General features: G+C 57.0%; 51 protein-coding genes (2 of these 51 cut by a window edge). 20 read left to right on the plus strand and 31 right to left on the minus strand.

What is annotated here, in order from left to right:
- The 6 genes from rfbC to ACH518_RS18525 form a co-directional block, all read right to left on the minus strand.
- Positions 1 to 10 carry the beginning of a dTDP-4-dehydrorhamnose 3,5-epimerase gene (gene rfbC, locus ACH518_RS18500; RefSeq protein ID WP_445371148.1) on the minus strand. It extends 539 nt beyond the left edge of the window, so the window shows 10 of its 549 coding nt (coding positions 1–10); its start codon is at positions 8 to 10; the stop codon falls past the left edge of the window.
- Positions 11 to 178: 168 nt separating this feature from the next.
- Positions 179 to 1,063 (minus strand): glucose-1-phosphate thymidylyltransferase RfbA, encoded by an 885-nt coding sequence (rfbA, locus tag ACH518_RS18505; RefSeq protein WP_445371149.1) that lies wholly within the window; start codon positions 1,061 to 1,063, stop codon positions 179 to 181.
- A 2-nt stretch (positions 1,064 to 1,065) separates the two neighbouring features.
- The gene (gene rfbD, locus ACH518_RS18510; protein ID WP_445371150.1) at positions 1,066 to 1,962 is read right to left on the minus strand and encodes a dTDP-4-dehydrorhamnose reductase; all 897 of its coding nucleotides are present in this window, start codon (positions 1,960 to 1,962) and stop codon (positions 1,066 to 1,068) included.
- Positions 1,959 to 3,029: a dTDP-glucose 4,6-dehydratase gene (gene rfbB / locus ACH518_RS18515; RefSeq protein WP_445371151.1), complete on the minus strand. Its 1,071-nt coding sequence runs from the start codon at positions 3,027 to 3,029 to the stop codon at positions 1,959 to 1,961. Before rfbB ends, rfbD begins: the two co-directional genes overlap by 4 nt.
- 88 nt (positions 3,030 to 3,117) lie before the next feature.
- Positions 3,118 to 3,801, minus strand: a complete 684-nt coding sequence (locus ACH518_RS18520) for a sensor histidine kinase (protein WP_445371152.1) — start codon at positions 3,799 to 3,801, stop codon at positions 3,118 to 3,120.
- Positions 3,802 to 3,803: 2 nt separating this feature from the next.
- Positions 3,804 to 5,432: a tetratricopeptide repeat protein gene (locus ACH518_RS18525; RefSeq protein ID WP_445371153.1), complete on the minus strand. Its 1,629-nt coding sequence runs from the start codon at positions 5,430 to 5,432 to the stop codon at positions 3,804 to 3,806.
- A 125-nt stretch (positions 5,433 to 5,557) separates the two neighbouring features.
- Between ACH518_RS18525 and htpG the strand changes: the two genes are divergently transcribed.
- Positions 5,558 to 7,495, plus strand: a complete 1,938-nt coding sequence (htpG, locus tag ACH518_RS18530; RefSeq protein ID WP_445371154.1) for a molecular chaperone HtpG — start codon at positions 5,558 to 5,560, stop codon at positions 7,493 to 7,495.
- A gap of 1,220 nt (positions 7,496 to 8,715) precedes the next feature.
- Positions 8,716 to 9,141: a hypothetical protein gene (locus ACH518_RS18535; protein WP_445371155.1), complete on the plus strand. Its 426-nt coding sequence runs from the start codon at positions 8,716 to 8,718 to the stop codon at positions 9,139 to 9,141.
- A gap of 28 nt (positions 9,142 to 9,169) precedes the next feature.
- Here the strand turns inward: ACH518_RS18535 and ACH518_RS18540 are convergent, their stop codons facing one another.
- Together ACH518_RS18540 and ACH518_RS18545 are read right to left on the minus strand one after the other, a co-directional pair.
- Positions 9,170 to 10,516, minus strand: a complete 1,347-nt coding sequence (locus tag ACH518_RS18540; protein ID WP_445371156.1) for a diguanylate cyclase — start codon at positions 10,514 to 10,516, stop codon at positions 9,170 to 9,172.
- 121 nt (positions 10,517 to 10,637) lie between these two features.
- The gene (locus tag ACH518_RS18545) at positions 10,638 to 11,288 is read right to left on the minus strand and encodes a LuxR C-terminal-related transcriptional regulator (protein WP_278211269.1); all 651 of its coding nucleotides are present in this window, start codon (positions 11,286 to 11,288) and stop codon (positions 10,638 to 10,640) included.
- A 203-nt stretch (positions 11,289 to 11,491) separates the two neighbouring features.
- On the opposite strand from ACH518_RS18545, the gene ACH518_RS18550 reads away from it, so the two are divergent.
- Together ACH518_RS18550 and recN are read left to right on the plus strand one after the other, a co-directional pair.
- Positions 11,492 to 12,373, plus strand: a complete 882-nt coding sequence (locus ACH518_RS18550; RefSeq protein ID WP_445371157.1) for an NAD(+) kinase — start codon at positions 11,492 to 11,494, stop codon at positions 12,371 to 12,373.
- Between the two features lie 4 nt (positions 12,374 to 12,377).
- Entirely contained in the window at positions 12,378 to 14,066 is a 1,689-nt protein-coding gene (recN, locus tag ACH518_RS18555) for a DNA repair protein RecN (RefSeq protein ID WP_445371158.1), read from the plus strand.
- A gap of 15 nt (positions 14,067 to 14,081) precedes the next feature.
- On the opposite strand, the gene ACH518_RS18560 is transcribed toward recN, so the two are convergent.
- Entirely contained in the window at positions 14,082 to 14,993 is a 912-nt protein-coding gene (locus tag ACH518_RS18560; RefSeq protein WP_445371159.1) for a DMT family transporter, read from the minus strand.
- A 724-nt stretch (positions 14,994 to 15,717) separates the two neighbouring features.
- Here ACH518_RS18560 and ACH518_RS18565 point away from each other — a divergent pair.
- Positions 15,718 to 16,272 (plus strand): hypothetical protein, encoded by a 555-nt coding sequence (locus ACH518_RS18565; protein WP_445371160.1) that lies wholly within the window; start codon positions 15,718 to 15,720, stop codon positions 16,270 to 16,272.
- A 249-nt stretch (positions 16,273 to 16,521) separates the two neighbouring features.
- Here ACH518_RS18565 and ACH518_RS18570 read toward each other — a convergent pair whose 3' ends face one another.
- From ACH518_RS18570 to ACH518_RS18580, 3 genes are all read right to left on the minus strand, one after another.
- Positions 16,522 to 19,839, minus strand: a complete 3,318-nt coding sequence (locus ACH518_RS18570) for an NAD-glutamate dehydrogenase domain-containing protein (RefSeq protein WP_445371161.1) — start codon at positions 19,837 to 19,839, stop codon at positions 16,522 to 16,524.
- 107 nt (positions 19,840 to 19,946) lie between these two features.
- Complete coding sequence (locus ACH518_RS18575; protein ID WP_278211263.1) at positions 19,947 to 20,372, minus strand: ATP-binding protein; 426 nt, start codon at positions 20,370 to 20,372, stop codon at positions 19,947 to 19,949.
- A gap of 15 nt (positions 20,373 to 20,387) precedes the next feature.
- On the minus strand, positions 20,388 to 20,720 hold the full coding sequence (locus tag ACH518_RS18580; RefSeq protein ID WP_140911161.1) for an STAS domain-containing protein: 333 nt from the start codon (positions 20,718 to 20,720) through the stop codon (positions 20,388 to 20,390).
- Between the two features lie 179 nt (positions 20,721 to 20,899).
- On the opposite strand from ACH518_RS18580, the gene ACH518_RS18585 reads away from it, so the two are divergent.
- The 3 genes from ACH518_RS18585 to ACH518_RS18595 are packed head-to-tail and all read left to right on the plus strand — an operon-like array spanning position 20,900 to position 25,039.
- Positions 20,900 to 22,540, plus strand: coding sequence for an alpha-keto acid decarboxylase family protein (locus ACH518_RS18585; RefSeq protein ID WP_445371162.1), 1,641 nt, complete (start codon positions 20,900 to 20,902; stop codon positions 22,538 to 22,540).
- A gap of 23 nt (positions 22,541 to 22,563) precedes the next feature.
- A complete protein-coding gene (locus ACH518_RS18590) occupies positions 22,564 to 24,810 on the plus strand; it encodes a SpoIIE family protein phosphatase (protein ID WP_445371163.1) in 2,247 nt (748 codons plus the stop codon).
- Positions 24,811 to 24,865: 55 nt separating this feature from the next.
- On the plus strand, positions 24,866 to 25,039 hold the full coding sequence (locus ACH518_RS18595; RefSeq protein ID WP_445371164.1) for a hypothetical protein: 174 nt from the start codon (positions 24,866 to 24,868) through the stop codon (positions 25,037 to 25,039).
- A gap of 24 nt (positions 25,040 to 25,063) precedes the next feature.
- Here the strand turns inward: ACH518_RS18595 and ACH518_RS18600 are convergent, their stop codons facing one another.
- The 6 genes from ACH518_RS18600 to ACH518_RS18625 form a co-directional block, all read right to left on the minus strand.
- Entirely contained in the window at positions 25,064 to 25,414 is a 351-nt protein-coding gene (locus tag ACH518_RS18600; protein ID WP_445371165.1) for a DUF4186 domain-containing protein, read from the minus strand.
- A gap of 7 nt (positions 25,415 to 25,421) precedes the next feature.
- Positions 25,422 to 26,435 carry a dihydroorotate dehydrogenase-like protein gene (locus ACH518_RS18605; RefSeq protein WP_445371166.1) on the minus strand — a complete coding sequence of 338 codons (1,014 nt, stop codon included), beginning with the start codon at positions 26,433 to 26,435 and terminating at the stop codon, positions 25,422 to 25,424.
- The gene (gene nifJ / locus ACH518_RS18610; RefSeq protein ID WP_445371167.1) at positions 26,428 to 30,060 is read right to left on the minus strand and encodes a pyruvate:ferredoxin (flavodoxin) oxidoreductase; all 3,633 of its coding nucleotides are present in this window, start codon (positions 30,058 to 30,060) and stop codon (positions 26,428 to 26,430) included. The genes ACH518_RS18605 and nifJ overlap by 8 nt, the downstream gene beginning before the upstream one ends.
- 316 nt (positions 30,061 to 30,376) lie before the next feature.
- A complete protein-coding gene (locus ACH518_RS18615) occupies positions 30,377 to 30,910 on the minus strand; it encodes a hypothetical protein (protein WP_278211256.1) in 534 nt (177 codons plus the stop codon).
- Positions 30,911 to 30,981: 71 nt separating this feature from the next.
- Entirely contained in the window at positions 30,982 to 31,458 is a 477-nt protein-coding gene (locus ACH518_RS18620) for an SRPBCC family protein (RefSeq protein WP_140911154.1), read from the minus strand.
- Positions 31,459 to 31,731: 273 nt separating this feature from the next.
- Positions 31,732 to 33,498 carry a L,D-transpeptidase family protein gene (locus ACH518_RS18625; RefSeq protein ID WP_445371168.1) on the minus strand — a complete coding sequence of 589 codons (1,767 nt, stop codon included), beginning with the start codon at positions 33,496 to 33,498 and terminating at the stop codon, positions 31,732 to 31,734.
- Positions 33,499 to 33,657: 159 nt separating this feature from the next.
- Between ACH518_RS18625 and ACH518_RS18630 the strand changes: the two genes are divergently transcribed.
- Positions 33,658 to 34,947, plus strand: coding sequence for a hypothetical protein (locus tag ACH518_RS18630; RefSeq protein ID WP_445371169.1), 1,290 nt, complete (start codon positions 33,658 to 33,660; stop codon positions 34,945 to 34,947).
- Here the strand turns inward: ACH518_RS18630 and ACH518_RS18635 are convergent.
- On the minus strand, positions 34,944 to 35,459 hold the full coding sequence (locus ACH518_RS18635; protein WP_445371170.1) for an O-acetyl-ADP-ribose deacetylase: 516 nt from the start codon (positions 35,457 to 35,459) through the stop codon (positions 34,944 to 34,946). The genes ACH518_RS18630 and ACH518_RS18635 overlap by 4 nt on opposite strands.
- A 319-nt stretch (positions 35,460 to 35,778) precedes the next feature.
- On the opposite strand from ACH518_RS18635, the gene ACH518_RS18640 reads away from it, so the two are divergent.
- The 4 genes from ACH518_RS18640 to ACH518_RS18655 all read left to right on the plus strand — a co-directional run bounded on the left by ACH518_RS18640 (position 35,779) and on the right by ACH518_RS18655 (position 37,831).
- On the plus strand, positions 35,779 to 36,432 hold the full coding sequence (locus ACH518_RS18640) for a hypothetical protein (protein ID WP_445371171.1): 654 nt from the start codon (positions 35,779 to 35,781) through the stop codon (positions 36,430 to 36,432).
- A 480-nt stretch (positions 36,433 to 36,912) separates the two neighbouring features.
- A complete protein-coding gene (locus tag ACH518_RS18645; RefSeq protein ID WP_445371172.1) occupies positions 36,913 to 37,128 on the plus strand; it encodes a DUF2905 domain-containing protein in 216 nt (71 codons plus the stop codon).
- 10 nt (positions 37,129 to 37,138) lie between these two features.
- Positions 37,139 to 37,642, plus strand: coding sequence for a YqiA/YcfP family alpha/beta fold hydrolase (locus ACH518_RS18650; protein WP_445371173.1), 504 nt, complete (start codon positions 37,139 to 37,141; stop codon positions 37,640 to 37,642).
- 15 nt (positions 37,643 to 37,657) lie between these two features.
- Entirely contained in the window at positions 37,658 to 37,831 is a 174-nt protein-coding gene (locus tag ACH518_RS18655) for a rubredoxin (RefSeq protein WP_140911148.1), read from the plus strand.
- A gap of 39 nt (positions 37,832 to 37,870) precedes the next feature.
- Here ACH518_RS18655 and ACH518_RS18660 read toward each other — a convergent pair whose 3' ends face one another.
- The 4 genes from ACH518_RS18660 to ACH518_RS18675 form a co-directional block, all read right to left on the minus strand.
- Positions 37,871 to 38,239 carry a hypothetical protein gene (locus ACH518_RS18660; RefSeq protein ID WP_445371174.1) on the minus strand — a complete coding sequence of 123 codons (369 nt, stop codon included), beginning with the start codon at positions 38,237 to 38,239 and terminating at the stop codon, positions 37,871 to 37,873.
- 96 nt (positions 38,240 to 38,335) lie between these two features.
- Positions 38,336 to 39,301 (minus strand): protease modulator HflC, encoded by a 966-nt coding sequence (gene hflC / locus ACH518_RS18665; protein ID WP_445371175.1) that lies wholly within the window; start codon positions 39,299 to 39,301, stop codon positions 38,336 to 38,338.
- The gene (gene hflK, locus ACH518_RS18670) at positions 39,298 to 40,278 is read right to left on the minus strand and encodes an FtsH protease activity modulator HflK (RefSeq protein WP_445371176.1); all 981 of its coding nucleotides are present in this window, start codon (positions 40,276 to 40,278) and stop codon (positions 39,298 to 39,300) included. Before hflK ends, hflC begins: the two co-directional genes overlap by 4 nt.
- 51 nt (positions 40,279 to 40,329) lie before the next feature.
- Positions 40,330 to 43,479 (minus strand): bifunctional diguanylate cyclase/phosphodiesterase, encoded by a 3,150-nt coding sequence (locus ACH518_RS18675; protein ID WP_445371177.1) that lies wholly within the window; start codon positions 43,477 to 43,479, stop codon positions 40,330 to 40,332.
- 242 nt (positions 43,480 to 43,721) lie between these two features.
- Here ACH518_RS18675 and ACH518_RS18680 point away from each other — a divergent pair, with 242 nt between their 5' ends.
- Positions 43,722 to 44,252, plus strand: coding sequence for a peroxiredoxin (locus ACH518_RS18680; protein ID WP_140911143.1), 531 nt, complete (start codon positions 43,722 to 43,724; stop codon positions 44,250 to 44,252).
- Positions 44,253 to 44,291: 39 nt separating this feature from the next.
- Here the strand turns inward: ACH518_RS18680 and ACH518_RS18685 are convergent, their stop codons facing one another.
- Positions 44,292 to 44,693: a hypothetical protein gene (locus tag ACH518_RS18685; RefSeq protein WP_140911142.1), complete on the minus strand. Its 402-nt coding sequence runs from the start codon at positions 44,691 to 44,693 to the stop codon at positions 44,292 to 44,294.
- Between the two features lie 549 nt (positions 44,694 to 45,242).
- Here ACH518_RS18685 and ACH518_RS18690 point away from each other — a divergent pair.
- The 5 genes from ACH518_RS18690 to ACH518_RS18710 all read left to right on the plus strand — a co-directional run bounded on the left by ACH518_RS18690 (position 45,243) and on the right by ACH518_RS18710 (position 49,862).
- Entirely contained in the window at positions 45,243 to 45,890 is a 648-nt protein-coding gene (locus tag ACH518_RS18690) for a helix-turn-helix transcriptional regulator (protein ID WP_445371178.1), read from the plus strand.
- A 176-nt stretch (positions 45,891 to 46,066) separates the two neighbouring features.
- Entirely contained in the window at positions 46,067 to 46,639 is a 573-nt protein-coding gene (locus ACH518_RS18695; RefSeq protein WP_445371179.1) for a hypothetical protein, read from the plus strand.
- A 737-nt stretch (positions 46,640 to 47,376) separates the two neighbouring features.
- The gene (locus ACH518_RS18700) at positions 47,377 to 48,225 is read left to right on the plus strand and encodes a hypothetical protein (protein ID WP_445371180.1); all 849 of its coding nucleotides are present in this window, start codon (positions 47,377 to 47,379) and stop codon (positions 48,223 to 48,225) included.
- A gap of 203 nt (positions 48,226 to 48,428) precedes the next feature.
- Positions 48,429 to 48,755 (plus strand): hypothetical protein, encoded by a 327-nt coding sequence (locus ACH518_RS18705; protein WP_445371181.1) that lies wholly within the window; start codon positions 48,429 to 48,431, stop codon positions 48,753 to 48,755.
- 597 nt (positions 48,756 to 49,352) lie between these two features.
- Complete coding sequence (locus ACH518_RS18710; RefSeq protein ID WP_445371182.1) at positions 49,353 to 49,862, plus strand: glycine-rich domain-containing protein; 510 nt, start codon at positions 49,353 to 49,355, stop codon at positions 49,860 to 49,862.
- A gap of 338 nt (positions 49,863 to 50,200) precedes the next feature.
- Here ACH518_RS18710 and ACH518_RS18715 read toward each other — a convergent pair whose 3' ends face one another.
- Complete coding sequence (locus tag ACH518_RS18715; RefSeq protein WP_445371183.1) at positions 50,201 to 51,736, minus strand: cation:proton antiporter domain-containing protein; 1,536 nt, start codon at positions 51,734 to 51,736, stop codon at positions 50,201 to 50,203.
- Between the two features lie 213 nt (positions 51,737 to 51,949).
- Between ACH518_RS18715 and ACH518_RS18720 the strand changes: the two genes are divergently transcribed.
- Positions 51,950 to 53,083 carry an aminotransferase class V-fold PLP-dependent enzyme gene (locus ACH518_RS18720; protein WP_445371184.1) on the plus strand — a complete coding sequence of 378 codons (1,134 nt, stop codon included), beginning with the start codon at positions 51,950 to 51,952 and terminating at the stop codon, positions 53,081 to 53,083.
- 3 nt (positions 53,084 to 53,086) lie between these two features.
- Here the strand turns inward: ACH518_RS18720 and ACH518_RS18725 are convergent, their stop codons facing one another.
- The 6 genes from ACH518_RS18725 to ACH518_RS18750 all read right to left on the minus strand — a co-directional run.
- Complete coding sequence (locus ACH518_RS18725) at positions 53,087 to 54,013, minus strand: vWA domain-containing protein (RefSeq protein ID WP_445371185.1); 927 nt, start codon at positions 54,011 to 54,013, stop codon at positions 53,087 to 53,089.
- 71 nt (positions 54,014 to 54,084) lie between these two features.
- Positions 54,085 to 54,651, minus strand: a complete 567-nt coding sequence (locus tag ACH518_RS18730; protein WP_140911129.1) for an MxaK protein — start codon at positions 54,649 to 54,651, stop codon at positions 54,085 to 54,087.
- Entirely contained in the window at positions 54,645 to 55,628 is a 984-nt protein-coding gene (locus ACH518_RS18735; RefSeq protein ID WP_445371186.1) for a vWA domain-containing protein, read from the minus strand. Before ACH518_RS18735 ends, ACH518_RS18730 begins: the two co-directional genes overlap by 7 nt.
- Positions 55,625 to 56,539: a nonribosomal peptide synthetase MxaA gene (locus ACH518_RS18740; RefSeq protein WP_445371187.1), complete on the minus strand. Its 915-nt coding sequence runs from the start codon at positions 56,537 to 56,539 to the stop codon at positions 55,625 to 55,627. The genes ACH518_RS18735 and ACH518_RS18740 overlap by 4 nt, the downstream gene beginning before the upstream one ends.
- The gene (locus ACH518_RS18745) at positions 56,536 to 57,390 is read right to left on the minus strand and encodes a DUF58 domain-containing protein (RefSeq protein WP_445371188.1); all 855 of its coding nucleotides are present in this window, start codon (positions 57,388 to 57,390) and stop codon (positions 56,536 to 56,538) included. The genes ACH518_RS18740 and ACH518_RS18745 overlap by 4 nt, the downstream gene beginning before the upstream one ends.
- Before the next feature lie 41 nt (positions 57,391 to 57,431).
- A protein-coding gene (locus ACH518_RS18750; protein WP_445371189.1) for an MxaP protein crosses the window boundary here: on the minus strand, positions 57,432 to 57,671 show its final stretch. 387 nt of this gene lie beyond the right edge of the window; 240 of the gene's 627 nt are visible here — the last part of the coding sequence; the start codon falls outside the window, past its right edge; the stop codon is at positions 57,432 to 57,434.

Consider the following 57,671-nt stretch of genomic DNA (forward strand, 5'->3'; position numbering starts at 1 on the left):
TGGCTTGCATGGCTTACCTAAAATCTAAACGAAAGTGACTGCGGCTGAGCGATAGCAATTTAACGCAAGTCGCAAAACGGCTAGCCTCTATGCCACAGGATATATGAACACCAAATTTATTCGGATTTGATGTCAGTTTTGTGGGCGACCAAAAATCGCATGCGACCAGTTCGGCCAATCAAAATACTTGCTTATTCAACAATGTTAACAAATATTGACCGTAACCGTTCTTTGCCAGCGGTTTGGCCAATTTTTCGATCTGCTCGTCGCCGATCCAGCCGCTACGCCAGGCAATTTCCTCCGGGCAGGAAATTTTCAGCCCCTGGCGAGACTCGATGGTCTCGATGAAGTTGCTGGCTTCGATCAGACTGGAGTGGGTACCGGTATCCAGCCAAGCATAGCCACGGCCCATGATCTCAACGCTAAGTTGTTGACGCTCAAGATAGATCCGGTTGACGTCGGTAATTTCCAACTCGCCGCGCGGCGAAGGTTGCAAATTGGCGGCGATATCGACCACTTGGTTATCGTAAAAATACAAGCCGGTCACGGCGTAATGGCTCTTCGGCTGGGCCGGCTTTTCCTCCAGCGACAAGGCCCTGCCCTCCGCGTCGAAGCTGACCACGCCGTAACGCTCAGGGTCCTGTACGTGGTAGGCGAAAACCGTCGCGCCCGAGCTGCGGTCGTTTGCTGTCCGTAATTGCTGGTACAAATCGTGGCCGTAGAAAATATTGTCGCCCAACACCAAGGCGCTGGGTTCGGCTCCGACAAAATCGCGACCGATGATGAACGCCTGCGCCAAGCCGTCCGGGCTGGGTTGCACCGCATACTGCAAATTCAACCCCCAATCACTGCCGTCGCCGAGCAACTGTTGAAACAAGGGCGTATCCTGCGGCGTGGAAATGATCAGAATGTCGCGAATGCCGGCCAGCATCAAGGTGCTGAGCGGGTAATAAATCATCGGCTTGTCGTAAATCGGCAGCAATTGCTTGGAAACCGCTTTGGTGACCGGGTACAAGCGGGTACCGGAACCGCCTGCCAGAATAATGCCTTTACGTTGACTCATGGTTACCTTCCATACAACTCGGACAACATGCGCTCGACCCCTGCCTGCCATGGCGGCAAGCGCAAATCGAATGCGGCCTGCAATTTCTCGGTATTCAAGCGCGAATTCAACGGCCGTTTGGCCGGTGTCTGATAGGCGCTGGTCGGGATCGCGGTGACCGCCTGCTTCGGCGTATTCAACGCGACGCCGGCTTGGCGGGCGAAATCCAGCGCAAAATGGGCGTATTCGTACCAAGAAGTCTCGCCGGCCGCCGTCAGATGATAGATCCCGGCGACATCCGGCGTGCGCAATCCGGCGCGGATGGCGTGAGCCGCGACGTCGGCCAACAACTCGGCCCCGGTCGGCGCGCCGATCTGGTCGTCGATCACCGACAACTGCTGCCGCTCCTGCGCCAGCCGCAACATGGTCTTGGCAAAATTGTTCCCGCGCGCGGCGTACACCCAACTGGTGCGAAAGATCAAATGCCGGCAGCCGCTGGCTTGAATCGCACGTTCGCCGGCCAATTTAGTCTGGCCGTAGACATTTAGCGGCCCGGTCGCATCATCTTCCCGCCAAGCTTGATTGCCGCTGCCATTAAAAACGTAGTCGGTGGAATAATGCAGCAACCAAGCGCCGCATTCCGCCGCTGTGTCCGCCATCGCCCGCGGCGCCGCGCAATTGATGGTATTGGCCAGCTCGATTTCGGTTTCGGCCTTATCGACCGCCGTGTAAGCGGCCGCGTTGACGATTACATTGGGGCGTAGAGCCCGTATTGTAGCCGCGATGCCTTCCGGATTGCTCAAGTCACCGCAGTGCTGCCGATCCTGGCGATCCAAGGCCAGCAATTCGCCTAGCGGCGCCAGACTGCGCTGCAGTTCCCAGCCGACCTGGCCGTTCTTGCCGAACAGTAAAATCTTCACCCGGCCCGTCCCGAGTAGTTTTTATCCAGCCAGGCCTGGTAATCGCCGGACAAGACATTTTTGACCCAGGCCTGGTTGTCCAGGTACCACTGCACGGTTTTGCGTATCCCGGTTTCGAAAGTTTCCGCCGGTTTCCAGCCCAATTCCCGCTCCAGTTTGGTCGCATCGATCGCATAGCGGCGGTCGTGGCCGGGCCGGTCTTTGACATAGGTAATTTGCTCGGCATACGACTTGCCGTCCGCACGCGGCTGCAGTTCGTCGAGTATCGCGCACAGCGTATTTACCACATCCAGATTAGCCTTTTCGTTCCAGCCGCCGACGTTGTAGACCTCGCCCAGCTTGCCGGCAGCCAATACCCGTCGAATAGCGCTGCAATGGTCTTTGACGTACAACCAGTCGCGGATTTGCTGGCCGTCGCCGTAAATCGGCAGCGGCTTGCCGGACAACGCGTTTTGGATGCAGAGCGGGATCAACTTTTCCGGGAAATGGTAGGGGCCGTAATTGTTCGAACAATTGGTAGTCAGCACCGGCAAACCGTAAGTATGGTGGTAAGCGCGAACCAGATGGTCGCTGGCGGCCTTGCTGGCAGAATACGGGCTGTTGGGCTGGTATTGGTTGGTTTCGGCGAACGGTGGATCGGTTTTTTCCAGCGACCCGTAAACTTCGTCGGTAGAGACATGCAGAAAGCGGAACGCCTGTTGCTCGGCGGATTGCAGATTGTTCCAATATTCCCTGGCCGCTTCCAGCAAACGAAAACTGCCGACGATATTGGTCTGGATAAAATCTTCCGGGCCATGTATCGAACGATCGACATGGGACTCGGCGGCGAAATTGACCACGGCGCGCACTTGGTGCTGCTTCAGCAAGCCCAGCACCAACTCGTAATCGCCGATATCGCCGTGCACGAACACGTGGCGGGCATCGGCTTGCAGCGCGGCCAGATTTTGCGGGTTGCCGGCATAGGTCAGCTTATCCAGATTGACGACGGTTTCGTCGCTCTGCGCCAGCCAATCCAGAACGAAATTGCTGCCGATAAAGCCGGCGCCGCCGGTAACTAAAATGCTCATATGCAACGGATATTATTGTTGTGTGTTCCTGGCGGTCTTCATCCCTCTACGCCGCCGCGGCGTTTATTGTAACTTAGTAACGGCCAAATCAAGGCAAAAACAGCCGAAACCGGGCTCCGCCCAGCCGGCTGGCATTGTCGATCTTGACGTAACCGCAGCGGCCGGCGTTTTTGTGCAACCCGGCGATCACCGACACGAAATACAGGCCCAGACCGGTATTGCCGTTGACCCAATCCAGCTCGGCGGCGTTGGTCAAATCGGCCTGCAGAAAATGCGGCGGATAACCGGCGCCGTCGTCCTCGATCGCGATCTGCAAATAGTCGCCGTCCTGCTCGGCCGACACCAACACCGTCTGCCGAGTATAGCGTAAGGCGTTATTCAACACCGCCGCCAAGGCATTGGCGATATTGTCGAAATCGCAATAGGCTTGCAACTCGTCGGTGCAATCCAGCCGCAGCTCGACCTCGTGCAAGGTAGACAGCCGCGCTTGCTGATCCACCGCTTCCTGCAGCAAATCGAGCACCGCACATTGGTCGATGTCCAAACTGAATTTCTGAGCCCCAACCTTATATAACACGAGCAGTTGCATCAGACTATGGTTAATGCGCACCGCCTCGAATTCCAGCAGTCCCAAATCGCCGGCTTCGGTTTGGCGTTTGGCGGAGAACTGGCGGATCAACTCCAGCAAGGTGCCCAACGAATTTTTGATGTCGTGCACTGTGAATGCCAACAGCGTCGGAAACAGCGCATCGCGCTCCAAGCGGCCGGACACAGCTAGACCTTGGCAACGGCGGCGCGCTGCAATTTGCCGAATTCCAGTTGCAACACGCCCAGTTTGTGCTGCTCCACGCCCAGTAACTTGGCTTTCTTGAGTAGCGTTTTGGCGCGACGCTCCTTATCTTCGTCGAACGGATTTACTTTCAAGTCGTGAATAATAATTTTCAGCATGTTTAAGATGATGGTCTTGTTTTCCGGCATCGCCGAAAATGCCTGCTCGAACAAATCCAGCGCTTCATTGAATTTACCCTGCTTGTATAGCGCCACACCTTTATTGTTGGTGGCAACCAAAACTTGTTTGGTTTTTTGAATCAGGACTTCCGAGTGGTTATGCATGCCGATCCCGCTTTGCATGGCGCGCAAATTGTTCAGAAATGGCTCGTCGTCGATATGGTTATGAATCAATCCGTGCAGGATGGCCTCGGCTTTGCCGATCTGCTCGTTCAAAAAGCACGAACGCGCCACCTCCAACTGCAACTCGCGCGGCGCTTTGCTACCCAAGCGAGCGCAAAGCTCCAAAGCTTTATCCAAAGCCTGCTGCGCCGCGTCCTCGTCGCCCTGCGCCCGGAACAGATCGGCCTCCAAGGTCGCCGCCCGTAGTTCGGCCTCCGGCAGGTTGCCGTATTCCTGGCGCATTTCATTCAGTGTCTTTAAAGCCTCCTCGCCGGCATTGGTCTTGGCGTATAACTTAGCCAGACCGGCGTAGTCGCTACAGGAGCCGTGAACCGAATGCTTACCCAGTTTGACTGCCGCCTTATAAGCTTTTTCGGCCGCTTCCAGATTGCCGTTTTTATCGGCCGTCTCGGCAAACTTCTTCTGCCGCAGGATCGATTGGGGCGACAATTCCAAAGCCTGCGCCAACACTTGTTCAACCTCCTGATGCCGTTCCAGCGCTTCGTAGGCTCGGGTCAGCCAGTCGTACCCCTCCATCAGCATCGGGTTGTCCGCCACCAGGCTCTGCAGGCCGGCGATGGCTTGCTCGATATCGTTGGTTTGAAAGTCGATCACGGCCAGGCCCAGACGCGCCCAAGGCAAATCCCGATGCTGCAATACTTCACCGTAAATCTGCCGCGCGGTTTCGAAATCGCCGGCAGAGGTTGCCAACTCGGCGCGCATTTTCAGCAGATGCAGGCGCATCGTCCCGTCGCCACTTTCCAGTAAGGTGTCGCAGTGCCGGATCGCCTGCGCCAAATCGCCTTTCGCCATCGCCTTTTCGATCGCAGCCAAATACTCGCGGCGCGCAAAGTGCCGATGCAAGCGGCTGATCAATTGCTGGGCATTGAACGGCTTGGTCAGGTACTCGTCCGGCTTGCTGTCCATTGCGCCCAGCACGGCGCCGGTGGATTGTTCGGAACTGATTAAAATGAAAATGCTGCGGTAATCGATCAATTTGCGATGCCGCGCTTCCTCCAACACTTGCTGACCGTTCTTGCCCGGCCCCAGGTTGTAGTCGCACAACACGATCTCGAACGTGGTTTTCGCCATGGCGTTGACGGCGGCCACACCGCTGTCGGCCTCGACGATCGCATCGGCATTCAAGCCGTACAACATGTCGCGTATCGACTTACGAATCACCGGCTTGTCTTCGACAATCAGAATCGGCTTAGCGGCTAAACTCAATTTCATAAGCGAGATTCAACTAACGAGACCATAAAACCCGCTTGCCCCGACTGCCGCGACCGCGGCCTTGAAAAATTTAACGGTCATCCCCAACTTGCCCAAGTCCACTTTACAACCAAAAGAGTATAGACATGACTGTTGAGGCAAACAAACAAACCCTAGGTTTTCAAACCGAAGTCAAACATTTGCTGCACTTGATGATTCACTCCTTGTACAGCAACAAGGAAATCTTTTTGCGCGAGCTGATCTCCAACGGTTCCGACGCCGCCGACAAACTGCGCTTCGAAGCCCTGGCCAACGACAGCTTGTACGAAGGCGACAGCGAGCTGAAAATCCGCGTCGATTTCGACGAAGCCAAAAAGACCATCACCATCACCGATAACGGCATCGGCATGAGCCGCGAGGAAGTGCAGGACCACATCGGCACTATTGCCAAATCCGGCACCAAACAATTCTTCGAACGCCTGACCGGCGACCAAGCGAAGGACAGCGAACTGATCGGCCAGTTCGGCGTCGGCTTTTACTCGGCCTTCATCGTCGCCGACAAAGTGACATTGACCACCCGCAAGGCCGGCGCGCCGGTTAGCGAAGGCGTGCGCTGGGAATCCGATGGCCTGGGCGAATACAGCATCGAATCGGTCGACAAAGCCAGCCGCGGCACCGAAATCGTACTGCATCTGAAAGAAGGCGAAGATGAGTTCTTGAGCGCCTGGAAACTGCGCTCCATCATCAAGAAGTACTCGGACCACATTTCCCTGCCCATCATCATGAGCCAGGAAATCCCGGCTGAGAAAGACGATGACGGAAACGAAACCGCACCGGCCCGTATCGAAGACGAAACCGTCAACAGCGCGTCGGCCTTGTGGACCAAATCCAAGGACGACATCACCGAGGAACAATATAACGAGTTCTACAAACACGTCGGCCACGACTTCCAGGACCCGCTGGCCCACGTCCACAGCAAGGTAGAAGGCACCAACGAATACACCTTGTTACTATACGTGCCAGGCCGCGCCCCCTTCGACTTGTGGGATCGCGACGCCAAACACGGCGTCAAGCTGTACATCAAAAAAGTGTTCATCACCGACGACGCCGAACAATTGATGCCTCGCTACCTGCGCTTCATCCGCGGCGTGATCGATACCGATAGCCTGCCATTAAACGTATCGCGCGAGATCCTGCAACAAAGCAAACAGATCAGCACCATCAAGGGCGGCGCCGTGAAAAAGGTATTGGGCCTGCTGGAAGATCTGGCCGAGAACGACGCGGAGAAATACCAAAAATTCTGGGAGCAGTTCGGTAACGTCATTAAGGAAGGCCCGATCGAAGACCACAAAAACAAGGACCGCGTCGCCGGCCTGCTGCGCTTCTCGTCCACCCATACCGACGACAAAACCCAAAACGTGTCGTTAGCCGACTACGTCAGCCGGATGAAGGAAGGTCAGGAAAAAATCTACTTCATCACCGCCGACAGCTTCGCCGCCGCCAAAAGCAGCCCGCATTTGGAAGTGTTCCGCAAGAAAGGCATCGAAGTGTTATTGCTCACCGATCGTATCGACGAATGGCTGGTGTCCAGCCTGACCGAGTTCGACGGCAAGCACATGCAATCGATTGCCAAGGGCGAGCTGGACCTGGACAAATTCGACACCGAAGAAGAGAAAAAACACCAGGAAGAAGTCAGCAAGGACTTCGAATCGGTGGTCAAGCAAATCCAGGACGTACTGACCGACAAAGTCAGCGAAGTCAAAATCAGCCACCGTCTGACCGACTCCCCGGCTTGTTTGGTGACCGGCGCTTACGACATGAGCCTGCACATGGAACGGCTCATGAAGGAAGCCGGCCACGCCGGCGGCATGTTCGGCGTGGGCGGCAACAGCAAACCGATCTTCGAAATCAACCCGGACCACGCCATCGTCCAGGCCCTGAAAAACGAGCAGGACGACGCACGCTTTGCCGACATCAGCCATATTTTGTTCGACCAAGCCATCCTCAGCGAAGGCGGCCAGTTGGACGATCCGGCGGCGTTTGTGCATAAGTTGAATGGGTTGTTGCAGGGATTGTTGAAATAACCTGATTCGATTTGGAAAAGGCCGGGAAACCGGCCTTTTTTTCTAAAATTTTAAATCAAATTATTGATGGGGTGCTCGATGTATGGCTTGAAATTGGAAATCGTTGAATATTTCGACTCAATATCATTTCCTCCCCATATAGACCCGGCGCATTGAATGCAAAGGCGGGCAAGAGGCCCAAGAGGTGCCGATAACTTGAATCGGCAAGGCAGCAATGGAGGACATGGATATGTTCAGCCTGAAGACGCCAAAGATCGAGTTGAAAATCGACCTTGCAAAAGCAAGTAAAGCCGCTTTTTATCTGGCTTTGCTACTTGAACACTGGCCAAATAAGTAAACCCGACGCCCGGCGGTCAGTATGGCTGCCGGGTCTTTTTTCTCCCGTTCCCACTTGGGAACTTTAGTCCGCGTAGCTCCGATTAGCGAAGCGTAATCGGAGGAATGCAAATCCCCCAGACAGATTCGAATATCACGTATTGTTTCCGCTATCGCGAAGCCTATTTGAATGTCGGTTCTCGGACCGACAGCCGAGATACTTTTCTTTGCTTGTCCAAAGAAAAGTATCCAAAAGAAACGACACCCCATGCTGCTTGAATCCTGCGCTCCTCCGGGTTTGTCGAGGGTTTTCGGAAGGGCTGTCCTAGCCCTCCGAAAACGAGCGGCATCCCTGCCGCTCCCCTGCGGGCAACTTCTCGCCAAACCCTCCGGTGCTCGGCGCGGCATCAGGGGAAAAACTCGCAGCCCGCGTCGCTCCGATTAGCGAAGCGTAATCGGAGGAATGCAAATCCCCAGACAAATTCGAATATCACATATTGTTTCGGCTATCGCGGACCCTATTTCAACGTCGGTTCTCGGACCGACAGCAGAGACACTTTCGCTACAAAACGAGCCACATCCCGGCCGCTCCCCTGCGGGTATTTTCTCGCCATTCTCTCCGGTGCCGGGCGCGGCAGCAGGGAAGAAAATCCGCACCAGTCCTCCCCCAAGACCACAATCGCTCTGTGGAACGGGGGCAATGCAAAAATATTTTGGTATCGAATCGATGTTTTATTACAATCTTGCCGAATCCGTTGCGACATTTCTCCCCCCAAGGGAATGTCGGCGGATTTTCCGCTGATGGCGGGCTTTGCGCCTGCCATCACGGTCGAGTAAACTGCGGCGGCTGGCGGAGCTGCCGGCAATGGAAACGATGCTGTATCACTGTTTAAAGAGGCACTGGCATGATTAGGCAACATCTGGATTTAATAGCCGTGGCCGGCGTCGGAGCCGGTTTGGCAATGTACGACATGACGATAGACCTGGTTTTCAGCGTCGCCCACTTCCTGTTCGAAATGCTGCACCTGGCATTCGAATGGTTCGAGCTTGGCATCGAACATGCCGTGGAGCATACTTTTCACACCACCCGCCACGGCAGCCAGATCATCACCTTTTACATCTTGTTGGCACTTGGCGGTTCGGCGCTTTACGCGCTGTGGAAAGCATTGCCACGAATACAGCGCCGGCTAAAGCAGGCACTGATGAATGCCTGGGTGCGGCGAAAAACCGAGTGCGAGCTTTATTGGCAATCGCTGACTTTGCAAAACAAACTCGGCTTGCTGTCCACGTTGCTGGGTGCGGTTTACCTGAGTACGTTTTTCGTGATGTGACGGCTTCCGGGCGGCCGCTTCAGGTCAATTAAGCTGCGTCGGCATCGGCGACGACGCAATTGCGACCGTTGCGCTTGGCGCGATACAAGGCCTGATCGACCCGCTCGAAGAACGCCTGCTCGGTTTCCGTCATCGTAAACTCGCCGGCGCCGATACTGACGGTCGTCCGAATTTGGCGCGGGAAAACCAGATTGGCGATCGTCTGGCGGACTCGTTCCGCAAATTCGACGGCATTATCGACCGGCGTATGCGGCAACAAAATCGCAAATTCTTCGCCGCCCCAGCGCGTTACGTCGTCAACGGCCCGGACCAGGCCGCGCAGAGCGGATGCCAGCACTTTCAAGACTTCGTCGCCCACCATGTGGCCGTGGCTGTCGTTGACGTTTTTGAAATGGTCGATGTCGATCAGCAATAACGAAAACGGCGTCGACCGGTAACGCCGCATGCGCTGAATTTCTTCTTCCAGCCGTTTCTGCAGCATGCGCCGGTTACCGATACCGGTCAACGGATCGCTAAGCGCCGTTTTTTCCAATCCCGTTGCTTTCGATTCCAGAAAACTGACCAATTCCTTCAGTTCGCTGGCATGGTGTTTGACCAAATCGATCCAGGTGCCGTAGGCAAATCCGACCAGCTCGCTTTGAGTGACGACGCCGACCAAACGCCGGTTTTCGTCCACGACGACCGAGCGTTTGATCTTTAAGGTCTTCAATTGCATCAAGGCGTCGTGTATCGTCGCGCCGGTATCGGTGGTTGCGACCGGGCTGGTCATGTATTCCGTCAACGGCAAATCGGTAGCGCTGCCGGACGACAAAATCCGGAAAATGTCTTTGGTGGTGATGATGCCGACCGGGATCCCGGCGTCGATCACGATAATCGAATCTTCCAGTTTCCGCAGGTGACTCAGTACGTCTTCCAGGATCCAGTCCGGCGAAAACGTGACCGGCTCGGTGCGGGAAATCAGTTCGCCTATGGTTTTCTTTTGCACCAATACCGTCGGATCGACCGCCGAGAGGATATCGGTATAGGTCAAGATGCCTACCAGCTCGCCGCCGGCCCCTACCGCCCCCAGATAACGGTCGCCGCTATTTTCCAGCACCTCCAGCCCCACCAATATATGTTCGCTCTCGTCCAGACAGGCAATTTTGCGAATCGGCAACTCGCCGAGGGTCACGCCGCTGCGGCCGCCTGAATGGACGTGTTGCAACAGATTTTCGACCGAAAACACGTAGTGGCCGTCCGCCTGCTCGATGACGACGCTGCTGACATTGTTCCGGCTCAGCAACTCGGAGACCTCGCGCACACTCATATCGAGCGATGCTCGCAAGATTTGACGCTGGGCAATAGCGCCGATAGTAGGAAACAGAGTCAATTCCATCAAAGGGTAATTCGGTTAGCAGTTGAAGTTAAACCGGTATCGCAAAAAGGATTGGCCGGACGTTTATCGGCCGGGACTCAGGCCGCCCAGTCCACTGCAGCCGCTCCGGGATAACGAGGCTTCACGCCCCCACGGAGAATTTTTTCACAAGACTCGGTACGCCGTTGATCTTGACCATAAATTCGTCGTAACCGCGCAGCAATTCGGTCACGGATTTAGCCCGCACTTTGCGCATCAAATTGGCCCGGTGAACTTTGACCGTTTTGATGGAAATATCCAGCTGTTCCGCTATTTCCCGGTTCGTCAGGCCGCTCACCACCATTTGGCAGGTCTGCAATTCTCGGCGGGTTAAACTTTTGAAGTCGCTGAGTCGGCGCCTATCGCGCTCGTGCGATGCCAACGAATTTTCCAACACCTGCTGCATCTGCTCCAGCCGAAACGGTTTCTCGATAAAATCGAACAGGCCGGAATTGATCGCCTGCACCGCCCTGGACAAGCGCCCGCTGCGGCTGATACAAATCCGCGGGCATTGGCCGAACAATTCGTCGAACGGGCCGTTGTCGAAGATGTCCAGAAACTCGGGATCGAACACCACGCTGGAAGCCAACTTGCCCGGATCGAAACTGTCACGGTTCTCGACAGTCCACCGACTCAATTCGTGACGACAGGCAAAATGCACCACCTCGGCCGCCAGCGGTTCGGCCATCCGCAAAATGCCCTTGTAGGAAGAGATGTCTTCGTCGACAACCAGGATTACTCGGTCGAATTTCATGGGTTGGGATCAAGCAAAATAAACTGGGGCAAATCAAATATGCCTTTAAAAATTTCCGGATTCTAGCCACATCCATTGTTTTGTCTATAGGCCCAAATACCTATACACAAAGTTGCTGCGCGCGACCCCGGCGCAACTTGCGCCAAGACTTTCCGCCGACCTGTTTGTATAATCCGGGCAACATTCTCAACCAACCCTATGCCATGCCAAGCCCATTCCAGCGTATCGGCCTCGTCGGCAAGTTCGGCGACCCCGGAATCGCGCCGACGCTGAACCAACTCTACCGCTATCTGCTGCGCCGGGGTTTTCAAGTGGCGGTGGAAAGCCAAAGCGCCGATTTGATCGAGAACGCCGACGTCACCGGCGTCTACATCGAGCGTTTGCCGGAGCATTGCGATCTGATGATGGCCTTGGGTGGTGACGGCACCTTCCTGGCCGCGGCGCGGGCGGTGGCGGATTTCGACGTGCCGTTGCTGGGCGTCAATCTGGGCCGGCTCGGATTTCTGGCGGATATCTCGCCGGAACAACTCTCCGGCAGCCTGGAACAGATTCTGGCCGGCAACTACAAAACCGAGCAACGCCACTTATTGAATGCGGCCATCATCCGCGACGGCACGCTGATCCACCAGCAAACCGCGGTCAACGAAGTGGTGGTGCACCGCTGGGTCACGCCGAGCATGATCGAGATCGTCACCAGCATCGACGGTGTCTATCTCAACACACAACGCTCGGACGGCTTGATCGTCGCCACGCCGACCGGTTCCACCGCCTATTCGCTGTCGGCCGGCGGCCCCATCCTGCATCCTGCGTTGCACGCCCTGGTCTTGGTGCCGCTGAATCCGCATACCTTGTCCAACCGGCCGATCGTGATCGACGACAAAGTCACCATCGAAGTCCGCTTCAGTCGCGCCAAACAAATCAATGCCCTGGTGACCTGCGACCATCTGGAAATTCCGGACGTCCGCATCAACGACAAGATCGTCATCAAGAAGGCCGAGAAACCGATTACAATTCTGCACCCGGCAGATCACGATTTTTTCCATATCCTGAGAAGCAAACTCAACTGGAGCGGCTACCCCGCCTGAACCCATGCTGCTGAACCTGAACATTCTCGACCTGGCCGTGGTCGACGCCCTGGATCTGGACCTCGACCCCGGCATGTCGGTATTGACCGGCGAAACCGGCGCCGGCAAATCCATCCTGTTGACCGCGCTGGGCCTGGCGCTCGGCGACCGCGCCGATTCCGGCTACGTCCGTCCCGGCAGCAAACGGGCCGAGATCAATATCGAATTCGATTTGAGCAAGGCGCCGCTGGTCAAACAATGGCTGGCCGACCAAGAGTTGGACGACGACAGCCAGTGCCTGATCCGGCGCACGGTCAGCGAGGACGGCCGCTCCAAAGCTTACATCAACAACCGTCCGGTCAATCTGCAGACCCTGCAGGCCTTGAGCCGGCAATTGGTGGAAATCCACGGCCAACACGCCCATTTGACCTTGCTGGACGGCGAAGAGCAACGCCGGCTGCTGGACGGCTTCGCCAACAATCAGACCTTGTTGGAACAACTCAACGCGTGTTACCAAAACTGGCGTCAGGCGCACAAGGAATTGCAGCAACTGCTAAAGGCCGGCAGCGACCAGGCCGAGCGCGAGGAATTGCTGCGCTACCAACTGGAAGAACTGCAGCAACTGGACCTGGAAAACTTCGATTACCAGGCCCTGGCCGACGAACACCACAAACTGGCCAACCTCGGTAAAATTCTCGGCGTCGGCCAACAACAACTCGAGATTTTGTACGACAACGACCAGCAGTCGGTCGCCGACATGCTGGGCCACGTGATTCACGCACTACAAGAGCTGAGCCAATACGCAGCGGAACTGAGCGGCGTGGCGGAACTGCTCGGCGACGCCGAAATCCAGATCGGCGAGGCCACCCAGCAATTGCGCCGCTTCCTGGAAAACCAGGAGGCCGATCCGCAGCAGCTGGCCTGGCTGGAAACCCAAATCGGCGTGATCCAGTCGCTCAGCCGCAAACACAAAGTCCAGCCGGAAGAACTGCCGGCCCTGGCCGCGGGCTTGAGCGAAGAATTGCACAATCTCAGCCACAGCAGCGAACGCATCGAAGCGCTGCACGCCGACTGCGAACGTTTGCTGAACCAGTACCGCAAACTGGCCGCCGAATTGTCAGCCAACCGGCGCCAGGCCGGCACCGAACTGCAGCAACGGATTTCCGACGCGATCAAGGAACTGGGCATGCCGCACGGCGAATTCATCGTCAAACTGCAGACGCCGGAACAGGCCGAACCGCTGCGCAACGGCCTGGACCAGATCGAATTCCTGGTCAGCACCAATCCCGGCCTGCCGGCCAAACCTTTGGCTAAAGTAGCCTCCGGCGGCGAATTGTCGCGCATCAGTCTGGCGATTCAAGTTACAACCAGCACCGACAAAACCACGCCGACCATGATCTTCGACGAGGTCGATTCCGGTATCGGCGGCGGCATCGCCGAAATCGTCGGTCAGAAACTGCGCCGGCTCAGCCGCAACCGCCAGGTGCTGTGCGTGACTCACCTGCCGCAGGTCGCGGCTCAAGCTCACCAGCACCTGTTCGTCGCCAAAAACCAGAAGGCCGCCGTCACCTCGTCCAGCGTCCGCCGGCTCAGCGAGGAGGAACGGGTGCATGAAGTGGCGCGGATGCTGGGCGGCGTCACCATCACCGAAAACACGCTGGCCCATGCCAGGGAAATGCTGGCCTCGGGCGGATCGGCCGACGACCGGCACTAAGGCCTGCGCCGCGGTTCATTTTCGCGACAGGCTCAACACCCCGGCCAACACCAGCGCCGCACCGGCCATTTGCAAGGTGCTCAGTTGTTCGCCGAGAAACACGTTCGCTAAAAACAGCGTCGCCACCGGCCCAAGCGCGCCGATCAGCGAAGCATGGCTGGAGCCTATGATCCGGATCGCGGCCGACAGCATGAATACCGGCAACACGGTCGACACAATCGCCATCCAAAAACTCAATTGATAGACCCGAGCCGAGACCAGCAGCGCCTGCGGCGGATGGGTCAACAGGAATTGGATCAGCGTTGCCGCACAGGCCACCAGCATCGCGTAGGCGGTAAAGCGCGACGCACCAATCCTGGCCACCGTCTCGCCGGTGCCGATCAGATACGCCGCGTAAGTCAACGTGCTGGCAAACACAAAACCGGCGCCCAACCACAAATGTTCGGCCTGCAACGTCACTTGATCGCTGAACACCACGCCGATCCCGGCGTAACTGAGCAACAAGGCGACGATCTCTTTGCGGCCGAACGGTTTATGCAACAACAGCGCCGACAACACCACGACCAAGGTCGGATACAAAAACAGAATCAAGCGTTCCAGACCGGCGGAGATATATTGCAGGCCGATGAAGTCGAACAGGCTGGACAGGTAATAACCCAGCAGGCCCAATAACAACAACGCCGCGTAATCTCGCCGGTTCAAGGCCTGCGCCGGTTTTTGCCAGGCATGGCGCAAGGCCACGATCAGGAAAAACGGCGCCGAAAACAGCATCCGCAACGCCAACAAAGTCACGGCATCGACCGCTTCGCCATAAGCAAGCTTGACGAAAATGGCTTTGCCGGAAAAACCGATCGCGGCCAAAGTCGCCAAACCAAAGCCGAGCAAACGGCGGTGTTGAAATGAATGGGTGGAAACGGTTGTAGCCATTGGGCCTCCTGAATCGATGCGGGCCTTTGGCAAATGACGAAGCAACTGCGGCAAGCCCGCGGTTGCTTGAAAGTTTTTAGAAAAACGCAAACACCACGGCAATAGGTAAGCCCCATAGCCAGCGGCGTTTATTGACGAGAAAAAGCAGATTGGAAAGTATCATGGGCAGGATAGTAGCCGGATTTGGTCCGTTAGTACAACAAAAAATGGCTATGTGCCTGCCAAGGTTGGAATGAAAGCCGCCGGGTTTTATGTTGTGCCACGTTATTTGGGCTGGATTTCGGTTCTCAGGAGATTCGCCGCTTGGTAAGATAAGGCGCGATTGTCTTGTTACACCCCATAAGCGACAGTTGGCTGAACTTTCCAATTACCGCTAATGGATAATAAACGGAATCTGCATTCGTGGACGTAGGCTGGGTTGAATGATAATGAAACCCAGCTAAAAGCCGTTAAAGCTGGGTATCGCTGCCGCTCCACCCAGCCTACGGCCCTTAGGCTTCCTTCTGACAAGCCCTCACGGCCTTGCCTTTGCCCACGGCTAGTCGTTATGATCGCTAACATGATTAACGTTGAATTCTCCGACTGGGGACTTGCACCCCATAAGTTCATGCCCATGCTGGGCGTACACATTTTGCTCAAGCCGACCCGCTTCCGCTGCGCTCCAGCGGTCAGCTTAGTTCTACGCTAGGCTCCTCGAATTGATATGCAGGAGCACCATAGTTCTATGACCCATTCGACTAAAGAAGAGCTAATTGATTTACTCGAGGATATGTTCTCATTGGCAAAATCTTTGCTTGACGAAAGCGAACGCGCAACTGTAATTCTCGCTGCAGCTCGGCTAGACGTAGATCTAGAGCGGCTTCTCAAACGACTCCTAGCACCGCATCCTGGTGGTACGGATCCCCTTTTCGAAGGAGATCGAATGCTTGGAACCTTCTCAGCCAAGATCGCCTTTGCTCATCGGCTTGGAGCCATTGACTCAAGCTTCGAACACGCACTGCAAATGCTGAGAAAAATCAGAAATGATTTTGCGCATCAGCTAGACCAAGAATCACTATCAAGTCAAAGACAGAAACTTAGGCTACTTGAACTTACTCGATGGGCGGAAAACTCAGAGATATATCAAAGTGGCATCAAGGCGTTTGAGTCGCAGGCTAAGAGCAAGGAGCATCTTCAGTTCATTGTGTGCACCGTGTGCATGACGGTGTTACTACGCGCTGGCGTTAAGAAGTACCGCCAAATTCAAATGTCAAAGCCACTTTCAATTGCCGGCACATAGCGTTCGATTCACACGGCCGTACGACGGATAAACGGTTGACGTAAGATGGATTCGAGAAGCAATCCACCATGGATGACATTCGAGATATCCGCCCTGCTTGATCTTGCGTTTGAATAGGGTTTTCGCGGATTGTCGCTGCGCTCCGAATCCGCCGTAAGCCTTCCTCCATAATTTGGACGGGTGGATTAAACATTTTTGTTGCCTCGGCAGCCGACGGCGATCATCGGACGTTTTCAGCCCACATTTGCCTTACACCGGCAACACCCCGCCCAAAGCGCGCACCAGCGCGACGTAACTCAACAAATTCAACGACGTCAATTTCCGGCTTTCCGCCTGAATTTTGCGGTAGCGGTTCAAGCCGGCCCGCAATTGTTTCTGTTCGATATACTCGGCGCAGGAACTGCACCCGTGGGCCAGCATTTGCTTGACCCATTCGCCGGCGTAGCGGCGTAAATCCGCCTGCAATGCGGCGCAAACGCTCCTGACCCAAAAATCGCGTTGCGGAATCTGCGCCAATTGCTGCGCCAGCGGGCGAATAGCCAAGGTTTGGTCGACGGATTGCAGCAAGCGGTCGACAGTGGCGAAATCGCGCCCCGATTCCCCGACCAGCGCCGCCAGCCACAAAAAGTCGGGCAGGCTTTCGATAAAACCCATCTCGGCCGCCAAATCGTCCGCCATTCCGGCTTGTGCATACTCGCTGGCATCCGGGACCGGATAGTCGGCAAGGCGGTAGCGGCGGTAGTCTGCCAGCAACGTTTGATACACGGCGACCGTGTCGGCGTCGGCTACGACCGCCGGCTGCCGGGCCGCAGCCCAGACGCACAAGCCGGATAAAGCCTGTTCCAGTTTCAGCAAGGCACCATAGCGGCTAGCGTTGGCCAGCTCCGGCCCGGCTGCCGCAATCCGCGTCCGCAATGCATCGCCGGCCAACGCCTGATCGAAAGCCAGATAGGCGTCGACTACCGCCAATATGCTGCCGTTCTCACCGTCATCAAGCGCCAGAAAGCTGCTGCCGGCCTGATTGACGATCCGGTTGGCGATCACGGTGGCCTTGATCTCGGCCGCCAACGGATGCTCGGCCAGCTGGGCGCCGAAGCGATCGCGCAGCGGCGCGGGAAAATAGGCCGCCAGGTAAGGCTGGTAGCAAGGCTCATCCAGGTGGACGCGCGCTTTCTCCAATTGCCGCGCCAGAAACATTTTCGCGGCGGCCATCAACACGGCCAATTCCGGTCGGGTCAGGATCTGCCCCGGCCGACTCAGAATATCCTTGGTCTCCGGAAACGATTCGACGCCACGATCCAGAAAACCGGCCGCCTCCAGCCGCTCAGCGACCTGGATGAACAAGCCCGGATCGGCCTGACAACGAATTTGGTCCAGCGACAGGCACTGGCTTTGGGCGATGTTGTCCTGCAATACCGCGGCGCATACTGCGTCGGTCAGGCTTTCGAACAAGCTCTGGCAATCGTCGACCAGTTTTTGCTTGTGCAGGCCGGCGAGCAATATTTTCAGATTGACCTCGTGGTCAGAGGTATCGACCCCGGCGGAATTGTCCACCGCGTCGGTGTTGATCCGGCCGCCGCGCAAGGCGTACTCGATTCTGGCGGCCTGGGTAAAACCCAGGTTGGCGCCCTCGCCGACCACCAGCGCCCGCAATTCGCCGGCGTCGATGCGGACGTTGTCGTTGCCGCGGTCGCCGACATCGGCGTGCCGTTCCGCACCGGCTTTGACATAGGTGCCGATCCCGCCCAGCCACAACAATTCCACCGGCGCCTTCAGCAGGTACTGGATCAAGGCTTCGCCGTCTATGCTGCGGTAGCGGATGCCGAGCCAGTTCTTCAGTTCCGGCGACACCGGAATGTCCTTATCGCTACGGTTATAGACCCCGCCGCCGGCCGAGATCAAATTTCGGTCGTAATCCTGCCAACTGGAACCGGGCAATTCGAACAAGCGTTTGCGCTCGTTGAACGCGGCAGCGCCGGCCGGCGGGTTCGGATCGATAAAGATATGCTGGCCGCTGAACGCGGCTTGCAAGCGAATGCAGGGCGACAGCAGCATGCCGTTGCCGAACACGTCGCCGTCCATACTACCGATGCCGACCACGCTGAAAGCCTCGGTTTGAATGTCCTTGCCCATTTCCCGGAAATGGCGCTTGACGCATTCCCAGGCGCCGCGGGCAGTGATACCCAAGGCCTTGTGGTCGTAACCGTGCGAGCCGCCGCTGGCAAAGGCGTCGCCCAGCCAGAACCGGTACTCGGCCGCAACGGCATTGGCGATATCGGAAAATTTGGCCGTGCCTTTGTCGGCCGCCACCACCAGATAAGGGTCGGGGTCGTCGTGCACCACCAGTTGCGGCGACCCGACCACGACGCCGTCTCGCAGGTTGTCGGTCAAATCCAGCATGCCGCGGATCAGGCGACGGTAGGCCTGCTGCCCGGCCTGCCTGAAGTCCTGGTTCGAGCCGCCCGGTTTGACCACGAAACCACCCTTGGCGCCGGTCGGGATGATCAAGGCATTCTTGCTGATTTGAGTCTGCATCAGATCCAGGATTTCGGTACGGAAATCGTCGATCCGGTCCGACCAGCGGATGCCGCCGCGCGATACCCGGCCGCCGCGCAAATGGATGCCTTCCATATCCGCGGCGTGGACGTAAATCTCGTATTGCGGCCGCGGCGCCGGCATGTCGATCACGCCCAGGCTGTTGAGTTTGATCGCAATAAAATGCTCGGCAGCCTCGCGCCGCAGGTGGAAATTGCTGCGTACCGTGGCGTCGATCAAATTGAACAGGCCGCGCAAAATCCGATCGTGCTGGATATTCGCCACCGCCGCCATGGTTTGCAACAGTTGCATGCGCAACGGAAACAACACCTGCTCGTCCCTGACGGCGTAATCCTGCCATTCCGGATCGGGGCGAAACCGGGCTTCAAAATAATCGAACAGCCCGCGCGCGGCGGCGGGATTGGCAGCCAGCGCCTGCTGGATGGTGGCTTTGCTGGTCCAGTTGTGCAACTGCAGAAAATAATTGCGGTAAGTCCGCAACACGTCGCAATCGCGCCAATCCATGCCGGTCAAGGCCACCAAGCGGTTCAAGCCGTCGTTTTCGACCCAGCCCGCCATCACGGCCTGGATCGTGGCCAGCAGCTGCGGTTTGATCCGGTCCAAAGGCGGGCAATCGGCCGCCGCGGGTTCGACACTGAAACTTTTCAGATAAACCGTTTGCCGCTCCAGGCTCAACACGAACTGGACTTGGTCCAACACCCGCAAATTCAGGTTCTCCAGCACCGGAATGAACTCGTCCAGATAGCGTTGCCGGGTACCGTAAAAATGCAGGCGGTAAGCGTCGGTAGCGCCGGCCGGTTCCAACAATTCGGCCGATGGCACCGTTGGCCCGGACATTCGCTCCAGGTTGAGCAGATCGCGTACGGCTTGCTGCGGCGTAATTAGCGCCTGATAGTCGAAAGGCAAGGCAGAAGCGAGGTTTCGCCACAGCGCCGCGGCGTGCTCGGCGTCGAGCGCCTGCTGCAAGGCGACGAGAAGTTGTTCGTTCCAAGAAGGGTCCTGATGCTGCATGATCGATGCCCTATGTTATGAGGTGGCAGCCGGTTACCCGATTTCCCAGACTACGGCGCAGGCAAAAGCGGGTCGGCTTGATGGCTCCAGGATGCCACGGCGCCGGCTCATTTCAAATATTTGACCAGCTCCAGCACGTTGCAATCGGCTTGGCGAGTATAACTGACCTTATCCATCATCGACCGGATCAGAAACAAGCCCATGCCGCTTTCCGGCGCGGCGGCGAAATCGGGGCTGGGCACGGTCTCCAAGTCAAAACCCTGACCGTGGTCGTAGACTTTGATGGTCAACGTCTCGTCCAAAAGCTGGATCGTGACCCGCACCGTATCCTTGCTGGCGGCGTCGTGGGCGTGCTTGATCACGTTCGCCGCCGCTTCGGTCAGCACCAGGTTCAATTGGTAGGCCAGGGCTTCCCGGTCGCCGGCAAAGCCGTCCAACTCCCTGACGACGCGCTCGCCGATGCTGCCAACCAGATCCAGATATTTGGTGTGGGTCGGGATGATGACATCGACTTGGATGGCGGTGGGAGACATGGGCAAACTCGTCGGCTAACTCGGCAGCATATCCGCGGCATCGGCATAAATCTCGAACACGCGGTTCAGCCGGGTGATCTCGAACATGGACAGCACCTGCGGCTGGACGTTGCTCAGCGCAAACTGGCCGGCGTCGGCGGCGGTTCTTTTATAGGCCGACAACAATGCGCCCAGCCCGGAACTGTCGATGAAGCGGACGTCGGCCAATCGCACCAGAATCCGGTTTTCGCCGCTCTCGATCAATTGCGCCAGATAGTCCTTCAATTCGGCGGAATTGTGGGCATCGACCCGCGGTTCCCGAATAGTGACTACGCTTAAGCCGTGATTTTTTTCGAGTTCGAGTTTCATAGAAGCAAGTTGGGCAGAAACATTGGCGGCGGTTGTTCGGCCGCAGTCTAGCAGCAATCGGACAAAACCGGCGTGCTGCGGAAACTTCGATACCCAATCCAGTCTTACGTTCAACCTTCGCGCTGGTTTTTTCGTGCCGGCGCGGAACACTAATAGCCGTAGCTTTCCGGGAGGTGACGATGAACACGCAAAATGCCGAAAGTATCGGCCAATACTTGCTCGACCGGCTCTACGCCCACGGCGTTAGGGAGATTTTCGGCGTACCGGGCGATTACATCCTCGGCTTCTACGACCAGATGGTGCATAGCCCGATCCGCCATATCGGCACCACCCGCGAGGACACCGCGGCCTTTGCCGCCGACGGTTACGCCCGTTGTTCCGGCCTGGGCGCCGTCGCGGTGACTTACGGCGTCGGCGCGTTGAACACGGTCAATGCCGTCGCCGGTGCCTACGCCGAATCGTCGCCGGTGGTGGTGATCAGCGGCGCGCCGGGCGTGGACGAGCAGCGCAACGATCCCTTGCTGCATCACCGTTTCGGGCCGTTTACCTTTCAACGCGAAATCTTTGAGCGCATCACTTGCGCCTGTGTGGTCCTGAACGATCCGGTAATCGCATGTCGCCAAATCGACCAGGCGCTGGCCGCCGCGCGCCACTACTCCAAACCGGTTTACATCGAAATCCCGCGCGACCGGGTCAGAGTGCCGGGTTACTCCATGCCGGGCCCGGCGCCGGAAGTTTGCGGCAGCGACGAAACCGCATTGGCCGAAGCGGTGGCGGAAACGATGGAACTGGGCGAAAAATCGCGCTCGCCGATCATCGTTGCCGGAGTGGAGATCCATCGCCGCGGCTTGCAAGGGGTTCTTGTCGACTTGGTGAATCGCTCCGGCCTGCCGGTCGCGGCAACGTTGACCGGCAAGTCGGTGATCGCCGAACGGCACCCGGCCTATCTCGGTATTTACGAAGGCACCATGAGCGCCGAATACACCCGCTACCTGGTCGAGCAAGCCGATTTGTTGCTGATGCTGGGCGTGACGTTGAACGACGTCGACACCGGCATTTATACGGCCAAACTCGACCCGCAACGCATGGTCAGGGCGGCGCAGGACGAAGTGGTGATCAGCTCGCACCGTTACCCGCGGGTATTGCTGAAGGATTTCCTGCAGGCGTTGGCCAAATCGGTACCGGTGCGCACGGAAAAATTCGTTGCCGCGCCGGGTACTGTGACCGCAGCGGATTTTCCGTTGCCGGATCGCGCCATCACCACCGCGCGCCTGGTCAGCCGCTTGAATCAAGCTCTCAGCCCCGAGTTCATCGTGGTCTGCGACGTCGGCGACTGCCTGTTTGCGACGATCGATCTACAGGTGCACGAACAGTCGGAATTTTTGTCGTCGGCGTTTTACACCAGCATGGGCTTTGCCGTGCCGGCGGCGCTGGGCGCCCAAATCGCCCGCCGCGACCGGCGGGCGCTGATTCTGGTCGGCGACGGCGCATTCCAGATGACCGGTACCGAACTGGCGACCTTTGCCCGCCTGGGCCTGGACCCGATTGTGGTCGTCTTCAACAACCGCGGTTACAGTACCGAGCGCTTCATCCTGGAAGGCCCGTTTAACGACATCGGCGATTGGCGCTTCGATCGGCTCGGCGAAGTCTTCGGCCCGCTGCAAGGATACTCCGCCGGCACGGAGGCAGCGTTCGAAGCGGCACTCACAGCGGCACTGGCCAACCGCAGCTCGCCCAGCATCATCGACGTCCGTCTTGACCCGGCCGACGCCTCGGCCGCGATGCAGCGGCTGGCAGCGCATCTGCATAGCCGGGTCTGAGGCCGACCGGCCCGAGCCGAACCATGCGCCAACTGATCGATAGTCTGGCCTTCAATCTGTTGCTGGTCGGCTACGCGACCGGCAACGGCGAAACGACAAGTCCGGTAATCGACGGCGCCAATCGAGCCGCCGCCGCGCTGCTCGGTTACGGCGCACATGAGTTGTCAGGATTGGAGCTGGAGCGGATCTTGGCGCCGGCCAGCCTGACGCTGTGCCGGGCGGCGCTGGCGCGGGCCGGCGACCGGGAATCAGCCGAATGTTTCGAAGCAGAACTTCTGGCCAGATACCACAGCTTTCCGGCCTTGGTCACGGTCAGTACGCTACCGAGCTCCCGGTCTGACTTTGGCAAAGCCTTGTTATTGATCCAAGCCATCGATCCGGCCAACGATTTTTTGGTCATGCGCCGAGTCATCGAACAAAGCGCCAGTGCGATGATGGTGACCGACGCCAGCGGCCGCATCGTCTACGTCAACCCCCGCTTCTCGCTGCTGAGCGGATATGCCGAAGCCGAATTGTTAGGGCAAACTCCCAGTTTGCTGCAATCCGGAAAAATGTCGGCCCAGGATTATCAAGACCTGTGGCGGCAATTGACGGTCAGCGGCGAATGGCAGGGCGAAATTTGCAACCGGCACCAGACCGGCCGCGAATACTGGGTCGCGGAAAGCATCAGCGCGATCAAGGACAGCCTCGGCAACACCACCCACTATCTGGCGGTTGCCGAGGACATTACCGGCCGTAAAACCGTGGAATCGGCACTGGCCGAAAGCGAACAGCGTTTCCGGCAAATGGCGGATTTATCCGGCGAATGGCTGTGGGAACAGGACCCCAAGGGTTACTACCTGTACAGCAGCATCGCGGTCGAACAAATCCTGGGGCTGACGCCGGCACAAATCATCGGCAAACATTACACCGAACTGCTGACCGCGCAAGACCAGCAAGCCCATGTCGACCTGTCGTCCAGCCAGCAGTCGTTTCATGCCCTGGTCAACCATTACCGGCATCGGGACGGCCATCCGGTGATCACCGAATCGACCGGTCTGCCGTTACTCGATGCCGACGGCAAGCTGGTGAAATGGCGTGGGGTGGACAGGGACATTACGGCCCGGATGCAATATCAGCATGCCTTGATCGAGTCGGAAAAGCGTACGCGGCTGATCATCGAAAGCTCGATCAACGCCATCGTCATCATGGACGCCGACGGCATCGTCACCGATTGGAACCGGCGCGCCGAGCAGATGTTCGGCTGGCCGGCGGAATCGGCCATCGGCCGCCGCCTGGAAGATTTGATCATCCCGCCGCGGTTTCGCGCCGCACATCGCAACGGCATGCGCCGGTTTCTGGAAACCGGTAACGGCAAGATCTTGAACCGGCAAACCGAGCAAATCGCGCTCAGGCGCGACGGCAGCGAGTTTCCGGTCGAAATCAGCGTGGCACCATTGAAACTGGGCGACAGCTACATTTTCAGCGGCTTTATCCACGACATCTCCGGCCGCAAGGCGGCGGAGCGGCAAATTCGCCAGGCCCAGGTCGAATTGGCGGTGGCGCAAAACGAGCTGAAGATCGCCCAGCAAATCCAGGCCGGCTTGTCGCCGGCTGCGCCGTTGAAAACCGGCGAGTTCGAGATCACCGGAGTTTGCCTGCCGGCGGACAAGGTCGGCGGCGACTATTTCGATTATTTTTACCGCGACGGCGGGCGGCTGGACATCGTCATCGCCGACGTCTCCGGCCATTCGATCGGTCCGGCCCTGTTCATGGTCGAGACCCGCAGCGCGATCCGGATGAAAAGCAGTACCGAGGCCGGGCCGGAAGCGGTGCTGTCGGCGCTGAACCGGTTTTTATTCAACGACCTGAATCGGGCCGACTACTTCCTGACCTTGTTCTATTTGCAGGTCGATCCGGAACGCCGGCAATTGCATTTCGCCAACGCCGGCCACCCGCCGCCGTTGCTGTTCAACCGCCATAGCCGGCAGTTCGCCGAACTGGATGCCGACGGCCTGATCGTCGGCTTGCGCCAGGATGTTTGCTTCGAACGAAAAAGCGTCGAGTTGGCCGAGGGCGATTTGATAGTGCTCTACACCGACGGCCTGATCGAAGCGGAAAACGCCGAATTAGGTTTTTTCGGCCTGGATCGGGTCAAATCCGAAATTGCCGCCAACGCCGACTTGCCGCCACAAGCAATAATCGATGGGTTATTCGGGTGTTTGCGCCGATTCTGCGGCAGCGAAAAATTCGCCGACGATATCACCGTATTGGTGTTTAAATGGCATTGACCCCTTGGCTCAAAGGAGAAAGCTTCAACCGATAATGCCGATTTGCGAGGAGATCATGATGAATACAGTCCCCTTCTTCCCGAAATTACTGGTGTGCTGCGCAGTGTTGCTGGTTTTGATCGTGTTGCACATCATCCCGCTGCCGATTCTGGAACTGACGATTTTGTACGTGATGCTGTTGCGGCCGGCGTGGTTTAAAGACTTGGTCGACCAACTTTACAGCCGCTAGCCGAATGTTTGAGAGTTCGCAGCTTCATAACAGCGCGCGCAACCAGCGTTCCAACACGGACCGGATGTAGTTAAGTTCCTCAAGACTAAGTTCCCTGCCCTGCGCAATCGAGTGCCATTTTTCCAGGCAACCGCGACAGCAGCAGGCGGTAGCGTGTTGGGCGACGAACACCGGATGGCCGCGGTAAGGCGTTTGCTTGCCGTCGTTGAGCGGCTGGGCTGGGGCCAGTCGTTTGCCGATAAAGTCGTCGGCGTGGCTCAAGATGGTTGCGATGCCCTTGGTTTGCAGATACTGCAAATCCTTCGCGTTCAAGCGAAACTGGCTGCGAAACCGGGATTTGGCCAAACCGGCGAACAACTCGTCCAAATCCCGCATCGTTTATCTAACGCAATACGCCCGGCGCCGGCGTATAGCTGTCCAGCACGTGAATGTAGTTGGCCCTTTCATAGGCACTGGGGTCGATCGCGTGTTGCCGGCTGACGCTACCTTTCATTTGAGCAACCGACTCGTATTCGTGTTCGATCAGCCAATCCGCCAGTTCGCTGCGAATCTCGCCCAGCTTGCCGACGCCCTGCGCCAGCAAAACGCTGCATAAATGCACCACATCGGCGCCGGCCAGCAAGGCCTTGATCACGTCGTCGGCCTGGTGAAAGCCGCCGGTCACGGCCAGCGACAATCGCACCCGGCCGTACATCAGCGCGGTCCAGCGCACCCGCAACAGCGCTTCGGCGGGCGTCGACAATTGCAGTTTCGGCACCACTTCCAAAGTGTCCAGATCGATGTCCGGCTGGTAAAAGCGGTTGAACAAAGCCACGCCGTCGGCGCCGGCCTGTTGCAAGCGCTGCACGAAATGCAGCGGCGAGCTGAATTGCGGCGACAGTTTCACGGCCAGCGGGATGTTGATCTGCCGCTTCAATTCGCGAACGATGTCCAGATAGCGGTTTTCGACCGTCTCGCTGCTTTCGGCAATATCTGCCGCCAGATGGTAAATATTCAGCTCCAGCGCATCGGCGCCGGCGTCCTGCAAGGCTTTGCCGTATTCGATCCAGCCGCCGACCGAAGTGCCGTTCAGGCTGGCGACCACCGGAATTTGCAACGCGCTTTTCAAGCGTTGCAGATGATCCAGATACTGATCCATGTAGGTGACGATCTGCGACGGCAATGGATGAAACGAATCCGCTTCGCCGTAACCGATGCCCTGACCGAACAGGAAACGCTCCATCTGCTGCTGCTCGGCTTCGATTTTTTCCTCGAACAACGACGACAACACGATGGCCGCGGCGCCGGCATCTTCCAGCCGGCGGGCGCTGTCCAAGTCCTTGCTTAACGGCGAAGCCGACGGCACCAGCGGATGCGCCAGTTTCAGACCCAAATATTCGGTGGCTAAATCAACCATTGTTCTGCTCCTGGGCCAGATCAGCTTTGACTTGGGCTTTGGCGGCGGCCACGCTGGTCGCGTCGCTCCATTCCAAAGCCGCCAGTTGTTGGTAATAGCGGTAGCGGTTTTTGACGTCGTGCTGGGCCTGTTTCAAGAAAGCCTCGGCGTGGTCGGGATGGCTTTGCCACAACATGCTGAAGCGGGTTTCGGTCATCACGAAGTCGCGGTACGGGATCGACGGTTCCGCCGAATCCAGTTGCATCGGATTCTTGCCTTGCTGAATCTTGGCCGGGTTGAACCTGAACAACGGCCAGTGCCCGCTCTTCACGGCCAGATTTTGCTGGCGATGGTTATTGGACAAATCCACGCCATGGGCGATACACGGCGAGTAAGCGATGATGATGGACGGGCCATTGTGGGCTTCGGCTTCCAGGAAGGCGCTCAGCGTCTGGGTATCCTTGCCGGCATAGGCGACGTGGGCGACGTAAACGTTGCCGTAGTCCATCGCCAGCAAGGCCAGATCTTTCTTCGCGGTCGGCTTACCGCCGGCCGAAAACTTGGCCACCGCGCCCATCGGCGTCGATTTGGAAGTCTGGCCGCCGGTGTTGGAATACACCTCGGTATCCAGCACCAGGATATTGACGTTGCGGCCGCTGGCCAGCACGTGGTCCAGACCGCCGTAGCCGATGTCGTAGGCCCAGCCGTCGCCACCGATGATCCAGACGCTTTTCTTGCATAAATAATCGGCTAACGGCAGCAAGGCCTGGGCGGCGGGTTGGCTTAAAGACGGTAAATGCTGTTTCAATTCGGCGACGCGCTGGCGTTGTTCGTAAAGCCCGGCCTCGTCGGATTGGTCGGCGTGCAGGATCGCATCGACGAATTCGCTGCCCAAGGTTTCACGTAGCGACTCCAGCAACTCGGCGGCATGCTCGGCTTGCTTATCGATCGCCACCCGCATGCCTAGGCCAAACTCGGCGTTATCTTCGAACAGGGAATTGCTCCAGGCCGGCCCTTTACCCTCGGCGTTTTTGGTCCACGGCGTGGTCGGCAGGTTACCGCCGTAAATCGACGAGCAACCGGTGGCGTTGGCCACCACCATCCGGTCGCCGAACAATTGCGAGACCAGTTTGACGTAAGGCGTTTCGCCGCAGCCGACGCAGGCGCCGGAGAACTCAAACAAGGGCTGCAACACCATCGAACCTTTGATGGTATTGGTTTTTAGCAGCCGGCGATCGTATTCCGGCAACGATAAAAAGTAGTCCCAATTTTGGCTCTCCGGCTCGCGCAGCGGCGCTTGCGGCGCCATGTTCAAGGCTTTGCGGCTGGCGTTGGATTTATCGCGAATCGGGCAAATATCGACGCACAAGCCGCAACCGGTGCAATCTTCCGGCGCCACCTGGTAACTGATCGATAACCCTGGCGGGAAGTCCTTGCCCAGCATCGCCGCATGTTTGAAGGTGGCCGGCGCATTGCTCAAGGCCTCGTTCGGCACGATTTTGCTGCGGATCGCCGCGTGCGGACATACCATCGGGCACTTGCCGCATTGGGTACATAAATCGGTTTCCCAGACCGGAATTTCCAACGCCAGATTGCGTTTTTCAAACGCGGCGCTGCCGGTCAGGAAAGTACCGTCGGCCGGCATCGCGCTGACCGGCAAGGCGTCGCCGCGACCGGCGATGATCTCAGCGGTGACCCGGCGGATGAAGTCCGGCGCGCTGTCGCTAATCCGCGACATGATGTCGAATGCGCTGCTGGCCTGCTGCGGCAACGGCACTTGGTGCAGGCCGGCCAGGGTTTCGTCGATGGCTTTGAAGTTCAAGTCGACGATGCGCTGGCCTTTTTTGCCGTAGGTTTTTTCAACCGCATGTTTGATGGCGGCAATCGCTTGTTCTTGCGGCAACACCCCGGAAATCGCGAAAAAACAGGTCTGCATGATGGTGTTGATGCGCTTGCCCATGCCGGATTTCTCGGCCACCGCGTTGCCGTCGATCAGGTAAAAACGGATGTTTTTGTCCAGCATCTGTTGCTGCATCTTGCGCGGCAGGGTATCCCAAACCTTGTCGGCCGGCGCCGGGCTGTTCAACAGAAACACGGCATTGGCGGCGGCGTTGGCCAGCATGTCGTAACGTTCCAGAAACACCGCCTGGTGGCAGCCGATGAATTGGGCGTCGTTTTCGCCGATCAAATAGCTGGAACGGATCGGCTGCGGGCCGAAGCGCAGGTGGGACACCGTCACCGCGCCGGACTTTTTCGAGTCGTAGACGAAATAACCCTGGGCGTACAACTCGGTTTCTTCGCCGATGATCTTGATCGTATTCTTGTTGGCGCCGACCGTGCCGTCGCTGCCCAGACCGTAGAACATCGCTTGAAAAGTCTGGTCGTGGGCGTCGGTGCGGTAAGCGGCGTCCCAGGCCAGACTGGTATGGCTGACGTCATCGTGAATGCCGATCGTAAACTGGTTTTTCGGTCGCTCGTTTTTCAACTCGTCGTAGACGGCCTTGACCATGCCCGGCGTGAATTCCTTGGACGATAAGCCGTAACGGCCGCCGACCACGCGCGGCATCTGGCTAAACTTTTCGCCCTGGCTGAAGGCTTGGGCCACGGCAGCCAGCACGTCTTTGTACAGTGGTTCACCGTCGGCGCCCGGTTCCTTGGTCCGATCCAAGACGGCGATGTTGCGGACGCTGGCCGGCAGGGCCGCGATCAAATGTTGCGGCGAGAACGGCCGGAACAGCCTGACTTTGAGCAAGCCGACCGCCTCGCCCTGCCGATTCAGATAATCCAGGGTTTCTTCGACCGCCTCGGCGCCGGAACCCATCAACACAATCACCCGCTCGGCATCGGCGGCCCCTACGTATTCGAATAAACGGTATTGGCGACCGGTCAGCCCGGCGAAACGGTCCATCGCCTGCTGCGCCATGTCCGGCAACGCCGCATAAAACGGATTGACCGACTCGCGGCCCTGGAAATACACGTCCGGGTTCTGCGCGGTACCGCGCAGCACCGGCTTATCCGGCGTCAAAGCCCGGCTGCGATGATCGGCAACCCAGGCATCGTCGATCATGCCGCGTATCACAGCGTCGTCGACTTCGACGATTTTGGCGACTTCGTGCGAGGTGCGGAAACCGTCGAAAAAATGCATGAACGGCACCCGGCTTTGCAGCGATACCGCATGGGTAACCAAGGCCAGATCCTGCACTTCCTGCGGCGAATTGGAGCACAGCATCGCAAAGCCGGTCATCCGCGCCGCCATCACGTCGCTATGGTCGCCGAAGATCGACAAGCCTTGTGCCGCCAGCGAACGGGCGGCGATGTGGAACACGGCCGGACTGAGTTCGCCGGCGATTTTGTACATATTCGGCAGCATCAACAGCAGACCTTGCGACGCGGTGAAGGTGGTCGCCAAGGTGCCGGCCTGCAACGCGCCGTGAATGGTGCCGGCGGCGCCGGCCTCGCTTTGCAATTCGACCACCTGCGGCACGGTACCCCACAAATTGGGTTGGCCGCGCGAGGCCCATTCGTCGGCCCATTCGCCCATTGGCGACGACGGCGTGATCGGATAAATGGCGATGACTTCGTTGAGTTTGTAGGCGATGCTGGCGGCGGCCTGATTGCCGTCGATGGTGAGGGTTTGCTTGGACATGGCGCGACCTTATGCGTGTGTTACGGGCGGCCGTTCGGTGCGAGCCGACGGCTCTTATACTCTACTAGAGACAAGGATAGCCAAAAATCCGCTGGCTAATTTTTAGCCAATTTAAAAACGCTTCAAAGCGGACGGGCTTTTTGACGGTTTGCCCACGATTTGACCACAAGTTTATCCACAGCTTCTGTGTATAACTGTACTTTCGTACAATAGGCGCCCTGTGGATATATCGTTGCGCCTCAAGGGCAAATCGGCTTAAATTTACAGTGATTCAAAATATAAGACGTTGATAAAATAGCGATAATCTAAATCCCGCCTATTCATCGCGCAGGACGATCGGCATGATTTTTTGCTCGACGTTGATCACGGCTTTATTCAGCACGAAAAAATGCTTGTCTTCGACAAACTGCACGCCCAGCATATAGAAAATCGGCCCCCAGAACGGGTTGATCATCAGCCCGCCCAGAATACTTTTCCAGGTGCGTTTCAGATTTTTCAACGGATTGAAGGCCACGGCCAGTGTTTGCTGCGGATGTTCTTCGAACACCTGCGCAATCGGTTTCAGCGCGGCCTGTTCCGAGTTGTCCAACACGGCCAGCGAATTGTTCAACTTGCGCGCCATCTTATAGAAATGCCAACGCGCCGCGCTCGCCGAAACGGCAAAGGTAATCGCCATCAACGGCAACAGAATGCTGGGCGGCAGTAACGGCGCAAAAGCCGGCGCCAATAATACGAGTCCGTAACCCAACATGATCGTGTCCTCGCCACGTTCGACGTCGCGGTCCAGATTTTGGACTATCGCCACGACCCGATCGCCGGAAGGTTCCAAATAACCTGATTCTTCAGCCATCTCCGCCTCCTGAAGTTTGGTTTGGTATTCGGGATTAAATGCCTGGCTCGCGCAAATGTCAATCGCGCGCGTCAGTCCGGTTTGCTTGCTGCGCCGCCCCAACGTTGCAACAGATAATCGCGCCGGGTATCGAAAATTTGCCGCAATTTGCCGCCTATCAAAATTCGGTGCATAAATCGGCCAAACCAGCCCCACGGCATCGCATAAAACACAATATCCTCGACCTCCACGCCGTCGCCGGTTTCGGTAATCGCCACTTCATGGCTCCAGAATGCGAATGGTCCGACGCGTTGCTGGTAAACAAACCGGCGGGGCTGGTCGCAGTGCGTGATTTCCGACAACCAGACCATCGGCCAAGCCAAGACCGCCTTCATCCGGTAGCAAATCAGCAAGCCGCCGTAAATCTGCTCCGGCACCGGCGACGCGATATCGACGTGAAAAAAATCCGGCGTAATCCGGTTCAAGTAGTGCGGAGACGAAAAAAACGCCCAAGCCTGCTTGGCGGACAAGGTTAAGGACTGGCTACGGTAAAGATAATAGACTTTCATGACGGCCCGAAGACAATGAGCGCAACGCTCTGCGTCTTGGAATTTACCGTAAAAATTTGCGGGCGCGAGCTTTGGTAGCACTCGAATTCGCAGTGAACCGCTTAAGGGTGACAGGGTTTCGGCCCCAGGGAAGACAGGGGCGCGCGCTGATGGACCCGGCCCCATTAATGACTGCTATGCCGAGCGGACTGGCCTGGTCGAAGCCGCGTATGGCGAGCCTATCGACAAGACTCACGCCGACCGGTCTTTAGGGGCCGGATTGATAACGGCCCACTAACTACCCGCGGTAGCGTTGCCTTTGCTGGTCAATTGCGAGCCGGTTTCGGGAACCGATTTGTTGAGCGCATTGCGCAACGCGGCGTCGTAGCCGTAGATATCCGGATAAAAGCGCGGCTTGCCGTCGCGATCGACAAATGCGGTCGCGTAGAAAAACAAGACCGGTACCGATTTTTTCAAGCTGACGCGCTGAGTCTTGGGCCCGGCCATTGCCTGCCGGATGGTATCCGGATTCCAGCCTTCCTGGTCGCTCAACACGAACTCGGCCAGTTTATCGGCCTCGGCGACGCGGACGCAGCCGTGGCTCAAATCGCGCCGGTCGCGGTTGAACGCGGCCTTACCCGGCGTATCGTGTAAATAGACCTCGGCTTTGTTCGGAAACACGAACTTCACCCGGCCCAACGGATTGTTCGCGCCAGGACGCTGGCGGGCGCGAAGCCGACCTTGCTTGAGATCGGCGACGACATCTTCTTCCTGCTCGTCGTCGCTGTATCGCTCGACCAGTTCGATGTCCTGATCGTCCAGGAAGGCTTCGTCTCCTTCCAATTTAGGCAGAATTTCCTTGTCCATGATGCTTTTCGGAATATTCCAGTAGGGCATGAATTCCAGATACTTCATGTCCTCGGCCAGCATCGGCGTCAAATTTTCCGGGGCTTTACCGACGATCACCTTCATTCGCAAAGGTTGCGGGTCTTGCGAATCCTTGAAAGCCCAAAGCTGAAAAGCCGGGATATTGACGACGATATGCGGCCCGGCCGGGGGTTCCGGCAACCAGCGTATGCGTTCCATGGCCAATTCGATGGCGGCAATTTTTTCCGGCACCGATTGGTTCAGCAAGGCCAGGGTTTGTCGGCCGATCACACCGTCGGCTTTCAAGCCCTGGCGTTCCTGAATCCGCTTGACTGCGGCGACGCTGGCGTCGTCGTAAATATCGGCGGCCTTGTCGGCATCGGCCGCCGCCGGAAGGTCAGCTTCGCCCAATTCGCGCAGTCGTCGGCGCAGTTCCGGCATCTGGGCATCGCCCTCGCCGGGGTGCAGCGATTTGGCGAATACCAAGCCGGCGCCGGATTCGGTCTCCGGCAATCGGCGGCGGAAGTCGGCCAGCGCGCGCTTCAGCAACCGGTATTGCTCGTTATTCGGCGCGAGTTCGGCAGGCAATTGCGCCAGACTCTGCATTTGCCAATGCCGTTGCAGGACTGCCGCCAAATCCGGCTGCGGCCGCAATCCGCCGAGTTGCGCCGGATAATCCAGTTTCCGCGGATCGACCCGGCCCGAATGCAGATCGCCGGCATAACGCAGCAGCGCCGCAGACAAGGCCAAATCGTAACCGGCCAGCGCATCCGGCGCCGCAGTCTCGGCCAGCCGGGCGTATGCGGCCAGGCGTTCCGCGTCGTAATGGCGGGGATTCAAGCCTTCATCGGCCGCATTCCGTAATACGGCCAAAGCCTGTTCCCGATTCTGCGCCGGGTTGGCGCCACCAAACCACAACAAGCGATTGGCATTGGCCCGGTATAACTGAATCAGGGCCGGACGCTGCTCAGACAGATCGGCTCCGGACAATAGCGCTGAGCCGCCGCCGTTCAGTAAGGCCTCGATGGCTTTGCCGACATCGGTTTCAACCGCTCCGGCGGCGGCACCCCAATGGCACATCAGCAAAACCGTGAAAAAACGCGGCAGAATACGGAGCAAACTTAGCGAACAGAACATAGTTACGGCTTGAATCGGGTTGATCGGATTAAATCGGGCCGGCAACGAGTCCGGCATTGCCAAGTGCGTATCGCACCGTCCGGCAATTTTCATAACTTTACATTCTCTCACACAAGCTTTGTCCCCAGCCAAACTCACCACACCGAAACTATTCCGGGCCGCGACGTCCGGCGAGTTAAAATAACGCCAGAAGAAACCGTGCTTGCCGGATAGCCAATGACTCTCGCCCCCTTGCCTAAACTGGCGCTAAACGCCGAACAACTCAACCGAAGCTGCCGCTGTGCCTCGCTGAGCCGGGAGCTGTTGCGCCGGGAATTGGCCGACTGGGACGCCGCGCACGACATATACCGAATGATTGGAGAGGAAAGGCCTCATTTGTTTGCCGAAGCGCCGGTGTTTCTGGATCAGGCCGGCCTGCAGGCGCAGTTGGCCGTCATCGCCGCGGCCGAAACAGTCATCGCCCTGCCCGCCTACCAAAAACGGGTGCTAGGCTATGCGCCGGTATCGGCGCACTTTCCGGCCAAGGCCCACGGCGTATTCGTCGGCTACGATTTCCATTTGAGCCCGGACGGACCCAAGCTGATCGAAATCAACTCCAATGCCGGCGGCGGTTTGCTAAACGCGTTGGCGATCCGGGCGCAGATGCGCTGCTGCGAAGAAGCCGGCAGCCAGCGCCCCGGCGACGGGCCGGCGTTGGCGGCAACCGGAAGCGCGCCGGAAGCGCAATTCATGCAGATGTTCGCCGACGAATGGCGATGCGAACGCGGCGGACAAGCCTTGCAAACCATAGCCATTGTCGACGAAGACCCGCAAAACCAATACCTGTGGCCGGAATTTCTGCTGTTTCAAGCGCTGTTCGAACGCCACGGCATCCGAACTGTGATTTGCGATCCGGCCGAGCTGAGCCATCGTGACGCGGCGTTATGGCACGGCGATATCAAGATCGATCTGGTTTATAACCGGTTGACCGACTTCGGTTTGGAACACGCCAAACACCAGCCCTTGTTGCAAGCTTATCTGGCCGGCGGCGTGGTGTTGACTCCGCATCCGCGCAACCATGCGCTGTATGCGGACAAAAGAAATCTGGCCTTGCTCGGCGACGCCGAATTCCTGGCCGAAATCGGCATCGACGCCGCCAGCCGCGACATTCTCCGCCGCGGTATCGCCGAAACCCGCATCGTTGCAGCGCAAGATGCCGAGTGGTTCTGGCAACAGCGCAAGCAGTTATTCTTCAAACCGGCCAAAGGCTACGGCAGCAAAGCGGCCTACCGCGGCGACAAGCTGACCTTGCGGGTGTTCGACGAGATTCTGCGCCACGATTATGTGGCGCAGGCGCTGGTCAAGCCCAGCGAACGGCTGTTGGATGTCGGCGATTTGAAACTGGATTTACGCCATTTCGTCTATCGCGGCCAAACCCAACTGGTGTGCGCCCGACTGTACCAGGGCCAAACCACCAATTTCCGCACGCCGGGCGGCGGCTTCGCCCAGGTGGTGGTTACGCCTTAAACGGCCTTGTTCAACAAGGCTCGGTAGATATGCAAATCCGCTTCCGAGAAACAGCAAAAGGTCACGGCCAGCCGATACGCCGGGTCACCTAAAAAGCCCACAACGGTATCGACGGCAATTTCCGCAGCCTCGCGCGGCGGATAACCGTAAATACCGGTACTGATGCAGGGAAAGGCCAGACTCTCCAGCCGCTGCGCCGCCGCCAGCCGCAGCGAATTTCTATAACATGCGGCTAACAGCGTAGCCTCGTTTTCCGAGCCGCCGCGCCAGACCGGCCCGACGGTATGGATGACGTACTTGGCCGGCAAGCGGTAGGCTTTGGTCAGCTTGGCGTCTCCGGTCGCACAACCGCCCAAGCTGCGGCACTCGGCTAATAATTCCGGTCCCGCCTTACGATGAATCGCCCCATCCACCCCACCGCCGCCGAGCAGCGATGAATTGGCGGCATTGACGATGGCATCGACGGCCAATTCGGTAATGTCGGAGTGAATGGCGGAGATTGTGGGGTGCATTAAATTTGGATGATGTTTGGGGTTGGTTGGGTTCTGCCAAAATCTGCCCACACGTATAAGTATCACTAATGCTCGAAAGTTGGGCGATAGCTGTCTTCGGCTATTCACAAAACACCCGATAATTGTCAAAAAGCCACGTCAAGATGTTTGTAGCAAAAAAATATCTGAAAAGGTTTCAAAACCCATAGAATATAGGTGTTAGGATCATGCAAGAAAACAACCCAATCTTTAACGATTTGAAAAAGATTTTTTACTGCAAAACTTACCATTTCATCTTCAATTTTTTGTTCTTAACAGGCAACTTTTAAGGAGTTTAAACATGAAATCATTAATAACATTCGTCACGCTGGCGCTCCTTTCTGTTTGTCTTGGCGCACAAGCCTCGCTGGTAACCATAGACGCCACCACTTCAGGCTGTAACGGCGGTCCGAACGGGCAAGCTTGTTCTAACGGCCCGACGAATATGTTTTCAGGAGCAACCGTCAATCTGATCAATCCAGTAAAGCTTACGCTTGACCCAGGCATCTATAGTATTACCAATGGCGACCTTTCTGGGACTTACTCTGCGTGGAGATTCAACAGTGGCGCTAATTGGGCATGGAATTTTGGGATTGCGACGGATAACGGTAACGGAACTGGTAACGTTTTTTTCTCTGGTTGGTCTGCGGGCGTCTACAGTAATCAAGCAGCGATGGCCTCTTCCAATGGTGCTAATTACGGCGGCCCTAATGGCCCAACTGCGCCACAGTTGAGCCCTTCAGGAGGTCCCGGCCAGTATTATGCGATGTTTACACTTTCTGAGAAGACAACACTCGCTTTCTTTATCCTGGATTATTACCTACCGGACAATGCTGGTGGGGTGATGCTAAATATTAATTCGATTACCACCGTGCCTGTACCTGCTGCAGTTTGGTTGTTTAGCTCCGCTTTAGTGGGCATTGGTATATTTGGTAAGCGTCGCGAAACTACTTAAGTCGATTGTAATGCCATAAAAAGGCCGCAATGAGCGGCCTTTTTATATCCAGGGCCGTAGGCTGGGTAGAGCTACGCGAAACCCAGCGGATACTTTGAAATGGTTAAGTTTCTTTGCATCCAAATGTTTTTTGAATTTCAAAACTTTTCGGCTTCAAAGCTGGGTTTCATTATCATTCAACCCAGCCTACGTCCACAAACGTAGATTCAGCTTATGCCCCCTATTAGCAGTCATTGGAGATATCAACCAACTGTCGCTTATGGGTCGGCTTTAGCCAATCGAACTAGCAGCCAAGATTATCCTCAACTGATCCTCCCACCAAGAACGCGTCCAAACAACCAGGTCTCGATTAACCTCAAGCGGGTTTCGGACAGCTCGCTATTTTAGCCCTCCCTGGAACAACTCAACCCGAGCCTAGCGCTGCACAACGAACCCGTACGGCATAGAATAGCCCGATGCGTTTTAAAAAGAGGAGCTAGCATGGAATCCGGCAAAGCCTTAATAAGTATTGGCGCCCTGCTTCTGGCCCTGGGTTTGATAATCAACTACGCGCCCTGGCTGGTCAGTTGGTTCGGCAAATTGCCCGGCGACATTCGTATTCAAAATAAGAACAGCTTTGTGTTCATTCCGATCACGTCGATGATCGTGGTCAGCGTGCTGCTCAGCGTGCTGGCTAATCTGTTTTTTCGAAAATGAGGGGGAAGAGATGAATAACCTGGTGGTATACAACCACGGCAAGGACAGTATTCCGTGGGGCGAAAAAGCCCTGGCGCTGGCCGAGGTGACCAGGAGCCGCGGTTTCGAGTTTATTAGCCCGGACTATCAGGCCAGCAACGATCCCGAGTGGCGAGTCGATCGACTGTTGGCGATGGATTTGCATGGTTACCAGCGGATCGTGCTGGCCGGCTCGAGCATGGGCGCTTACGTGGCGACCGTCGCCGCCGAAACGATCAAGCCGCATGGCCTGTTTTTAATTGCCCCGGCGTTTTACCTGCCCGGTTATGCCCGCGACCGTTTCGCCCCCGGCACCGACAACATCGAGGTATTTCACGGCTGGCAAGACGAGGTCGTGCCGCCTGAAAACGCTTGGCGCTTTTGCCGCGAGCACCGCGCCCGCTTGCACATGCTGGACTCGGACCACCGCCTGCTCAGCATTTTGCCGCTAATGACGGCAGCCTTCGACCGCTTCTTGGCCGAACTAACGCCTTAACCGGGAGAGAAAGGTATGGCCGCATACAAAAAATACCATTGCCGCGAATGCGAACACATTTACGACGAAGCCAAAGGCGATCCGGACAGCGGCATCGCTCCCGGCACCCGCTGGGAAGACATCCCGGACGACTGGCAATGTCCGATTTGCGGCGCGCCGAAAAGCTTTTTCCAACTGCTTAATTATTAAGTTACGGTCGCTGACGGCCGACCGGACGTGGCAATCGGATCAGTACATGCCGTTACCTAATAGTGCGCCGGCCGCGGCGCCGATACCGGCGGCCAACGGGTCGCCGCCGCCGAAGTGGTAGCCCATCGCACTACCGACCATGCCGCCCAGCAAACCTTGCGGGTTACGTTGGTCGTACTGGTAATAACGCGGCCGCGGCGGCGGTGCATAGTACGAAGGCTCCGGAACGTATTCCACCACCGGCGGCGGCGCCGGTTGGTAGTAAATCACCCGTTCCCGGTATTCCGGGTAATAATCGTGGTGGTGATGGTGGTGATGCCCCCAATGGTGGCCCCAGCCTTCGTGGTCGGCCAATGCGGCCGAGGAAAACGCCAAACTGAAAACGGCAATTACGGTTTTCTTACACATATCAAAGCTCCTTTTCGCAAAATGATCGTGTTGGGATGCATCATGCGAGCGGCAACTTAATTCCGCCTTAACCGCGCGCCGCCGCCGGTAAAGCCGTCAACGCCCTTTGGCATCGGCGCGTTTCAGCAGGCCGAATAAGTCGCTGTTGGTGGACAGCACCAAACTGGCTTCTGCGCCGATCACGGCCCGATAAGTCTCCATGCTTTTCAGGAATTTATAGAACTCCGCCGCTTCCGGCTTTTGTGCGTAGGCTTTGGCGTAAATCTCGGCGGCCTTGGCGTCGGCCGCACCTTGAATTTCCTGCACCTGTTTGTAAGCCGCGGATTCGATCTCGTTGATATCGCGTTCCTTGTTGCCGTGGATACGGGCGGCTTCGCCCTCGCCTTCCGAGCGGAAACGTTGCGCAATTTGCAGGCGCTCGCTGATCATGCGCTGGTGTATCCGCTCCAACACTTGCCGGTTGTAATTGATCCGTTTGAAGCGTACGTCCAGTAATTCGATGCCGAACTCGGCCAATTTCGGCGCTGCCGCGTTGAATACATCGCGCTCGATCGCTACCCTGCCGACCCGGATCGGCCGCAACACGCCAATTCCGGCTTCGCTGGCGAGGCCCGCCAGACTCTCGTCCTGCATCGGCTTGCGATCCTTGTCAGTGCGGACCACCTCGATCAGTTCATGACGGGCGATTGCGGTACGGGTTTCGCTGCCCAGGATGTCTTCCAGCCGGGATTGGGCGCTACGCTCGTCACGCAGCCGCAGGTAGTAGCGCATCGGATCGGTGATGCGCCAGCGGGCAAAAGTATCGACCTGAACGTAGGTTTTGTCCTTGGTCGACATTTCCACCATCGGCCCATCCCAAGCCAGATAGCGCTTATCGAAGCTGTTGATTTGTTGCACGACCGGCAATTTAAAATGTAAACCCGGCTCGGTGATGGGCGGCCCGACCGGCTTGCCGAATTGGGTAACGATGACCTGCTCGGTTTGGTTGACGGTGTAGGCGCAGGTCAGCAAAAAAACCAGCGCGATCGCAATTAAGCCTAACGATTTTCCGGCGCCGCTCATTTCGCCACCTCGACACCTGACGGACCTGGCACCGCCAACAACGGCAGAATCTGTTGCACCGTGTCGTCAACGATGATTTGTTGTTTGGCCTGCGGCAGCACCTCGGCCATGGTTTCCAGGTATATCCGGGCGCGGGTGACTTCCGGCGCCTTCAAATACTGTTCCAGGACTTGGTTAAAAGCGGTGACGTCGCCTTCGGCCTCGTTGATCCGTTTGAAGCGGTAACCCTCGGCGGCGCGTATCCTCTGATCGGCCTCGCCGCGCGCCTTCGGCACCGCCTTGTTGTATTCGCCGTTGGCTAGGTTGATCACGTTCTCCCGGTCCTGCTGCGCTCGGTTGACTTCGTTAAACGACGGTTGCACCGGTTCCGGCGGATTGACGTTTTTTAATTGCACCTGATTGATCGTGACGCCCAAACGATAGCGCTCGGCCAGTTCGCGTACCCGTGCCAGCACGGTTTCTTCGATCTCCTGCCGGCCGATGGTGATGATTTCGTCCACCGAGCGATCGCCGACCACTTCCCGCATCGCCGCTTCGGAAATGTCGCGCAAGGTCAGGCCGGGATCACGCACATCGAACAAATACTTTTCCGGGTCGGTGATCCGGTACTGCACGATCCATTCCACCAGCGCCGAGTTCAAATCCCCGGTCACCATTGCCCGCTCCAGCTCCGGCTCTTCGCCGGCCTGGTCCGGATTGGTGAAACCGGGCGTGGCAAAGCCGAATTCCAGCTTTTGCTGGCGCTGGGTCGGCACGGTTATCACTTCATCGACTCCAAACGGCAACTTGGCATGCAGGCCGGACGGCACTTGCTCGATGAATTCGCCGAAGCGTAAGACGATGCCTTCCGACTCGGCCGGAATCGTGTAAAAACACATGCTGAAGACAATCAGGCCGCCGATGCCGAGCAGCACGGCTGCCGGCGGCACCGGCAGCGACTGCGGCCAACGGTCGAAAAGGGGTCGAGGATTGTTCATCGGCAAGCTCCGCATCGAAGCGGCCGCAACAGGCGGCCTGACGCCACAAGCTTAGCGCAAAAAATCCATCAACTGGGCAACGGTCAACGGCCGGCTGAACAGATAGCCCTGCATTTCGTCGCAGCCTTGCTGGCGCAAGAAGGCTTTCTGCTCCGGCGTTTCGACGCCTTCGGCGATGGTCGCCAAACCCAGGCTGTCGGCCAGGCTGATCACTGCGCTGACGATCGCTTTGTCTTCGGCGTCGGTGGTGATATCGCGCACGAACGACTGGTCGATTTTCAGTTTGTAGACTTTGAATTTCTTCAGGTAACTCAAGGACGAATAACCGGTGCCGAAATCGTCGATGGCGACCCGGATACCGCGCCGGTGCAGATTCTCCATGGCCGCAATCGCCGTCTGCGGATGGTTCATCGCCACGCCTTCGGTCAACTCCAATTCGAGATATTCCGGCGGCAAGCCTTCTTCGGCCAGGATGCCGCCAACCAAATCCGGCAGAGTCGGCTGGCTAAATTGCACCGCGGACAAATTCACCGCCATGACCAAAGGCCCCAGCCCTTCGGCCATGATTTGCCTGGCTTGGCGAACCGCGGTTCTGATCACCCATTCGCCAATCGGCAGGATCAGACCGCTATCCTCGGCGACCGGAATGAATTCTGCCGGCGATACCAGGCCCAGTTCGGGATGACGCCAACGCAGCAAGGCTTCGGCGCCGGTTATCTTGTCGGTTTTCAGCGACAACTGCGGCTGGTAGTGCAACTCCAGTTCGCCGCGCTCCAGCGCGTGGCGCAGGCCGGTGACCAATTGCAGATTCCGCGCCGAGTTGGCGTGCATTTCCGGCGTAAAGAAGCGGCAACCGTGGCGGCCCTCCAATTTCACCCGGTACATCGCGGTGTCGGCACTTTTCGATAAGGTCTCGAGATCTTCGCCGTCGTCAGGATACAACGCGACACCGATGGACGCGCTCATAATCAAATCGTGATGCTCGATACGAAACGGTTCGGAAATCGCGTCCAACAACTTTTGGGCGATCACCGTAGCGCTACTGGCATTGGCTCCCGGCAGCAGCACGATGAACTCGTCCCCGCCCAGTCGGGTAACGATATCCTCCACCCGTAGCGCGGCACGCAAGCGCAAAGCCAATTCGACCAGCAAGGCATCGCCCACGCTGTGTCCCAAGGTATCGTTGACGTCTTTGAAGTGGTCGATGTCCAAAAACATCAGCGCCAATTGGCCGTTAGCCCGCTGGGCCAGCCCCAACGCGCATTTCAAGTGGTTGTTTAGCTGGCTGCGGTTGGGCAAGCCGGTCAACGGGTCGTAGTTGGCCAAATGGTAAATGTGTTCTTCGGTTTGTTTGCGCTCGATGGCCAAAGCCACAAAATGCGCCACCATATCCAGCAGACGCAAAGCAAAATGATCCGGAGACGCCGGATAGCGCTGGTAAATCGCAAAGGTACCCAGCACTTTTTTTCCGGAACCCAAAATCGGCTCCGACCAGCAAGCACCCAGGCCGGCTTGCGCCGCCAACTCTTTAAAGTTTTTCCAATACGGATGTTGAGCGATGTCGGCAACAACAGTACGTTGACCGGTAAATGCAGTGTTGCCGCAAGAACCGACTCCGGGACCTATTTCGCATCCGTCGATCGCCCGGTTGTAGAAATCCGGCAAACCGGGCGCCGCGGCAACCCGCACCTGCCGCCCGCTTTCGTCCAACAGCAATACCGAACAAATACAATCCGGCATTGCGCTTTCCAATTTACGCACCACTTCGTCCAACAACTCCCGCAAGGAACCGCCGCTGTTCAGCCGTTCCAACATGAAAGTGCGCAAAGTTTCCATTTGCAGGGCGTGCTGGCGCTCGGCATCGCGTTCGAAGCCGGTCAAGGCGTGGTCGATGTCCATCGCCATTTCCAACAACAAATTGCGGGCCGAAAAATCGAACGCATTGACGCTATCGGCATACAGATTCAAAGTCCCGACCGGCGTGCCATTCCGGTGTAAGGGCAAAGCCGCCGATGCCAGCCAGCCGCAACGGGCGCCGAGTTCGTGCCACACCGATGTCGCCGGATCGTTCAGATAGTCCTGACACCAGTAAGCCCGGTCTTCGCGCAACGCAGTTCCGCTTGGTCCACAACCGGAGTCTTGTCTGGGATCGATACTAATGGCGATGTCGGCCAGATATTCGCCGCCGCTACCGTAACTCGCCACCGGCAGCACGCACTGCCCGCTCGGGTCCAACATGCCGATCCAGGCCATTTTCATACCGCCGAACATGACCGCATCGCGACAAATTTGCGGAAACAATTCGGCTTCGGAACTGCAGCGGACGATGGCCTGATTACACTGGCTCAATGCCGCGTACAGCTGAGTCAGACGTTGGGTTTTGGCTTCCGCTTCCCGCCGCTCCGCATCGACTTGCGCCAACTGGCGTTGGGTTTCCGATAACCAGCCCATCACGCTATCGCTCAAATCATCCGGTACTGGCGGCTGTTGCGCGAAATCGCCGCGACCCAAGCGGGCAATTTGAGTACGCACTTCTTCCGGCTCTGCGCCCAAAATGCCGAACACACTGCGGTAGACCCGCCATAACGCCAACGCCAGCATCAGGCCCGCCGCCGCCACGGCCAAGCCAAGCGCTGCTGCAATATCGCGGTTGCGTTTTACCAGCAATGCCGTTCTGCTCCGCGCCATATCTCCGGCCTCGGCGAGCATCTGCAGAAATTCGGCCTCGGTTTGGCGATAGGCTTGGCTTTCGAGCATCGCCGCCGCCTTTAGTCGTTCCAGTTCGTCGTCTACGCCGTTTTCGGCCAATTGCACCGCCGCCAATTCGATATCCGCCAACTGATCCGCTTTGGTCTGCGCCTGTGTCAGTTTCGCCAATTCCGCGGCGGTAAAGTCAGCCTCGCGCATTGAATCCGACCGCACCGCACCGCCGGCGTTACGGCTATCCCGGATTTCTCGGTGACGCTGCCGGTCGCTTAGCTGGCCGCGAATGACATAAGCAAGCGCCAGCCGCCGCGATTCGGCGACAGTCTGCCGCAAACCGTCGGCCGCTCGCTGCAGCGCCAGGCCCGACTGTTCGGCAGTGTCAATTCGGCTTTCGAGATGGAGATAGAGGAAAATCGAAGCGACAAGCAGCGCCAGGCTCAGCGCACTGAGCAAAACACTGTTGGTAAAACTGGAATAACGGCGCGGCCGGTTCATGGGATTCCCCCTTGGCAGTATGCCACTGGACGCTGCTGCTTCGAACGCTGTGCTGACGAAACACTTGCTGCAAACGGCCCGATTATTCCACACTGCCGCCTGCGCCGCCGCCTGTTCGCGTCGGGAACTTAGCGCCGCGGCACAACTTTTTTGCTACCGCTCAACAAATGCTACCTAAAGCGCCGGCCTTGGCCGACAATAGCCGGCACGCTCCCACCGTCACTCTGCCGAGGAATATTTCCATGACTAGATTCAGCGCCCTATTGATCCCGCTCGTACTGTTTTTTGGCGGCCTGCCGCCAGCCTTTGCCGAGCAATTGCAGATCGGCAATACCGCTCCCACGTTTCAGGCCAAGACCCACGACGGCGGCGAGTTCGACCTGAACTCGCGCCGCGGCAATGGCTGGACCGTATTGTATTTTTATCCGAAAGCCGGCACGCCGGGCTGTACCGCCCAAGCCTGCGCCTTTCGCGACGCGATTCAGGCCATACGCCAGCAAGGTGCCGAGGTCTACGGCCTCAGTACCGATTCGGTCGCCGAATTGGCCAAATTCCACCGTGAGCACAAACTCGGCTTCACGCTGCTCTCCGATCCGGACGCCAGCGTCACCGAAGCTTACGGCGCGAAAATGCCGGTGTTGACCATGGCCAAGCGTTGGACTTTCATCATCGACCCTGAATTGAAGGTGCGCCGTATCGACAACGATGTCGACCCGGCCCTGGACGCCCAAAAAGTCGCGGCGGCACTAAAACAACTGCAAGGCAAACCCTGATCGGGCACAGCCGCCCCGGAAGCGCGACCGGGGCTCAAATTACTGGATCCGGACCAGATAGCCGTCGGTTTTTTCGCAGCTCGGCTTGCTGTGCGCCGTGACGCTGATTCTGACGAAACCGTGCTCGATCGGCCGGTCTATCTTGCCGCGCACCTCGTAACGCCCACTTTTGTGTTGGCTGATGTAGAGTTCCTTGGCGGTATATTCGTATTTGATATCGCCGGCACTGACATGGACCACGATAGACGTCGGCGTCGTGTTGGCGGACGCCGACAGCGAGAACTCCTGAAACGTCTGCAAATATTTGTTGGCCGCCGGTTGAAACTCGGAAAACGCCGGCTTATCGCAATGGCTGGAACTCTGGCTGCTGCCGTAAGCGTAAACGCTATCGGCGCCCAGGCTTAACAACAAGGCGGCGGTAAGGCGAAAAATCGTGGTCATCTATATCTCCATTGGCAGGCATTGGTTGAATTGGCTGCATAGCTTACCAAGAAAAAACGCTTTGGCCGGAGAGGGATAAAACCATTCGGCCCGGAGCCTCGCAAACCGCGAGGGCAATGGCATTAAATTAACTTCGGAAGGGTGTGTTGGCGGGCGCGGAGTCTGGCTGAGTTGGCTTTCGGCCAATTGCGAACGACCCTCTAAATTTTTGATCGTCCGGTAAATTGCTTTTAGAAGATGTCGGGTGGGCAAATTTGCCCACCGTTTCGACCCGCGTGGGTACAAAAGGCTGTGCCCACCGTACCGGGCTACTAGTCGGCTCATTGAAGAAATTGCCCTCGTCATGACTGTGCATGCGGGGGCTGGGATTCTGAATTGACTCTACCATTTTAAATGGGTTGTCTGATAATCCGGAATGGCGATATTTTGGGGTTGAGCTAGTAGTCAAAGCCCGCAATATTAAAGGGCTTGTCTAATCAAGCCGGCACATTTTCGTTGGCCTTCTATACTTCTAGGAAACTGAATTTGTGTACTAAGGAGAGCCAGGCCATGCTAGAGCGCAGAGGACAATTAAGACGCAGAGAATCAGATCGCGTCGAGGACGATCTTTACAAGACATTTTCCACCCCGCATTGCCATCATTGTCTGCAAAGTTGGGATGAAAATGAACTGTTACTGGATAGCCAAAAACAACTGATTTATATCTCGCCACAAGCCACCGACATCATCAAACAACACCCCAAGCTATTTACCCTGTCACCTGGATTTAGACTACTCAACCGAGAGCACGCCGCAAAACTGGAAAGCTTCGGTTCTGGCAAAGCCCAAGAAACTGAGCCAATTTGTCTGTTACTGGAAAACGATCAGGAACCGCAAAGAATCCTGTTGAGCTGCCACCAACTCCCCAAACCGTCCACCAGCATTCCCCATGCGGCCGGCTACCTCCTTAAACTGCATTATTTCTGTCATTTTCAGTCTCTGAAATGGCAGCAGTTTATTCGCCAATACACCCTGACCCGGGCCGAAATCCGCCTTTGTAAAAGTCTGGTGGAGGGATTAACGCTGACCGAATACAGCTCCAAATGGAATATCACTACGGGCACCGCGCGTAGCCAATTACATAGCGTGTTAGGGAAAACGGGGACAAGACGGCAGGCGGATTTGTTGCGGTTGATTTATTTGTTTACGCAGGGGTAGGTGGTTGAGGGGGTTTGTCTATCATTTGGTAGATGTATGACAGGGAATATTTTAGTAAATTGCAAATAAAAGACTCTTAAGTAAACTATTTTTTGATGCAGTAATGTACTCTATAAAAATTCTAACTCAGGGTTTTTAATATCTGATAACTTTATAAGCAACGACAGGAAGTATTTATGAGAATCACAAAAAATCTTATTATTTATAGTTTTGCATTATTTGTTTCATATATTCCATTTGGCTACGCAGAGCGGATTAAGTACAATCCTAGTCAAGCCGACTACAATCCTAATATCGAAACTGAAAAATTTAAATATGCAACAGACTTCCACATTGAATTTAAAGATCCGATTGTTGATTTGTCAAAATTTAAGTCAGATCCTTGGGGGGATCCAAAAGTTGACCCCACTAATCCGAAAAAGATAAATTATGAGCGACCAAGCGGTTCATCGGGATATGACTTAACACTTGGAAAAGGTAAGGAATTAGACATACCAGGAATTAAGTTCAGCTATACGAGCGGACCCCCAATTGTTGGGGGTATTGAAATTTTAAAATATTATTTCACACAAAATGGACAAGAAGTACCAAGTACTATTTCATCGTGGCCAATACAAACTGGAGGCGGACTCACAGGAGGCCTTTTTGCAGTCCCTGTTCCATTACCACCGAGTATGTGGTTATTTGGAGCTAGTTTAATTTTCTGCCGTTTACTTGGTCGCCAGCGTGAAAATGGGTTCAAGCTATAAGTTCGATCGGGCCGGAGTGACGGGATTGCGCCCGTCACCTCTCCCACACCACCGGACATGCGGTTTTCCGCATCCCGTGGTTGAAGTCCGTAAGGCGGAACCGGTTTACCGGGTTCCGCCAGATGTCGGACGGGGCACGAGGCTGTCAAGTTTGCTGTGGTTGAGGCGATGTTGAGGCATTGAGTTATTTGATGGCTTGATTGGCGGATCGCCTGTCGGCATCCGCCCGATAGTCTCGCTTGATGGAGGTTTGTATGCCGGATTATCGGCGCTATCGGGTGCCCTTGCGGCACTTATTCATTCAATCAATCTTCTGGAACCCACACAGTGAATTCCCCGCAGGCAATCCAGCATAGTTTTGAAAGTGTCGACGGTTTACTATGGACAAACCGTCCTGCGCCCTAAATTTCTAAGCTAAAAACGACGGCGGATTCAAAGCCAAAGTGCAATGAACTTGTCATAAATGAATGTTTCAATATAAGCCTGAGCATACTGGCCTTTTTGTACCCAACTATTTGTAAAAGCATTTGGCTTACTAACACGGTAATGTGGATTCGCCGGCAGGCAATCCACCAAGCTTTGAGGGTGTTGACGGTTTGCTATTGCGAAACCGTCCTACGAGTTACTTTTATGGGCCGATAGCAAAATTGGCACAAATGAGGTTTAACGCTGTATCAGCTTTCGCCATAAATGACGCACTTAACTATTTTAACACCATCAAAAAGATAGGAGCGGTCATGCAAATATTATCTTCGCAACCCATCAGTGGGGCGAAAATTTTAGGCACCAGCATTAAGTTGTATGTGAAAAGCCTGCCTAAGCTATTGGAACTGTTTTGGATTTTGGCGGCATTTTTTGCTGTGGACTTAATTTTAGAGCTTTTACTACGGGAGTTGGACCGCAATTCCGCTGCAGTATCCATAGTCGAAACGATACAAATGATATTTTGGCTACCTTCCGCGTTCTGTTTTTTTTGGGTTTACCCCTGCATAATCCTGCGTTTTGATTGCGTCGCAAAAGATCGCGAAGAAAGCCTTCTGCAAGTATTCATGATAGGACTAAAGAAGCTTTGGCGTTTATTTCTTGCGACACTTCTGCCATGTATACTCGTGGGGCTGACCAGTATGACGATGATCGGCACGGTGTCTGTCATCCCTATGTTAATTACCGGTGCCCTATCAGGTGCCGGCAATTCCACCGCCATGGTGCTTTCGACGTGCGTTGGTTTAGTGTTGGGGTTCTGCCTTGCCGCCACCATAGCGGTTTCACTGGCCTTCTATCCTTATTTTATAGTTATTGATTCCCTGCCCGCTTATGCTTCATTACAAGCCAGCTGCAAATTGGCCTGGGGAAATATACTAAGGACGGTGGTGACCTACCTAGCTCCGATTCTAGTTGCGATGGTGTTATCCGGCGCAGCAGGAATTCTGACCAACTTCTTGGATACCGATGAACAAACCAGCATTATCAGCATGGTGCTTGATGGCGTATTGTTTGTCTGCATCAGCTCTTATTTTTGCGCGTTAGGTTACTTGCAATTCCACGATTTAAAACTGCGCCAATCAAACGTCGCTGCAGCCCAATAGGATGCCCCTCCTATTGTGCCCGCAATTGCCCAAGCGGAATAGGTGGCGGATTTGGGGCGGAATATGAGTGTTATTGCCAAACAAATTCAAATCAACGCCCAAGAAGCATTGTGGTCGTTTTAGATTCCAAGGATTGCTTCACTCTTCATTTTGGCATGATCGACCCAAGCCGTAACTAATTAAATAACCCATTGGGGTTGTAAGTGAAACAAAAAACACTTTGGATTTTTGCCTTACTATTAACTGCCTTGCTCACTGGTTGTGAACTGCCCGAGCAATGGAAGGAAATAACCGCCAAATCTGCGGAAGCAAGCGCCGCCATCGAGAAACAGGTAGGCATTAAGCCGTCATTGAGTATCTTTTATCAAGACGGCACTATAGCCAAAGTGGATGTGAATTTTGCCGGTAGCCCCAGCCTTAGCATCATTGAATTGGAGAAAATAATCCAGACCGCCTTTAGAGAGGCTTTTTTATTAAACCCTGAAAACCAATTTCAAATTAATTTGACCTTCAACAAAGAAGCCACCTAGCAAAAGTTTGAAACAAAAAAGCTCAGCTAAGTCCGTAACCCGTAAGGTGGATTCGCCTTAGGCAATCCACCATCTTTTTCAGAATGTTGACGGTTTGCTATTGCGAAACCGTCCTGTGCCCCAAATTTCAAAATAAAATTACGACGGCGAATTCAAAGCGAAAGTGCAATGAACTTGTCATAAATGCATGTTTCAATATAAGCCTGAGCATACCGGCGTTTTTGCACCCAACTATTTGTGGAAGCATTTAGCTTACTAGTCCGCATGCGTGTTTTCCGCAAGTTGGCGAATGTTGACATCTGGTGTTGCTAATACCGTTGAGCGGATGTCTCAATCCCCAGGGCTTACATCTATTCGCAGCTTAAGGCATTCGGCAATGATTGCGTATTGGCGTTGGATCGGACTAACAGGCGGGGCTAAGTTTTGAAATTAGAATATCTGTACTTTGTTCCATTGGCTGGCATGTTCGCGGGATTGGTGTGGATAATCGTCAGAATCTTTCAACGCAGATACCTGCGCGCCTATCGCTATCCGGCGGGACTTTACGAGAAATTGCGTAACAAACATCCGGAATTGTCGCTAACAGACTGCGAGTTAGTGGGCAAAGCCTTGCGCCAGTTTTTTAGGGCTTATCTGGAAAGCGACTGCCAATTTGTATCGATGCCCTCGCAATTGGTCGACGATCTTTGGCACGAATTTATTCTGTATACCCGCGAATATCGGCGCTTTTGCTTTCGAGCTTTTGGTAGTTTTATGCATCATACGCCGGCTATCACACTCGGCAAGGATCGGAAAGACAATACCGGATTGCGTCGGGTATGGTTTTATGCGTGCGAATTGGAAAAGATCAAACCACGCCATCCGGTCCGCCTGCCTCTACTATTTGCCATCGATCAACAATTTAATATTGCCAACGGTTTTTTTTATACCCTGGATTGTCAGGCACTGCAAAATGGCGACGGTGCCGAAAACTTTGCCCCCTTACACTGTGGCGGCGATTTTTACAGCACCGATTTCGATGGCAGCATCGACGGAATAGCGGATGCATCGGGTGACGGCGGCGGCGATGGAGACGGGGGCGGAGGCTGCGGTGGTGGAGGCGACTAGACTTACCAATTGCTCCAAACGTTCTTAAAAACTGCGAACATCATTTGCTTGACACCAGGACTCTAAATTTCAGTCATTAGCTAAATCTGACTTAATTCACAGGGCCGTAGGCTGGGTAGAGCAATGCGAAACCCAGCGGATACTTTGAAATGGTCAAGTTTCTTTGCATCCAAATGTTTTTTGAATTTCAAAACTTATCGGCTTCGAAGCTGGGTTTCATTGTCATTCAACCCAGCCTACGTCCACAAACTCAGATTCAACCAATCACCCATTAGCAGTCATTGGAAATATCAACCAACTCGCTTATGGCTCGACTTTCGCCGCCCAACACTCCGTCATCACCCCTCACCCCCCAACATATTCCTGGCCAATTGATTACCCGCTTCAACCAGCGGATGAATCACGAAGTCGGCGCCGGCGCGGTTTAGTTCGGGTTCTTCGTCCTGGTGGTGGCACAGCGTGCCGATTCGGCCTTTGAAGCCGCGTTTGCGCAGTTGGCTGATGGCGAGCAGACGGGTTTCGACCTCCGGTACGGTAACCACAACGCCCTTCATTCGCTCCAGGCGCAATCCGCTCCACAGCTCGCTGTCTTCGGCATCGCCGTAGACCACGCGCCGGCCCTCGGCCAACAGGTTTTCCAATACGGTGGGGTCGGCGTCCAGGCCCACTACCCGCTGCTCCTGAGCCGACAAGGCCTGGTAGGCCGATAAGCCGGTACGGCCCATGCCGATCACCAGCCATTCGGCGACGCCGAAGGATTCCGGCAATCGGTCCGGATTGCCGGTTTTCTTTTCGAAGCGCACCAGAAACGGTTCGAACCAGGAAAACAGGACGTGCGAGTAGCGGTTCAGCGGCGCCGCAAACGCCAGCGAGCCGGCCACCGCCAGACTGATGACGGCATTCCATTCGCCGGGCAGTAAGTTGGCGTCCACCACGGCTCGGGTCGTAATCAGCGCAAATTCGCTGTAGGTGGTTAACGCCAGCGTCGAGACGAAAGCGGTGCGCGCCCGTAGCCCAGAAAACAGGAACAAGCCGAAAAACAATATGCCTTGCACCGGCAACAGCGCCAACAGTTGCAGCGCCATGAACACTTGTTCCCGGCTGGGGAGATCGCTGATACCGATCTGCAGAAAAAACGCCACCAGGAACAGTTCTTTCAAGCTCCACAAGCGGTCGGTCAACTCGTGGATTTTGGCATGGTTGGCCAGCATGATGCCGGTCAGTAACGCGCCGATGTCGGCCGATATCCCCGATTTCTCGGCGGCAACGCCACCGGCCAAAGCCAGGGTGACCCCCAGGAGCAGCAATAGTTCGGACGAACGGCTGGCAGCGAGCATCCGATGGGCCAGCGGCCGCAGCAGCGGCAACAAAAACAAGGCCAACGCCCAATGCGTCGGCTGTTTGCCTTCCGCCACCGCCAGCAGCCCGATGGCGACGATATCCTGCAAAATCAGAATACTCATCACGTCGCGGCCGTGCAGGGACGACAATTCGCCGTTGTCTTCCAGCACCTTGATCGCCAGCACGGTACTCGAAAAAGCCAGACTGACGCCCAGCACCAAGCCGCCGGTGACGTGGCGCTCCAACCAGAAAAATACCAGCGCCGAAAAAAACGTGGTCATCAACAGGTGGGCGCCGCCGACGCTGATCACCTCGCGCCGGATTAACGAAGCCGGCTTCAACTTCAACCCGACCGAAAACAACAGCAGTTCGATGCCGATCTCGGCGATGTGGTTCAGATCGGCCAACGGCGCGACGCCGAGCGCATTCAGGGCATAGCCGGCCGCCAGATAGCCGACTAACGGCGGAAACGACAACCTGCTGGCGACCAGGCCAGTCAGATAGGCTGCGCTAATCCAAATCAATTCCATCATGTTCGATAACTTTTAAAATCTGAATGTTTAGTCTCGGCAACGGTTCGCGGCCGCCAACAGCGTTTTATATCACGGCTTGGCCGACACCGAGCTTTGCCGGTAGCCGGTAAATGCCGACAATCGATTGAAATTGCGCCGCCACCCCCGTTATGATTGGTCTCGAGCCAGTCACCCGTGCCCCGCGCGGCATTCCTACCAGCCGGAGCCCCGATTATGAAACATCCCGAATTTCCGCTCAGCGACGAATTGATCTACTTGAACCATGCCGCCGTGGCGCCGTGGCCGAAACGCACCAGTGCCGCCGTCATCGCCTTTGCCGAGCAAAACCGCGACTGGGGTTCGCATTACTACCCGGATTGGCTGAAAAAAGAATTGCTGATTCGGCGCCAGTTCAAGGAACTGCTCAACGCGGCGTCGGCCGACGATATCGCCCTGGTCAAAAACACCTCGGAGGCGCTGTCCTTCGTGGCCTGCGGCCTGCCCTGGCAAGCCGGCGACAATATCGTCTCCAGCAACGAAGAGTTCCCCTCCAACCGCCTGCCCTGGCAAGCCCTGGCGGCTCGGGGCGTGGAATTCCGCGAGGCCGACCTGCGCAGCGCGGCGACGCCGGAAGACGCGCTGTTTGCGCTGGTAGACCAAAACACCCGGCTGCTGACCGTCAGTTCGATCCAGTTCGGCTCCGGTCTCAGAATGGATTTGGAGCGGATCGGCGAATTCTGCAAGCGGCGCGGCATCCTGCTTTGCGTCGACGCGATTCAAAGCCTGGGTGCGGTGCAATTCGACGTACAGGCCTGCCAGGCCGATTTTGCGATGGCCGACGGCCACAAATGGCTGTTCGGCCCGGAGGGCTTGGGCGTGTTTTACACGACACCTGAGGCTAGGGAGCGGCTGAGTTTGAGCCAGTACGGCTGGCACATGATGAAGGACACCCACAACTACGAGAACCGGCCCTGGGAGATTCACCCCAGCGCCCGCCGCTTCGAATGCGGCAGCCCGAACATGCTGGGGATTCAGGCCCTGTCGGCCAGCCTGTCGTTGTTATTGGAGACCGGGATGGCAACGGTGGAAACGCTGGTGCTGGAACGCAGCGACTTTTTACGCCACGCCATCCGCAACCAGCCGAATCTGTTATTGCTTTCCGAAGCGGCGCCCAGACTGAAGTCCGGCATCGTCGTGTTCAAACACCGCCAAGCCGGTAACGAGACGCTGTACCGGCATCTGCAACAACATGGCGTGGTCTGCGCCTTGCGCGGCGGCGGCGTGCGTTTCTCGCCGCATTTTTACAATTCTCTGGACGAAATCGGCCGCGCCTTGACGATTGCCGCCGACTGCCCGCCGGCTGACTAAGCCTTAGTTGCGCCAGTACAGCGCCGCCAGCGCCAACCCGGCCAACCCGGCAAATTGCCAGGCGATGTCGGTTTCGGTCTGCCCCGGTTCGGCAAAGCCGCTCTGTGCCAGCGCCAAACCCAAGCTTTCCGCATCCAGCAGGCGCTGATAGCGCAAGCCGCTGTCGCCGGCCAATTTACGCAGATAGTCCTCGTGCAAGCGGCTCAAATGCTCGTCGCCGCTCACTGCCCGACTGCCGAACGGCGCGTTGCGGGCGTCGTAGCCTTCGATTTTTTCCGGATTCAAATCGGACTCGCCGAAGGTGGAGCGGTGCGGTACATCTTCCGGCCGGTAAAACCCCAAACGCTTGCCGTTGGCATCGAATTTCGGAATCGGCGCCGCCTGGTCGCCGCCGACGCCGACGATCAAGCCCTTGACTTGACCTTTGAATACGGTCAAATCCGGCTGGTAGCGCGGATTCGGCGGCGGCGCTTCCTGGCCGTCACTGAAAAATACCAAACTATCCCGGCCGTTTTTGAAGGCTTCCAGCGTCGATGCTAGGCCGGAGGCGATGCGGCTGTCCGCCGCCCAAGCCATGCGCCAATCCAAGGCCGCGATGGCCGCATCGATTTCGGCAAAGCCGGCACAGACTTCGATCGGTTCGAACAACACTACCGAACGCCGTTCGGTAAACACGCCCAAACCGACTTGCGATTGGCAGGGCAAGGCCAGCAGTTGCCGGCGCAGGGTCTGCTTGACGAACTCCAGCCGGCTGACGGACTGGCCGTCGATCTGGTAGTCCTCGGTGTTCATGCTGCGGGTGATGTCGACGACTAACACCAGCCGGTACAAGGGCTGGCGGGCAACGCGGGTCGGCCCGGCCGCCGCGACCAGGGCCAGCGCCAGCGCCGCGGCCAACAGCCAGAAACGAAAATCCTTGACTAGCGTCATTGGCAATAGCTCCGGCTGGGAAACCTAGCGACTGGATTAGCGAATGCCATGTTCCAACCTGAAGCTGGGCATTACGGCAATCCGCGCGGAAAGCCCGGCAACGAAGTCCACAGCTCGGACTTTTGCGAACCGTCGTCTTCCTGATTGCCGCTGTTGATCCGGTCCATTTCCGGCAGTAAACGCATCGCCACTTCCAAATTGTATTTGGCATCCCAAAAGCCGGGGTCGGCGGCCAGCGCCTCGCGGTAGGCCTGTTTGGCCAAGCCGACCAGCGGCGTCGCACTATCGACACCGCCTGCCTTCAACTTTTCCTGGGCCTGGGTCAGATACAGATTGCCCAGATTGTAGCGGGCCTGAGCGCGCAAGGCCGGCGGCGCCTGCTGCAACAACAGGTTCAAGGTCGCCAACGCATCGTCGTAACGCCCGGCTTTGCGTAAATACACCGCCCGCGCCAGTCGCAACGCCGGATCGGCATTGGCGAAATCCTCGACCGCGACATCGCGTCCGGCCAGCAACTGCCCGATCAGCCGGTTTTGCCCGGCAATTCCGGCCCAGAGCCAGGCCTGGCTCAGCGCCACCGCCAGTGCGGCGGCCAGCGCGGTCCACCAAAAACCGTGTTTGATGCGTCGGATCAACATTTGGCCTCGCAAGCTTTAATAGCGATCAGGAGTAACAACAGCAACGCCGCGCTGCGGTAGCACAGCGGCGCCAAATCCTGCTTCGGAATCCGTTCGAAATAATGCAGCGGTTGCTGTTCCAGCCGGTTGATATCCTCGATCGCCTGCCGCATCGCGCCGGGGTCTTCCGCTTGATAGGCCTGATAAGGAATGTGCAGGCTGGAAAAGAACAAATGCAAATAGCGCTCCGGCATGGCCTGGGCGTTGTCGTCGCGCGGATCGCTCGGCTGGTCGAACAGGCCGGGGCTATTGGCGGTGCGCAAAAACACCCAGTACAAACGTACCTGCTGGCGCTGAAACAATTCTCTGAGCTTGGCTTCGCTGTCCGGATCGATCACCGCGGCGCCGTCCGACACCAACAAAACGATACGGGCGCCGACCGCCGGGCGTTGGTCGAAGTAGGACAAGGCCAGCGCCAAGCCCTTGCTAACGTTGGTATAGGCCAGCGCCGGCCGCGCGGTTGCGGCGATGGCGGCCGCGACGGCCTGCTTGTTTTCGGTCAGCGGCGTGACGAATAGCGGCGAGGTACTGTAAGCGGCGACGCCGATCAAATCGTGTTCGCGGCGCTCGACGAATTGGCTCAGCAAACGCCGGGCGGCGGCGGCCTTGCTCTCCGCCCCGCCGGTTTCGGCGGCGGTACCGGCAAAGGTCTGATCCATGCTGTTGCTACGGTCCAGCAGCAACACGATATGCGCGCCGTGGCCGATGCGCTCGACCTGCTGTTCGGTGCGATAAATCCCGGCCATCCCCAGTACCAGCCCCGCCAAGGCCAACGCACCCAGCAGCCGGATGGCGGCGTCGACCGCCAGCGATAGCCCGTCCGCCGGTATCAGGTCCAACGCCGGATGGCCGGCTACGCGCTGGCCGTAGCGCAGCAAGGGCAACGCACAGAGCAGCAGGCCGGCCAGCAGCCAGGGTTGTTCGACGGCCAGATTCACCGGCTGCCCCGCTCTATGGCCCGGCACCAGCCGCACAGTTTTTGCAGTCGGTCCAAATCGGCGCTGGCCAAGTCCGGCTGCCCGGCAAAGAAAAACCGGTTGGAGTAATCGAAAAACCAGACCAGTTCGGATTGGATTTGGCCGAATTCGGGATGCGCCCGCAAAAAGTCCGGCAAACGATGACCGAATACCGGTGCACCATAAGTCGCATTAAACGCGCTGTGCAAGGCAGCCAGTCCGGCAGCCAATTCGGCCGGCGCCAAGCGACGCAAACGCTTTTCGGCGGTTTTGAACGGACTGCGCCGGGCAAACCAGGGCAGATAACCGTACTGCCGCGCCAGCTTCAAGCCCAACACCGCCGCGGCCGCCAGCGCCAATGCCAGATTGGTGCGCACGGCAGCGGTCGACAACAAGGCCGGCGGTTGATCCGGCCGTAAATATTCGCCGTCGACATCCTGCCGGGCGATCAATTCCCGCAACGGCGCCAGCGTGAACTGCCACGGCGGCACGCTTTCCTCCACGGTTTGGCCGTATTGACTGAAGCGCAAGGCAAAGCCGGGGATGGTCAGGGCTTTCACTTCCAGCGGCGCATAAAACACCTGGTATTCCAGGTCGATCCGGTACGCGTCGGCACCGGCCTCGACCAGTTCGATCCGGCGCAGATTCAACCAACGGTTCAGCGGGCCGGGCTTGGGCAGGCTGGCCGGCTGCAGTTGCACGCCGGGCCGGGTCTGCACCAGAATCCGCATCGGCACGGTATCGCCGATCTGATAACCGAACGGCCGCGGCGTTTCCAGATTGAAGGCCTCGACCGGCCGACTCGGGCCGCCGGCACATGCCGCCGCCAACGTTGCCGCGCTCGCCAACACCACCAGACGCGAGAATGCTGCTAGGTATCGGCACGACTTCACGCTGCCCGCTCCAGGAAATAACGATTGAATTGTTCGACCCGGTAACCCTGTTCGATGAACAGCGGTTCGCTGCCGGCGGCGCGAAACAAACGCTGCAACAGGGACCGGCGCCGGCTGTAGGCTAGCTCGATGCGCCGTTTCAGGGCCGGCCGCAGCCACAATCGCCGGCGGCGACCGCTTTCCGGATCTTGCAGTGCCAGCAACCCCCAATCCGGCAAGGCGTGGTATTCGGCGGCGTCCCAGATCAACAACGGCACCAGTTCGTGGCGACCTACGCTCGCCAATAAAGCAGGCAATTGCGCGGTCGGCCAATGGCCGTCGCCGAGCAAAAACAACAAGGCCCGCCGCCGCGGCAAGTAAGCGCCGGCCTGCCACAAACCTTGGCAGCCGCGTTGCTGCGGCAGTTGTTCGAGGATGCCGCTCAAGGACGATAACCAACTCAGATCGCCGCCGGGCGGCGCATACAACAAGGGCTTCTCGTCGGGGCCGAAACCGGCAAAACCGATCCGATCGCCGCAAGCCAAAGCCGATTCGGCGATAGCGCGAATCAGGTCGATCATGACTTGGCGTTTATCGAAAACGCCGCGGTAAGCCAGCGACGCCGATAGGTCCGCCAGTACCATGACCTCGACCCGGTCGTGTTCCTGGTAGGCCTTGACCCGGTATTGGCCGAACGGATCGAGCAGGCTGGCGCGCAAATCCAGCCGGCGCGGATCGGGCCGGGCCAGTAGCGCCTCATGGCGTTTGAATAATTGGCCGTTGCCGACCATCTGGCCGGGATGGGCGCCGGGGTATACCTCGACGGCCGGTCTGGGCAAGCGATAGCAAAAAGGTTCGATACGGGAGGCCATGGCACGGTTAGCCGGAGAGATGCTGACGGGTTGAGGTCTGGCTATTGGGTGACGACGACCTGCACCACCAGCCCGGTCACCAGCAAATAACCCGGCAAGGCATATTTCAGCGGCGCATTCACCAGCAGCTCCACCACGCCGGAATAACCGCTCTGATTTCGGCTGTAAATCGCCTCGCCCAGCAGCCACAGCAGCGAGTCCAATATCAACAGCGCAACAATGGTGAAGAAGCCGACGTCGCTGAACAGGAACGACTTATTGGCCAACAGCGAAATACGTTC

The sequence above is a fragment of the Methylomonas sp. HW2-6 genome (assembly GCF_052474525.1).

Coding starts and splice junctions, on each gene's coding strand:
- rfbA (WP_445371149.1), bottom strand. CDS start 1,063: ATGAGTCAACGTAAAGGCATTATTCTGGCAGGCGGTTCCGGTACCCGC.
- rfbB (WP_445371151.1), bottom strand. CDS start 3,029: ATGAGCATTTTAGTTACCGGCGGCGCCGGCTTTATCGGCAGCAATTTC.
- ACH518_RS18525 (WP_445371153.1), bottom strand. CDS start 5,432: ATGAAATTGAGTTTAGCCGCTAAGCCGATTCTGATTGTCGAAGACAAG.
- htpG (WP_445371154.1), top strand. CDS start 5,558: ATGACTGTTGAGGCAAACAAACAAACCCTAGGTTTTCAAACCGAAGTC.
- ACH518_RS18535 (WP_445371155.1), top strand. CDS start 8,716: ATGATTAGGCAACATCTGGATTTAATAGCCGTGGCCGGCGTCGGAGCC.
- ACH518_RS18540 (WP_445371156.1), bottom strand. CDS start 10,516: ATGGAATTGACTCTGTTTCCTACTATCGGCGCTATTGCCCAGCGTCAA.
- ACH518_RS18545 (WP_278211269.1), bottom strand. CDS start 11,288: ATGAAATTCGACCGAGTAATCCTGGTTGTCGACGAAGACATCTCTTCC.
- ACH518_RS18550 (WP_445371157.1), top strand. CDS start 11,492: ATGCCAAGCCCATTCCAGCGTATCGGCCTCGTCGGCAAGTTCGGCGAC.
- recN (WP_445371158.1), top strand. CDS start 12,378: ATGCTGCTGAACCTGAACATTCTCGACCTGGCCGTGGTCGACGCCCTG.
- ACH518_RS18560 (WP_445371159.1), bottom strand. CDS start 14,993: ATGGCTACAACCGTTTCCACCCATTCATTTCAACACCGCCGTTTGCTC.
- ACH518_RS18565 (WP_445371160.1), top strand. CDS start 15,718: ATGACCCATTCGACTAAAGAAGAGCTAATTGATTTACTCGAGGATATG.
- ACH518_RS18570 (WP_445371161.1), bottom strand. CDS start 19,839: ATGCAGCATCAGGACCCTTCTTGGAACGAACAACTTCTCGTCGCCTTG.
- ACH518_RS18575 (WP_278211263.1), bottom strand. CDS start 20,372: ATGTCTCCCACCGCCATCCAAGTCGATGTCATCATCCCGACCCACACC.
- ACH518_RS18580 (WP_140911161.1), bottom strand. CDS start 20,720: ATGAAACTCGAACTCGAAAAAAATCACGGCTTAAGCGTAGTCACTATT.
- ACH518_RS18585 (WP_445371162.1), top strand. CDS start 20,900: ATGAACACGCAAAATGCCGAAAGTATCGGCCAATACTTGCTCGACCGG.
- ACH518_RS18590 (WP_445371163.1), top strand. CDS start 22,564: ATGCGCCAACTGATCGATAGTCTGGCCTTCAATCTGTTGCTGGTCGGC.
- ACH518_RS18595 (WP_445371164.1), top strand. CDS start 24,866: ATGATGAATACAGTCCCCTTCTTCCCGAAATTACTGGTGTGCTGCGCA.
- ACH518_RS18600 (WP_445371165.1), bottom strand. CDS start 25,414: ATGCGGGATTTGGACGAGTTGTTCGCCGGTTTGGCCAAATCCCGGTTT.
- ACH518_RS18605 (WP_445371166.1), bottom strand. CDS start 26,435: ATGGTTGATTTAGCCACCGAATATTTGGGTCTGAAACTGGCGCATCCG.
- nifJ (WP_445371167.1), bottom strand. CDS start 30,060: ATGTCCAAGCAAACCCTCACCATCGACGGCAATCAGGCCGCCGCCAGC.
- ACH518_RS18615 (WP_278211256.1), bottom strand. CDS start 30,910: ATGGCTGAAGAATCAGGTTATTTGGAACCTTCCGGCGATCGGGTCGTG.
- ACH518_RS18620 (WP_140911154.1), bottom strand. CDS start 31,458: ATGAAAGTCTATTATCTTTACCGTAGCCAGTCCTTAACCTTGTCCGCC.
- ACH518_RS18625 (WP_445371168.1), bottom strand. CDS start 33,498: ATGCCGGACTCGTTGCCGGCCCGATTTAATCCGATCAACCCGATTCAA.
- ACH518_RS18630 (WP_445371169.1), top strand. CDS start 33,658: ATGACTCTCGCCCCCTTGCCTAAACTGGCGCTAAACGCCGAACAACTC.
- ACH518_RS18635 (WP_445371170.1), bottom strand. CDS start 35,459: ATGCACCCCACAATCTCCGCCATTCACTCCGACATTACCGAATTGGCC.
- ACH518_RS18640 (WP_445371171.1), top strand. CDS start 35,779: ATGAAATCATTAATAACATTCGTCACGCTGGCGCTCCTTTCTGTTTGT.
- ACH518_RS18645 (WP_445371172.1), top strand. CDS start 36,913: ATGGAATCCGGCAAAGCCTTAATAAGTATTGGCGCCCTGCTTCTGGCC.
- ACH518_RS18650 (WP_445371173.1), top strand. CDS start 37,139: ATGAATAACCTGGTGGTATACAACCACGGCAAGGACAGTATTCCGTGG.
- ACH518_RS18655 (WP_140911148.1), top strand. CDS start 37,658: ATGGCCGCATACAAAAAATACCATTGCCGCGAATGCGAACACATTTAC.
- ACH518_RS18660 (WP_445371174.1), bottom strand. CDS start 38,239: ATGTGTAAGAAAACCGTAATTGCCGTTTTCAGTTTGGCGTTTTCCTCG.
- hflC (WP_445371175.1), bottom strand. CDS start 39,301: ATGAGCGGCGCCGGAAAATCGTTAGGCTTAATTGCGATCGCGCTGGTT.
- hflK (WP_445371176.1), bottom strand. CDS start 40,278: ATGAACAATCCTCGACCCCTTTTCGACCGTTGGCCGCAGTCGCTGCCG.
- ACH518_RS18675 (WP_445371177.1), bottom strand. CDS start 43,479: ATGAACCGGCCGCGCCGTTATTCCAGTTTTACCAACAGTGTTTTGCTC.
- ACH518_RS18680 (WP_140911143.1), top strand. CDS start 43,722: ATGACTAGATTCAGCGCCCTATTGATCCCGCTCGTACTGTTTTTTGGC.
- ACH518_RS18685 (WP_140911142.1), bottom strand. CDS start 44,693: ATGACCACGATTTTTCGCCTTACCGCCGCCTTGTTGTTAAGCCTGGGC.
- ACH518_RS18690 (WP_445371178.1), top strand. CDS start 45,243: ATGCTAGAGCGCAGAGGACAATTAAGACGCAGAGAATCAGATCGCGTC.
- ACH518_RS18695 (WP_445371179.1), top strand. CDS start 46,067: ATGAGAATCACAAAAAATCTTATTATTTATAGTTTTGCATTATTTGTT.
- ACH518_RS18700 (WP_445371180.1), top strand. CDS start 47,377: ATGCAAATATTATCTTCGCAACCCATCAGTGGGGCGAAAATTTTAGGC.
- ACH518_RS18715 (WP_445371183.1), bottom strand. CDS start 51,736: ATGATGGAATTGATTTGGATTAGCGCAGCCTATCTGACTGGCCTGGTC.
- ACH518_RS18720 (WP_445371184.1), top strand. CDS start 51,950: ATGAAACATCCCGAATTTCCGCTCAGCGACGAATTGATCTACTTGAAC.
- ACH518_RS18725 (WP_445371185.1), bottom strand. CDS start 54,013: ATGACGCTAGTCAAGGATTTTCGTTTCTGGCTGTTGGCCGCGGCGCTG.
- ACH518_RS18730 (WP_140911129.1), bottom strand. CDS start 54,651: ATGTTGATCCGACGCATCAAACACGGTTTTTGGTGGACCGCGCTGGCC.
- ACH518_RS18745 (WP_445371188.1), bottom strand. CDS start 57,390: ATGGCCTCCCGTATCGAACCTTTTTGCTATCGCTTGCCCAGACCGGCC.